Annotated in this window: 45 protein-coding genes and 6 pseudogenes (2 of these 51 only partly in view); 26 read left to right on the plus strand and 25 right to left on the minus strand. The window is 71.5% G+C overall.

Annotation, left to right across the window (positions count from 1 at the left end):
* The 4 genes in view from AC0KTA_RS01925 to AC0KTA_RS01940 are tightly spaced (at most 48 nt apart) and all read left to right on the plus strand, a layout consistent with a single transcriptional unit that may run on beyond the window.
* On the plus strand, positions 1-799 hold the 3' portion of the coding sequence (locus AC0KTA_RS01925) for an ABC transporter permease (protein WP_481053324.1). The gene continues 101 nt to the left of window position 1, outside the view; the window shows 799 of its 900 coding nt (coding positions 102-900); its start codon lies beyond the left edge, outside the window; the stop codon is at positions 797-799.
* Positions 772-1530 (plus strand): ABC transporter ATP-binding protein, encoded by a 759-nt coding sequence (locus AC0KTA_RS01930; RefSeq protein WP_481053325.1) that lies wholly within the window; start codon positions 772-774, stop codon positions 1528-1530. Before AC0KTA_RS01925 ends, AC0KTA_RS01930 begins: the two co-directional genes overlap by 28 nt.
* 48 nt (positions 1531-1578) lie before the next feature.
* Complete coding sequence (locus AC0KTA_RS01935; RefSeq protein ID WP_481053326.1) at positions 1579-2622, plus strand: ABC transporter substrate-binding protein; 1044 nt, start codon at positions 1579-1581, stop codon at positions 2620-2622.
* Between the two features lie 2 nt (positions 2623-2624).
* Positions 2625-3833 carry an LLM class flavin-dependent oxidoreductase gene (locus AC0KTA_RS01940; RefSeq protein WP_481053327.1) on the plus strand — a complete coding sequence of 403 codons (1209 nt, stop codon included), beginning with the start codon at positions 2625-2627 and terminating at the stop codon, positions 3831-3833.
* Between the two features lie 21 nt (positions 3834-3854).
* On the opposite strand, the gene AC0KTA_RS01945 is transcribed toward AC0KTA_RS01940, so the two are convergent.
* The 3 genes from AC0KTA_RS01945 to AC0KTA_RS01955 are packed head-to-tail and all read right to left on the minus strand — an operon-like array spanning position 3855 to position 7564.
* The gene (locus AC0KTA_RS01945) at positions 3855-5027 is read right to left on the minus strand and encodes an enolase C-terminal domain-like protein (protein WP_481053328.1); all 1173 of its coding nucleotides are present in this window, start codon (positions 5025-5027) and stop codon (positions 3855-3857) included.
* A gap of 45 nt (positions 5028-5072) precedes the next feature.
* Positions 5073-6419 carry a cation:dicarboxylate symporter family transporter gene (locus tag AC0KTA_RS01950; protein ID WP_481053329.1) on the minus strand — a complete coding sequence of 449 codons (1347 nt, stop codon included), beginning with the start codon at positions 6417-6419 and terminating at the stop codon, positions 5073-5075.
* A 29-nt stretch (positions 6420-6448) separates the two neighbouring features.
* Positions 6449-7564 carry a mandelate racemase/muconate lactonizing enzyme family protein gene (locus AC0KTA_RS01955; RefSeq protein ID WP_481053330.1) on the minus strand — a complete coding sequence of 372 codons (1116 nt, stop codon included), beginning with the start codon at positions 7562-7564 and terminating at the stop codon, positions 6449-6451.
* 226 nt (positions 7565-7790) lie between these two features.
* Between AC0KTA_RS01955 and AC0KTA_RS01960 the strand changes: the two genes are divergently transcribed.
* Positions 7791-8483 (plus strand): FCD domain-containing protein, encoded by a 693-nt coding sequence (locus tag AC0KTA_RS01960; protein ID WP_481053331.1) that lies wholly within the window; start codon positions 7791-7793, stop codon positions 8481-8483.
* A 139-nt stretch (positions 8484-8622) separates the two neighbouring features.
* On the plus strand, positions 8623-9690 hold the full coding sequence (locus tag AC0KTA_RS01965) for an NAD(P)-binding domain-containing protein (RefSeq protein ID WP_481056277.1): 1068 nt from the start codon (positions 8623-8625) through the stop codon (positions 9688-9690).
* Between the two features lie 25 nt (positions 9691-9715).
* Here AC0KTA_RS01965 and AC0KTA_RS01970 read toward each other — a convergent pair whose 3' ends face one another.
* The 9 genes from AC0KTA_RS01970 to AC0KTA_RS02010 form a co-directional block, all read right to left on the minus strand.
* On the minus strand, positions 9716-10168 hold the full coding sequence (locus tag AC0KTA_RS01970) for a lasso peptide biosynthesis B2 protein (RefSeq protein ID WP_481053332.1): 453 nt from the start codon (positions 10166-10168) through the stop codon (positions 9716-9718).
* Positions 10165-10428, minus strand: a complete 264-nt coding sequence (locus tag AC0KTA_RS01975) for a lasso peptide biosynthesis PqqD family chaperone (RefSeq protein ID WP_189740694.1) — start codon at positions 10426-10428, stop codon at positions 10165-10167. The genes AC0KTA_RS01970 and AC0KTA_RS01975 overlap by 4 nt, the downstream gene beginning before the upstream one ends.
* Entirely contained in the window at positions 10428-12587 is a 2160-nt protein-coding gene (locus tag AC0KTA_RS01980) for an asparagine synthase-related protein (protein ID WP_481053333.1), read from the minus strand. Before AC0KTA_RS01980 ends, AC0KTA_RS01975 begins: the two co-directional genes overlap by 1 nt.
* A gap of 123 nt (positions 12588-12710) precedes the next feature.
* Positions 12711-12854, minus strand: coding sequence for a lasso RiPP family leader peptide-containing protein (locus AC0KTA_RS01985; protein WP_481053334.1), 144 nt, complete (start codon positions 12852-12854; stop codon positions 12711-12713).
* 150 nt (positions 12855-13004) lie between these two features.
* Positions 13005-13871: a hypothetical protein gene (locus AC0KTA_RS01990; RefSeq protein ID WP_481053335.1), complete on the minus strand. Its 867-nt coding sequence runs from the start codon at positions 13869-13871 to the stop codon at positions 13005-13007.
* Entirely contained in the window at positions 13855-14760 is a 906-nt protein-coding gene (locus AC0KTA_RS01995; RefSeq protein WP_481053336.1) for a helix-turn-helix domain-containing protein, read from the minus strand. The genes AC0KTA_RS01990 and AC0KTA_RS01995 overlap by 17 nt, the downstream gene beginning before the upstream one ends.
* Positions 14761-15115: 355 nt before the next feature.
* Complete coding sequence (locus AC0KTA_RS02000; RefSeq protein WP_481053337.1) at positions 15116-16393, minus strand: S8 family peptidase; 1278 nt, start codon at positions 16391-16393, stop codon at positions 15116-15118.
* Between the two features lie 87 nt (positions 16394-16480).
* The gene (gene mltG / locus AC0KTA_RS02005; RefSeq protein ID WP_481053338.1) at positions 16481-17332 is read right to left on the minus strand and encodes an endolytic transglycosylase MltG; all 852 of its coding nucleotides are present in this window, start codon (positions 17330-17332) and stop codon (positions 16481-16483) included.
* A 65-nt stretch (positions 17333-17397) separates the two neighbouring features.
* On the minus strand, positions 17398-19239 hold the full coding sequence (locus tag AC0KTA_RS02010; protein WP_481056278.1) for an ABC transporter ATP-binding protein: 1842 nt from the start codon (positions 19237-19239) through the stop codon (positions 17398-17400).
* A 270-nt stretch (positions 19240-19509) separates the two neighbouring features.
* Here AC0KTA_RS02010 and AC0KTA_RS02015 point away from each other — a divergent pair, with 270 nt between their 5' ends.
* From AC0KTA_RS02015 to AC0KTA_RS02025, 3 genes are all read left to right on the plus strand, one after another.
* Positions 19510-19953 carry a MarR family winged helix-turn-helix transcriptional regulator gene (locus AC0KTA_RS02015; RefSeq protein ID WP_481053339.1) on the plus strand — a complete coding sequence of 148 codons (444 nt, stop codon included), beginning with the start codon at positions 19510-19512 and terminating at the stop codon, positions 19951-19953.
* Positions 19954-20028: 75 nt separating this feature from the next.
* Positions 20029-22980, plus strand: coding sequence for an FAD-binding and (Fe-S)-binding domain-containing protein (locus AC0KTA_RS02020; RefSeq protein WP_481053340.1), 2952 nt, complete (start codon positions 20029-20031; stop codon positions 22978-22980).
* A 327-nt stretch (positions 22981-23307) separates the two neighbouring features.
* Positions 23308-24765 (plus strand): Gfo/Idh/MocA family protein, encoded by a 1458-nt coding sequence (locus AC0KTA_RS02025; RefSeq protein WP_481053341.1) that lies wholly within the window; start codon positions 23308-23310, stop codon positions 24763-24765.
* 114 nt (positions 24766-24879) lie between these two features.
* Here AC0KTA_RS02025 and AC0KTA_RS02030 read toward each other — a convergent pair whose 3' ends face one another.
* Positions 24880-26304, minus strand: coding sequence for a cation:dicarboxylate symporter family transporter (locus tag AC0KTA_RS02030; RefSeq protein WP_481053342.1), 1425 nt, complete (start codon positions 26302-26304; stop codon positions 24880-24882).
* A 171-nt stretch (positions 26305-26475) separates the two neighbouring features.
* Positions 26476-27276 carry a L,D-transpeptidase family protein gene (locus AC0KTA_RS02035; protein WP_481053343.1) on the minus strand — a complete coding sequence of 267 codons (801 nt, stop codon included), beginning with the start codon at positions 27274-27276 and terminating at the stop codon, positions 26476-26478.
* A 170-nt stretch (positions 27277-27446) separates the two neighbouring features.
* Between AC0KTA_RS02035 and AC0KTA_RS02040 the strand changes: the two genes are divergently transcribed.
* The 8 genes and pseudogenes from AC0KTA_RS02040 to AC0KTA_RS02075 all read left to right on the plus strand — a co-directional run bounded on the left by AC0KTA_RS02040 (position 27447) and on the right by AC0KTA_RS02075 (position 38611).
* Positions 27447-29411, plus strand: a complete 1965-nt coding sequence (locus AC0KTA_RS02040) for an ABC transporter transmembrane domain-containing protein (protein WP_481053344.1) — start codon at positions 27447-27449, stop codon at positions 29409-29411.
* Entirely contained in the window at positions 29408-31189 is a 1782-nt protein-coding gene (locus AC0KTA_RS02045) for an ABC transporter ATP-binding protein (protein WP_481053345.1), read from the plus strand. The genes AC0KTA_RS02040 and AC0KTA_RS02045 overlap by 4 nt, the downstream gene beginning before the upstream one ends.
* Positions 31190-31276: 87 nt before the next feature.
* A complete protein-coding gene (locus AC0KTA_RS02050; protein ID WP_481053346.1) occupies positions 31277-32224 on the plus strand; it encodes a LysR family transcriptional regulator in 948 nt (315 codons plus the stop codon).
* Positions 32225-32314: 90 nt separating this feature from the next.
* Positions 32315-33370 (plus strand): tartrate dehydrogenase, encoded by a 1056-nt coding sequence (locus AC0KTA_RS02055; protein WP_481056279.1) that lies wholly within the window; start codon positions 32315-32317, stop codon positions 33368-33370.
* Between the two features lie 85 nt (positions 33371-33455).
* Positions 33456-34844 (plus strand): C4-dicarboxylate transporter DctA, encoded by a 1389-nt coding sequence (dctA, locus tag AC0KTA_RS02060; RefSeq protein WP_481053347.1) that lies wholly within the window; start codon positions 33456-33458, stop codon positions 34842-34844.
* A 199-nt stretch (positions 34845-35043) separates the two neighbouring features.
* Entirely contained in the window at positions 35044-35850 is an 807-nt protein-coding gene (locus AC0KTA_RS02065; RefSeq protein WP_481056280.1) for an endonuclease/exonuclease/phosphatase family protein, read from the plus strand.
* 110 nt (positions 35851-35960) lie between these two features.
* Positions 35961-36936, plus strand: a pseudogene (locus tag AC0KTA_RS02070) (AAA family ATPase).
* A 26-nt stretch (positions 36937-36962) separates the two neighbouring features.
* Positions 36963-38611: pseudogene (locus AC0KTA_RS02075) on the plus strand (VWA domain-containing protein).
* Between the two features lie 25 nt (positions 38612-38636).
* Here the strand turns inward: AC0KTA_RS02075 and AC0KTA_RS02080 are convergent.
* Positions 38637-39284, minus strand: coding sequence for a class I SAM-dependent methyltransferase (locus tag AC0KTA_RS02080; protein ID WP_481053348.1), 648 nt, complete (start codon positions 39282-39284; stop codon positions 38637-38639).
* A 97-nt stretch (positions 39285-39381) separates the two neighbouring features.
* Here AC0KTA_RS02080 and AC0KTA_RS02085 point away from each other — a divergent pair, with 97 nt between their 5' ends.
* Entirely contained in the window at positions 39382-40419 is a 1038-nt protein-coding gene (locus AC0KTA_RS02085) for an HD domain-containing protein (protein ID WP_481053349.1), read from the plus strand.
* A gap of 111 nt (positions 40420-40530) precedes the next feature.
* On the opposite strand, the gene AC0KTA_RS02090 is transcribed toward AC0KTA_RS02085, so the two are convergent.
* Positions 40531-41325 carry a metal-dependent hydrolase gene (locus tag AC0KTA_RS02090; protein ID WP_481053350.1) on the minus strand — a complete coding sequence of 265 codons (795 nt, stop codon included), beginning with the start codon at positions 41323-41325 and terminating at the stop codon, positions 40531-40533.
* A 61-nt stretch (positions 41326-41386) separates the two neighbouring features.
* Between AC0KTA_RS02090 and AC0KTA_RS02095 the strand changes: the two genes are divergently transcribed.
* The 3 genes from AC0KTA_RS02095 to AC0KTA_RS02105 all read left to right on the plus strand — a co-directional run bounded on the left by AC0KTA_RS02095 (position 41387) and on the right by AC0KTA_RS02105 (position 45529).
* The gene (locus tag AC0KTA_RS02095) at positions 41387-43960 is read left to right on the plus strand and encodes a DEAD/DEAH box helicase (protein WP_481053351.1); all 2574 of its coding nucleotides are present in this window, start codon (positions 41387-41389) and stop codon (positions 43958-43960) included.
* Between the two features lie 37 nt (positions 43961-43997).
* Complete coding sequence (locus AC0KTA_RS02100) at positions 43998-44900, plus strand: acyl-CoA thioesterase (protein WP_481053352.1); 903 nt, start codon at positions 43998-44000, stop codon at positions 44898-44900.
* 110 nt (positions 44901-45010) lie between these two features.
* Positions 45011-45529, plus strand: a complete 519-nt coding sequence (locus tag AC0KTA_RS02105) for a tetratricopeptide repeat protein (protein ID WP_481053353.1) — start codon at positions 45011-45013, stop codon at positions 45527-45529.
* Here AC0KTA_RS02105 and AC0KTA_RS02110 read toward each other — a convergent pair whose 3' ends face one another.
* Together AC0KTA_RS02110 and AC0KTA_RS02115 are read right to left on the minus strand one after the other, a co-directional pair.
* On the minus strand, positions 45530-46546 hold the full coding sequence (locus tag AC0KTA_RS02110; RefSeq protein ID WP_481053354.1) for a DUF6397 family protein: 1017 nt from the start codon (positions 46544-46546) through the stop codon (positions 45530-45532).
* Positions 46547-46655: 109 nt separating this feature from the next.
* Entirely contained in the window at positions 46656-47069 is a 414-nt protein-coding gene (locus AC0KTA_RS02115) for a roadblock/LC7 domain-containing protein (protein WP_481053355.1), read from the minus strand.
* Between the two features lie 93 nt (positions 47070-47162).
* Here AC0KTA_RS02115 and AC0KTA_RS02120 point away from each other — a divergent pair, with 93 nt between their 5' ends.
* Positions 47163-47591, plus strand: a complete 429-nt coding sequence (locus AC0KTA_RS02120; RefSeq protein ID WP_481053356.1) for a PPOX class F420-dependent oxidoreductase — start codon at positions 47163-47165, stop codon at positions 47589-47591.
* Between the two features lie 23 nt (positions 47592-47614).
* Here AC0KTA_RS02120 and AC0KTA_RS02125 read toward each other — a convergent pair.
* The 5 genes and pseudogenes from AC0KTA_RS02125 to AC0KTA_RS02145 form a co-directional block, all read right to left on the minus strand.
* Positions 47615-48175: pseudogene (locus tag AC0KTA_RS02125) on the minus strand (GTP-binding protein).
* Positions 48176-48281: 106 nt separating this feature from the next.
* Positions 48282-48695, minus strand: coding sequence for a DUF742 domain-containing protein (locus tag AC0KTA_RS02130; protein ID WP_481053357.1), 414 nt, complete (start codon positions 48693-48695; stop codon positions 48282-48284).
* An 18-nt stretch (positions 48696-48713) separates the two neighbouring features.
* Positions 48714-49150, minus strand: a pseudogene (locus AC0KTA_RS02135) (roadblock/LC7 domain-containing protein).
* A pseudogene (locus AC0KTA_RS02140) lies at positions 49147-51770 on the minus strand (sensor histidine kinase). Before AC0KTA_RS02140 ends, AC0KTA_RS02135 begins: the two co-directional pseudogenes overlap by 4 nt.
* Before the next feature lie 61 nt (positions 51771-51831).
* A pseudogene (locus AC0KTA_RS02145) lies at positions 51832-52409 on the minus strand (MHYT domain-containing protein).
* A gap of 190 nt (positions 52410-52599) precedes the next feature.
* On the opposite strand from AC0KTA_RS02145, the gene AC0KTA_RS02150 reads away from it, so the two are divergent.
* Positions 52600-53199: a class I SAM-dependent methyltransferase gene (locus AC0KTA_RS02150; RefSeq protein ID WP_481053358.1), complete on the plus strand. Its 600-nt coding sequence runs from the start codon at positions 52600-52602 to the stop codon at positions 53197-53199.
* A 41-nt stretch (positions 53200-53240) separates the two neighbouring features.
* Here AC0KTA_RS02150 and AC0KTA_RS02155 read toward each other — a convergent pair whose 3' ends face one another.
* On the minus strand, positions 53241-53996 hold the full coding sequence (locus tag AC0KTA_RS02155; protein WP_481056281.1) for an alpha/beta fold hydrolase: 756 nt from the start codon (positions 53994-53996) through the stop codon (positions 53241-53243).
* Positions 53997-54130: 134 nt separating this feature from the next.
* Between AC0KTA_RS02155 and AC0KTA_RS02160 the strand changes: the two genes are divergently transcribed.
* The gene (locus tag AC0KTA_RS02160) at positions 54131-54652 is read left to right on the plus strand and encodes a PadR family transcriptional regulator (protein ID WP_481053359.1); all 522 of its coding nucleotides are present in this window, start codon (positions 54131-54133) and stop codon (positions 54650-54652) included.
* A gap of 17 nt (positions 54653-54669) precedes the next feature.
* Here the strand turns inward: AC0KTA_RS02160 and AC0KTA_RS02165 are convergent, their stop codons facing one another.
* The gene (locus AC0KTA_RS02165; RefSeq protein WP_481056282.1) at positions 54670-55575 is read right to left on the minus strand and encodes an oxygenase MpaB family protein; all 906 of its coding nucleotides are present in this window, start codon (positions 55573-55575) and stop codon (positions 54670-54672) included.
* A gap of 99 nt (positions 55576-55674) precedes the next feature.
* On the opposite strand from AC0KTA_RS02165, the gene AC0KTA_RS02170 reads away from it, so the two are divergent.
* Both AC0KTA_RS02170 and AC0KTA_RS02175 read left to right on the plus strand, forming a co-directional pair.
* The gene (locus AC0KTA_RS02170) at positions 55675-55974 is read left to right on the plus strand and encodes a hypothetical protein (RefSeq protein ID WP_481053360.1); all 300 of its coding nucleotides are present in this window, start codon (positions 55675-55677) and stop codon (positions 55972-55974) included.
* A gap of 312 nt (positions 55975-56286) precedes the next feature.
* Positions 56287-56979 carry the 5' portion of a hypothetical protein gene (locus tag AC0KTA_RS02175; RefSeq protein WP_481053361.1) on the plus strand. 180 nt of this gene lie beyond the right edge of the window, so only the first 693 of its 873 coding nucleotides appear in the window; its start codon is at positions 56287-56289; its stop codon lies beyond the right edge, outside the window.

Here is a 56979-nt window from a genome sequence, read left to right on the forward strand (position 1 = left end):
ACTCGTTGCCCTTGTTCCCTCCTCCTCCCGCCGCGCCCACGTCCCCCGCTGGCTGCGTCGCACCACCGGACCGCTGTTGCTGCTCGGCCTCTGGCAACTCCTCAGCTCCACCGGGGTGTTGAGCAGCGACGTGCTCGCCTCGCCCGGGACCATCGCCCGCGTCGCGGGGGACCTGATCGAGGACGGGTCGCTGACCTCGGCCATGGGCGTGTCCCTGCAGCGCGTCGCGATCGGGCTGCTGCTCGGTGCGCTCGTGGGCACGGGGCTCGCGCTCGTCTCCGGTCTCTTCCGGATCGGCGAGGACCTGGTCGACGCCAGTGTGCAGATGCTGCGGACGGTGCCGTTCGTCGGCCTCATCCCGTTGTTCATCATCTGGTTCGGCATCGGAGAGGCGCCCAAGGTCGCCATCATCACGCTCGGCGTCTCGTTCCCCCTATACCTGAACGTGTACGCGGGTATCCGCGGCGTCGACTCGCAGCTCATCGAGGCCGGGGAGTCCCTGGGGCTCTCGCGGTGGGGGCTCGTGCGGCACGTGATCCTGCCGGGCGCGCTGCCCGGCGCCATGACCGGCCTGCGCTACTCCCTCGGCATCGCCTGGCTCGCCCTCGTCTTCGCCGAACAGATCAACGCCGACGCCGGCATCGGCTTCCTGATGGTCCAGGCGCGCGACTTCCTGCGGACCGACGTGATCGTCGTCTGCCTGATCGTCTACGCCTTCCTCGGCCTGCTCGCCGACTTCGTGGTCCGCACTCTCGAAAGGCTGTTGCTGCAATGGCGACCGACGTTCACCGGCCGGTGACCCCCGATACTCCCGATGCCCCCGTCGTCGTACGCGTAGACGGCCTCACCCGCGCCTTCGACGGCCGCCCCGTCATCGACCGGCTCCATCTCGACGTACAGGCCGGGGAGTTCGTGGCGCTGCTCGGGCGCAGCGGCTGCGGGAAGTCCACGCTCCTGCGGATCCTCGCCGGCCTCGACCGCGACATCGAGGGCACCGCGCTCGTGCCGCGCCGCAAGGCCGTCGCGTTCCAGGCGCCGCGCCTCATGCCCTGGAAAAGGGTCTGGCGCAATGTCCTCCTCGGACTGCCCGGCAGGCCCGAACGGGCCGTCGCCGAGCGCGCGTTGGAGGAAGTGGGCCTCGGCCACCGCTCGCACGCCTGGCCCAAGACGCTGTCCGGCGGCGAGGCCCAGCGCGCCTCGCTGGCCCGCGCTCTGGTGCGCGAGCCGGATCTGCTGCTCCTGGACGAGCCGTTCGGCGCGCTCGACGCGCTCACCCGCGTCAAGGCGCAGCGCCTGGTCGACGAGTTGTGGCAGCGGCGCGGCTGCGCCGTGCTGCTCGTCACCCATGACGTGGAGGAGGCGGTGCTGCTCGCCGACCGTGTTCTCGTCATGGACGACGGGGTCATCGCCCACGAGCAGCGGATCGATCTGCCGCGGCCGCGCGACATCGCCGACCCCCGGTTCGCCGCCCTGCGCGCCGGTCTCCTCGAACGCCTCGGCGTCGAGGCCCCCGCACGCGCCGCCGCCTGACCGCCACCCCGCTCCCCCCTGACGTACGCACAGAACGGACCCGCTCCCATGCGACGCCGACATCTCGCCCCACTCCTTCTCCTCCCCCTGGCCCTCACGCTCTCCGCCTGCGCGGGCTCCTCCTCCGCCGGCACCTCCACCGGCGGCCTCGGCGGCGGCCACACCGACGGCAAGGGTTCACTCACCCTCAACGTCGGTGACCAGAAAGGCGGTTCGGAGGCGGTGCTGCGCGCCGCCGGAGAGCTCGACGACCTGACGTACAAGATCAGGTGGTCGACCTTCACGTCCGGGCCGCCGCTCCTGGAGGCGGTGAACGCCAAGGCCGTCGACATCGGCGCGGTCGGCAACACGCCGCCGGTGTTCGCCGCGGGGGCGGGCTCGAAGATCTCCGTGGTGGCGGCGACGCACGGCACGGCGCACGGCGAGGCGATCGTCGTGCCGAAGGACTCGGCGTTCCGCACGACGGCCGACCTCAAGGGCAAATCCGTCGCCGTGGCGCAGGGCTCGTCCGCGCACTATCAACTGATCGCCTCCCTCAAGAAGGCGGGCCTCACCCTCAAGGACGTCGACGTCAAGTATCTGCAGCCCGCCGACGCGCTCGCGGCGTTCACCGGCGGCAAGGTGGACGCCTGGGCGGTGTGGGACCCGTACACCTCGCAGGTGCTGCGGGGCGGCAGGGGCCGTGTCCTCACCGACGGCGAGGGCGTCGTGAACGGGCTCAGCTTCCAAGTGGCCGCGCCCGGCGCGCTCAAGGACAAGAAGAAGGCCGCGGCGATCGACGACTATCTGCGGCGGCTGCGCAAAGCCCAGGACTGGGTCTTCCAGCACCCCGAGGCGTGGGCGAAGGTCTGGGCGAAGGACACCGGCCTTCCGTACGAAGTGGCGCTCGACGCCGTCAAGCGCACCAACGGCACCCGCGTGCCGGTCGCCGTCGACCGGCACGCCGTCGACTCCGAGCAGGAGATCGTCGACACCTTCGCCCGACTGAAGCTCATCCCGCGCCGCGTCGACTTCGGCGAGTTCACCGACACCCGGTTCAACGGCTCGCTGCCGCCCTCCACCACCGCGCCCCGCACCTACAAGGAGTCCTGAGCATGACCGTGCACCTTCACTGGTTCCTGCCGACGGGCGGCGACGGCCGCACCCTCGTGGACCGGCACGCCTACACCGACGGCGGCATCAAGCGCTCCCGCGTCACCCCGGTCAGCGGCGTGCGCGCCCCCGACATCGAGTATCTGGCCCAGATCGCCAAGGCCGCCGAGCAGTTGGGCTTCGAGGCGGTGCTGACCCCGACCGGCACCTGGTGCGAGGACGCGTGGCTGACGACGGTCGCGCTCGCGCAGCACACCGAGCGCCTGAAGTTCCTGGTGGCGTTCCGGCCCGGGGTGATCTCGCCGGTGCTGGCGGCGCAGATGGCGGCGACGTACCAGCGCATCACGCGCGGGCGGCTGCTCCTGAACGTCGTGACGGGCGGCGACTCCACCGAACAGCGGCGCTTCGGCGACCACTTGGACCACGACCGCCGCTACGCCCGGACCGACGAGTTCCTCTCGGTCGTACGCGGGGTGTGGCGCGGCGAGCCGTACGACTTCGACGGCGAGCACTATCAAGTGAAGGGCGGGCTGACCGCGCTGCCGCCGGACCCGCTGCCGGAGATCTTCTTCGGTGGCTCCTCGGCCGCCGCGGGCCCGGTCGCCGCCCGGCACACGGATGTGTATCTGACCTGGGGCGAGCCGCCCGAGCAGGTGAAGCAGAAGATCGACTGGATCCGCGGTCTCGCCGAGGCGGAGGGCCGCACGGTGCGCTTCGGCATCCGGCTGCACACCATCTCCCGCGACTCCGCCGCCGAGGCCTGGGCGACGGCGGCCCGGCTGCTCGACGACCTCGACGCGGACACCATCGCCGCCGCGCAGGAGGCGCTCGGCCGCAGCGAGTCGGTGGGCCAGCAGCGGATGCTCGCGCTGCACGGCGGCTCCCGCGACGACCTGGTGATCGCGCCGAACCTGTGGGCGGGCGTCGGCCTGGTCCGCGGCGGCGCCGGCACGGCCCTGGTGGGCAGCCACGCGGAGGTCGCGGACCGGATCGAGGAGTACCACGCGCTCGGCGTCGAGCACTTCGTCCTCTCGGGCTATCCGCACCTGGAGGAGGCGTACTGGTTCGGCGAGGGCGTGATCCCGGATCTGGCGGCGCGGGGGCTGCTCCCGCGCATTCCCGCCTCCCCGCTCGCCGGGGTCCCGGCCGCGAACGGGCGCCCGGCTTCGGCGCCGGGCGGGGCGCCGTTGCTGGTGGCCGGAGGGCGCTGACCCGGACAGGAGCTGTCCGGGTCAGGCGTGCAGGGCGCGGAGGACCCGGTACAGCTCCTCCTTGGCCTCGAAGCCGATGCCGGGGATGTCGGTGAGTCCGACGCGGCCGTCGCGGACGGCGGCCGCGTCGGCGAAGCCGCCGGTGGGCCGGAACTCGCCGGGGTAGGACTCGTTGCCGCCGAGGTGGAAGGCCGCGGCGATGTGCAGGGAGAACTGGTGGCCGCCATGGGGGACGCAGCGGCGTGCCGACCAGCCGTGGCGGGCGAGCAGGTCGAGGACGCGGCGGTACTCGACGAGGCCGTAGGAAAGCACGGGGTCGATCTGGACGGTGTCGCGGTCGGGGCGCATGCCCGCGTAGCGCAGCAGGTTGCGGGCGTCGGCGAGGGAGAAGATGTTCTCGCCGGTGGCCAGCGGGCCGTGGTAGCCCTCGGCGAGCGTGGCGTGCAGGGCGAAGTCCAGGGGGTCGCCCGGTTCCTCGTACCAGAGCAGGTCGTACGGGGCGAGGGCCTCGCCGTAGCGGAGCGCGGTGTCCAGGTCGAAGCGGCCGTTGGCGTCGACGGCCAGGCGGTGGCCGTCTCCGTCGAGCACCGACAGCGCCGCCTCGATCCGCCGGAGGTCCTCGGCGAGCCCGGCGCCGCCGATCTTGATCTTCGTGACGCGGTAGCCGAGGTCGAGGAAGCGGCGGATCTCGTCCTTGAGTTCGCGCGGGCCCTTGCCGGGGGCGTAGTAGCCGCCCGCGGCGTAGACGAACACGTCCGGGTCCGGCTCGCCGAGGCCGTGGCGGCGGGCCAGCCAGTGGTGCAGCGGCAGGTCGTCGAGCTTGGCGGCGAGGTCGAACAGGGCCATGTCGACCACGCCGACGGCGACCGGCCGTTCGCCGTGGCCGCCCGGCTTCTCGTCGTGCGTCATCACGTCCCACGCCCGCGCCGGGTCGATGTTCGTGCCGTCCTCGGTCAGCAGGTCCTTCGGCGGGGCGTCGAGCAGCCGGGGGACGACGCGGCGGCGCAGGATCTCGCCGACGCTGTAGCGGCCGTTGGAGCTGAAGCCGTAGCCGACGACCGGCCGCCCCTCGCGCACGACGTCGGAGACGACGGCGACGACGGAGCAGTCCATGTTCCGGAAGCTGATGTAGGCATTGCTCATGGACGAGTCGATCGGCACGGTGCCTTCGTGGATGGCGGCGATCCGCGGCACGGTCCACCTCCTTGGGATACGTCATGGGGTACGGCGCGAGGTACGTCATGGGCCGCGGCGCGGGGTAGGTCGTGGGGTACGGCGGCGCCCGACGGTCTCGGCGAGCCGGTCCTCGTCGATCCCGCCGGGTTCCCAGCGCGCGACGGCGAGGGTGGCGACGGCGTTGCCGAGCACGTTGGTCAGGGCCCGCATGAGGGAGAGGAAGCGCTCGACGGACAGGATGAGCGCGAGCCCGGCGACGGGGATGAAGTGCACCGCGGCGATCAGGTTCGCCAGGGTGACGAACGCGGATCCGGTGACACCCGCGGTGCCCTTGGACAGGAAGAGGAACACCAGGAACAGCGTGACCTGGTCACCGAGGCCGAGGTCGACGCCGTACACCTGGGCGATGAACACCGCGGACATGGGCACCACGACCGCGACGCCGTCCAGGTTGAACGAGTAGCCCGTCGGCACGACGAGCCCGACGATGTCGCGCTTGCAGCCGAACTGTTCGAGGCGCTTCATGAGGTGCGGCATGACGGCCTCCGACGAGGACGTGCCGAGCACGATGACCAGTTCGGGGCGCAGCCCCCGGATGAGACGCGGCAGGGACACGCCCACGAGGCGGGTGACCGTGCCGAGGACGAGCGTCAGGAAGACGAGGAGCGTGGCGAGGGCGAGCCCGACGTACTTCATCAGCGCGGTGAGGGCCTCCGGTCCGTACGCGCCGACGGTGTACGACACGGCGCCGAAGACGCCGATCGGCGCGAGGCGGATGACCATCCCGATGATGCGGAAGAAGACGTCGGCGAGGATGCCGCAACCGTGCAGGACCGGGTCCCGCCGGTGCTTGGGCAGTTGGAGCAGGGCGACGGCGAAGAGGATCGCGAACACCAGGACCTGGATGATGTCGCCCTTGGCGAAGGAGTGCACCACGTTGTGCGGTATGAGGCCGAGGAGGAACTCGCCGATCGACTTCTCCTTCGCGCCCTCGACGTAACTGTCGAGGTCACCGGAGGCGCCGGCGGGCGGCGCCACGCCCGTGCCGGGGCGGAAGAGGTTGATCGACGCCATCCCGAGCAGCGTGCCGATGGTGGTGACGATCTCGAAGTACACGACGGCCTTGAACGCGATCCGGCCCGCGGCCTTCATGCCGCCGACCGACACGATCCCGGTGACCACCACCAGGAACACGATCGGCGGAATGGTGAGCCGCACAAGGGAGATGAACGCGTCCGCGAGCGGTTTGAGGTCCGCCGCAGCGCCCGGCGCGAGGATCCCGAACACCGCCGCGACGACGGCCGCCGCGAGCACCTGGAAGCCGGTGTTCCCTGCCGCCCGCCGCCACCGCGGTCGCTCCGGCGGGGTGTCGGCGGTGGTCGTGCTGCCGTTCTCGGTCTGGCTGCTCATGAGCTTCGACCACCCTTCCGGGCACCGGGTCACATGTCCGGCAGGAGGGTGTCGCGGAGCGCGTCCCGGTCGACGCTCAGGCCGAGGCCGGGCGCGCCCGGGATCGTCAGGCGGCCGTCCCGGGGGCGTGGCGATCCCGGGAAGAGGAGCTCGCCGACCTGGGCCATGCCCAGGTGCCACTCGAGGATCCAGCCGTTCATCAGCCCGGCCAGCGTGTGCATGTTGACCAGCGGCCAGCCGCCGCCGTGCGCCACCGGCAGGTTGTAGATCTGCGCCAGGTGCGCGGCCTTGCGCGCCTCGGTGAAACCGCCGCAGTAGCAGGCGTTGGGCTGAAGGATGTCGACCGCCTTGTGCTCGACCAGCTCGCGCAGGCGCCACCGGTGGCCCTCCATCTGCCCGGCCGCGAGCGGGATCCGGGTGTGTGCGCGCAGGTCCGCGAGGGCCCTGGCGTCGTTCTGGTGCAGGGGTTCCTCGAACCAGGTGAGGCCGCAGTCCTCGACGGCCCGGCACAGCAGTTTCGCGTCGACCGGGCTGAGCAGGTAGTTGGCGTCGATCATGAGGTCGACGTCGTCCCCGACGGCCTCCCGGACCGCGCGGATCCGTGCGGCGTCCTCCTGCCAGCCGCCCTTGTCGACGCCGACGACCAGCTTCAACGCGCCGAAGCCCCGGTCGAGTTGGAGGAGCGCGGCCTCGGCGAGCTGATCGCGGTCGTACTGCGGGAAGCCGAACGTCACGTACGTCGGCAGCTCCGTCCTGGCCCCGCCGAGCAGCGCGGCCACCGACCGTCCGGCGTGCTTGCCCGCGATGTCCCATAACGCGATGTCGAGGAGGGACAGGGAGCTCGACACGACGCCGGTCATCGCCCTCGGGTTGAGCGCGCGCCAGATCCGCTGGTGCACGGCCTCGATGTCGCGGGGGTCGAGGTCCTGGACGACGGGCAGGAAGTGCCGTTCGAGGGCGGCGACCACCGACCTGGCCAGGAAGTGCCCGGTGAGTGCGGCACCGGTGAGGCCCTCGTCCGTCTCCACCTCGCAGAAGACGAACTCCCGCTGCTCCTCGCGGCCGTAGCCGTCGACCTTCCCGCTCAGCAGCGGCACCTCGATGGAGGTGGTGTGCACGCTCGCCCGGATGTCCTTGATCCTCATTCCGCACCCCTGGAGTCTCGGCGGCTATGGCGTGGGTCACAGTCTGAGCCATCGAATCGCAAACTGTCAACGATTTGCTTTTCGGGCCCCTTCGAGGTACCTGCGCCCGCACGTGCGACACCAAGGCGCAATCCACCAGGTCAACCACGGTTCACCGGCGGCGCGAAGCCGTGATGGTAAATTGTCGACAGTTTTCGTCTCCGCCCCGAGGAGGTCCGGACCCACCGTGCGGGAGAACTCCGATGCGATGACGGCGCTGGAGCGCCGGGTGGCCGAGCGTCAGGCGACCTCGCTGCCCCACCTGATCGTCGAGGAACTGGAACGGATGATCATCACCGGGGTGCTGCGCGGCGGCGACCGGATCAACGAGTCCGCGCTGGCGATGCGCCTGGGCGTCAGCCGCGGCCCGGTCCGCGAGGCCTGCCGCCACCTGGAGCGGAGCCGCCTGGTGGAATTCCGCGTCAACCGCGGCATGTTCGTCCGGGAGATCACCGTCGACGAGGCCGCCCAGCTCTACGACATTCGCGCCAGCCTGTTCGGCCTCGCCGGGCGCCTGGCCGCCGCGCGCGTCGACGCGGACGAGGCCGCGGCGCTCAGGACCAAGGCGCAGCGTCTGGACGAGGCCGACACCACGGACGACTACTATCCGCGGAACGTCGACCTCCACCGGCACCTGGTGGCCCTGTCCGGCAACCCGAGGCTGGTCGAGCTCTACGACGCCATCTCCAAGGAGCTGCACCTGTTCCGCCGGCACGGGCTCGAGTCGGACGCCGCCCGGCGCACCTCCAACGACCAGCACCGGCACATCATCGACCAGCTGGAGGCGGGCGACGGCGACGAGGCCGCCCGCCTGATGGAGGCGCACATCGTCGCCGGGAAGAACCGCATGCTGGCCGAGCACGGCACGGCGCGTTCCTAACGGCGCGTTCCTAATCGTGTCGCCAGGCGCGCTCCTAGTCGTGTCCCCAGGCGGCCGCGGCCCCCGATGACGCGGGAAGATCTCGGCACCCGCCCCGGTTAGTAGAAACGTGAACGACATCGGGGTACGAGACGCGGACATGACGGACGTCGACGTGGTGGTCGTGGGCGCGGGCCAAGCAGGGCTTTCCAGCGCCTACCACCTGCGGCGCCAGGGCTTCGAGCCGGAACGGGACTTCGTCGTCCTCGACCACGCGCCGCGGCCGGGCGGCGCGTGGCAGTTCCGGTGGCCCTCCCTGACGTACGGCAAGGTGCACGGCATGCACGCGCTGCCGGGCATGGAGCTGACGGGCGCGGACCCGGAGCGGCCCTCTTCGGAGGTCATCGGCGCGTACTTCGACGCGTACGAGCGGCGGTTCGATCTGCGCGTACGGCGCCCCGTAGACGTACACCGCGTCAGCGAGGGCGACGACGGGCGGCTGCTCGTCGAGACGTCCGCGGGGACCTGGTCGACGCGGGCGCTGATCAACGCGACCGGCACCTGGGACCGGCCCTTCTGGCCGCGCTATCCCGGGCAGGAGACCTTCCGCGGCCGGCAGCTCCACACCGCGATCTACCCCGGTCCCGAGGCCTTTCGCGGGCAGCGCGTGATCGTCGTGGGCGGTGGCGCCTCCGGCACCCAGCACCTGATGGAGATCGCGCCGTACGCCGCCGAGACCTGGTGGGTGACGCGGCGCCCGCCCGTCTTCGCCGAAGGCCCCTTCGACGAGGACCGCGGCCGGGCCGCCGTCGCGATGGTCGAGGAGCGGGTGCGGCAGGGGCTGCCGCCGCTGAGCGTGGTGTCGGTCACCGGGCTTCCGGTCAACGACGCGGTGCGCGAGGCGCGCGCGAACGGCGTCCTGGACCGGCTGCCGATGTTCGACCGGATCACACCGGGCGGCGTGGAGTGGGACGACGGTCGGCACGTCGAGGCGGACGTCATCCTCTGGGCGACCGGATTCCGCGCGGCGATCGAGCATCTCGCCCCGCTGCGGCTGCGGGAGCCCGGCGGCGGGATCCGCATGGACGGCACGCGAGCGGCCGCCGATCCCCGTGTTCACCTGGTCGGGTACGGCCCTTCGGCCAGCACCATCGGTGCCAACCGGGCGGGGCGGGCGGCCGTGCGGGACATCGTGCGGCTGCTCGAGGGGGCGCCGGTGGCTGTGTGAGGCGAGGTCGGCTCCCCTGGCGAGGTCAACTCCCTTTGGATACGGGGGACTTGGACGCCCGGGACTCGACCGGCGGAACCGCGAGCAGCGTGCGGTAGTGCCCCGCCGGATACGGCTCCCCCACCGGCCCGCCCTCGGCCTCCACCCAGGCGTGTGCCTGGAACGGGCTGGTCCGCACCCCCGTGCACCACGTCGGCCACCCCCCGCGGCTCCGGCACAGCAGGGCCGTCGCGATGGACCGCTGCAGACAGGCCTGACCGGCACAGCGCAGGCTGACGGACACGACGTCGCGGCGCGCCGCGAGCGTCTGCTCGGCCGTGGCGGGCCGGGCCCCGCGGCGCAGGAACTCCAGGACCGCGCGCACCCGCGCCGGGCGGCGGCCCGCGAGCAGCCGGGCCACCATGACGGCGAGCAGCGGCAGCACCCTGCGGTGCGGGGGCAGCCGGTCCCGGGCGGACAGGGCGACGGGGGCGCTCACCGCGACTCCACCACGATGCGGGCGGCACGCAGTTCGTCGACGAGGCGGGACACGTCGCGGTGCGCGGCGTCGGGGGCGGCGCGGTGGCGCGCGGTCAGCTCCTGGGCGGCCTGGTCGTGGGTGCGGCCGTCGAGGAGGTGCTTGAGGACCAGGACTCCGGTGGGGTTCAGCTGCCAGTAGCGGCCGGTGCGCTGGTGGAGCAGGACGGCGCCGTCGTCGGTCTCGGCCAGCGAGACGTCGGGATGCAGGGTCAGGGACATCAGTGCCTCGCAAGGGGTAGCGGTCGGCGTGCGGCGCGGGCCCAGGACTCGCAGCCCAGAAGCTGTTCGACGGCGATGTCGCGGGAGGAGTCGGCCTGCGGGGCGAGGAGGTAGCCGCGGACCGCGGCGGGGTCGATGAGGCCCATGTCGGCGAGGACGGAACCGGAGTCGAGGGAAGAGCCGGGGACGGAACCGGAGTCTCCGTCTCCGATGGCGTCCGTGGGGCCGACGGATCCGGCCGCCCCGACGCCCCCGACGCCCCCGACGCCTCCGGACGACCCGGCGAACACGTCCAGGATCGCCGAGAGGTTCCGCTTCCGGCCGACCCGCAGGTCCTCGCTGAAGTCGCCCTTGGTGGTGCGGTCCAGGATCACGTCGGGGACGAGGCCGCGCAGGGAACGGGCGAGCAGCGGCTTGTACTGCCACGGCGTGATGCGTTCGTGGAGGCGCACGGCGAGGACGGCCTCGACGACCCGGTCGTCCAGGAAGGGCTGGTGCAGCCGGACGCCCTCGGCGGCGAACAGGCGGGCCACCTGGCGGTACGCGGGCGAGGTGATCCGCAGCGCCGCGAGGCACTGGTGCTGTCCCCGGTCCTCGGCGAAGGGCCGGGCGTCCTCGGCGGCGGCCCGCAGGACCGTGCGGGCGGCGTCGACGGCGGCGTCGGTGGCCCAGGCGGGAGCGCGCAGGGGAGCCAGTCCCCAGCTCAGCGAGGGGAGCCTGGCGGGCGGCCGCGGGCTGGTGAGGCCGTCGGCCTGGGCGCGCCACCACTGGGCGATGCTCTCGTCGCGGGCGAGCTGGGTGAGGCAGCCCCACAGCGGCCAGCGCCCCAGCGCCCGGCCGCCGCGCAGGTGCCCGAGCAGGGTGAGGGGGTGGCGGCGGGCGAGGCGGTGCAGGTAGCCGGTCATGCGGCCGAAGAGTTCGTCGGCGCCGTGGCCCGCGAGATGGTGCCGCGATCCGTGGTCGGCCAGGACGCGTGCGGTGTGCCGCATGCGGGCCTGGGTGCGGGTGTAGAGGTAGGGCCGTTCGGTGTCGGCGAGGGCGGCCGGATCGGTGAAGACCGGAGGCAGTTCGTCCTGGGCCACCACCAGATGGCGCGCGCCGGGCAGTTCGCGTGCCGCGTGCGCGGCGAAGCGGGCGTCGTCGTTGGCCGCCTCGGCCTCGGCCCAGCGGAAGGTGAGCAGGCCGGGGGTGTGCCGCGCGGCGAGGAAGGCCAAGGAGGTCGAGTCCATGCCGCCCGACATGTCGGCACTGAGCCCGCCACGGCTGAACGGCGCCGTGGCCTCGCCGGCGCCGACGGTCTCGTACGAAGCCGGGTCCACGCCGAGCCCACCCGCCCCGTGCAGAGCCGGGTCCACGCCGAGCCCCACCACCCCGTACAGAGCTGGGTCCACGCCGGACCCGCCCGCCCCGTACGCATCCGCACGCGCGCGGGGGCTCGCACTGTCCTCGTACGCATCCGCACGCACACCGGACCCCGCACCGTCCTCCCCCGCGCCCCGCACTCCGTTCACCGCTTCGAGCAGTGCCTCCCGTACCGCCGACGCGCCTTCCTCCAGGCCGAGTTCAGGGGTGGGCGGCTGCCACCAGCGCCGTTCGCGTGCCCGGTCCGGTTCCAGGGTCAGGCAGTGGTCGTGCGGCACCGTGGACACGCCCGACCAGGTGCTGCGGTCGGCGAGCGGGGGCGGCAGCATGCCGCCGCACACGACGCGCAGGGCCAGCGTGGTCTCGTCGATCCCGGCGCCGGTCAGCGCCGCGAGCACGTCGGCGCGGTCGGCGGCGACCGGGATCCCGCCGTCGAGGCGGGTGTGGAACACCTGCCGCAGGCCGGTCACGCCGCCCTGCACCCGGGTGGCGTGCCCCGCGGCGGCCACCAGGTGGAAGCTGCCCGGCAGCTGCCGCGCCAGCGCGTCGACGTCGGCGAGCGTGCGCAGCCGTCGGCACAGCCGCTCCAGGTGGTCGGTGGTGACCGGGCAGCGCCCGATCACCACCACCCGCACCGGCCCCACCGTCACGTGCCGGATCTCGTCCGGCTCCCAGCTCCCCACCAGCCACAGGTGGCCTGACGGATGGGGGATCAGCCGGGGCGCCGCGAAGGGGTACGCGTCGCAGAGCGAGGACGTACCCGGCGTATCCGGAAGCACGACGAAACCGGCGCTCATCTCACACAGCCTCAGTTCTCATCGATCTCGATCTCAACGCATGTCATCGCATCTCGTCGAATCTCATCGAATCTCGTCGGACTCAACAGGACGTGGCCGCAAGGCTGCTGTGGTGGGGAACTTTCACCAGCCCTGCTCGCCGAGGACGTCGTTGTGCCGGGTGCCGAAGCCCAGCGTGTCCTCGGAGAACTCGCCGACGGCGATGAGGGCCGGCGGCTCGTAGCTCACGGCCGTGTCGCGCTCGTCGATACCCGTCTGCTCTTCCATGGAATTCCTCCTGGTAGGTGCCCTGACAGATGAATGAGCCCTCGGCACGAGGGCTCAGGTGGCGCGCGGCAAGAAATCGAACTGCTTGCCGGATAGCGGACTACCCCTCAACTCACCCGTCTACACCGTCACTTCCGCCACAGCAGTTCCTCAGCCCTCGGACGGCGTCCGCCGCCGCACGGCGAGGGGACGGCGGCACGACGGCGACCGGGGCGCTCCGGCGGCCCGCTTCGTCAGCACCCGGATGTGGTCCGTGAAGTCGGCGTCCGGCAGGGGGAGTTCGAGGTCGGGGTCGACGTAACTGACGGCGGACGCGACGTAGTCCATGACGGCGCCCACCACGGCGGGCCTGGTGTGCGGCCCCGCCGCCCGCTCGGAGACCTTGAGCCGGCTGAGCACGCGCAGCGTCGTCGGCACGCTGCGGTCCGTCTGCACGGGCGGGTGGTCGAGGGGGAAGCCGGGTTCGGGAGCGCCGCGCGGGGCGTCGCAGGACCCGGGCGGCCGGGCCGTGGTGGGCGTCTGCTGCTGCCACCAGGTCGCCTCGCCCTGCTCCCCGAGGGAGAGGTGGTGCAGGTAGAGGCAGTAGGTGGCGGGGGTGTCGCCGGCGCCCGCGGCGTACTGCCACCAGAAGCGGGCCGAGTCCTCCGCGCCGCTCAGCTGCAGGATGCAGCCGAGGACCCGGGCCCCGGGCGGCTTGGGCAGCGCCTTGGTGAGGAAGTCGCTCAGCGAGGTGACCGCCGCGGTGGTCACGACCGCCTCGCACAGGCTCTGCAGATCCCGCGCCGCGGCCCGGGCCACGCCGTCCTTCCGGGCGCGGCCCGCCAGGGAGACGGTGGCGCCGGGAAGGACGGCGCCGGAGGCGTATCCGGCACCGGCGGCAAGACCGGCGCCGGTGGCCGCGAGGCGTCCCACGGCGGGGCTCGCGCCGGTGCGGGGCATGCGCACGTGGTCGTAGGGGGTGTCGGCCTCGTCGAGGAGCCGGGCGCGGGCGAGCAGTTCGTCAATCGCTGCGGTCACCGGGGTGTCCCTCCTGGCTGACGGTGCGGAGGCGCCCGTCGAGGTGGCGCCGGGCGTGCCGGGCCGTGGAGCGCACGGCCGCGAGCGGGACGCCGAGGACGGCGGCGGCCCCGGCCTCGTCCATCCCGCGCAGATGCAGCAGCACCATCACGTCGAGCTGTCCGGCGGGCAGCCTGCGCACCGCGTCGAAGAGGAACATCGACTCCTCGATCTGCGCGACGGGGTCGGCGGCCGTACGCAGGGCGACGGTGTCGAAGGCGGCCTCCACCAGGGCGGGGCTGCCGCCGGGGTGGGGCGTGCGTTCCATCACGGTCTGGCGCAGGATCTGCCAGGCGAACCGCTCGGGATTGTCGCTGGCCAGCGCCTCGTCCCAGAGGAAGAGCAGCAGGATGAAGACGTCGTTCACGGCGCGGCGGGCCTCGGGGCGGCGGCGCAGGAAGGTGAGCGCGTAGCCGGTGTAGGCGTCGCGGTACAGGTCCTGGAACGCGGCGAAGTGCAGTGGAAGGCGGTCGTCGGCGGACAGGCCGTCCCCCTGCAGGCAGTTGTTTATCCAGATGGTGCGCTTGTTGGCCTCGCGGGCGGCGAGCGCCCACAGTGCGCGCATGTCCGCCATCGACGGGGCGGGCCAGTGCAGTGCGGTGAGCAGGCTGCGCGTGAACTCCCAGCGCGGATAGCGTCCCGCGGCGCGCAGCAGCTCGGATATCTTCGACCGGGACCAGCCCGTCTCGCGTTCGAGCTGACCGATGGTCAGGCCGCTGGCCTGGTAGGACCCGCGCAGCGGCTCCAGCCAGGCGCGGTGGGCCGGCCCGGTCCCGGCCGTGATCGGCCCGAGTTTGCGGCCCCGCTTGCTGCGCGGGATGCCCTCGGGCGATTTGGGCTGGGCGTTCACCCGGCGGCCTCCTCACCCCGGGCAGTCGCCAAGGGGCCCTGCTCGTCTAACTTGTCCAGCCTGTCTCGCCTGTTCATCAGGCTCCTCATGTACGTCAGAAATGTGCTTGTGGAGATGACCGAGAGCCCAGCATGGGACCTCCGGGCAGCCTCGGCGACTGAAACTGGCGATCGGGGAACAATCAGTGACGCAAGCTGACTCAAATCGAGGCGGGGCAGGACCAGTTACTGAACGAACGTCAGTACCGGAGCCGACAGAAACGCAGGACCGGGGCCGTCGGACACTCGCCCGACGGCCCCGACGGCCCCGGCGGGCAGGCCGGAACGGGACCGTCAGGCGCGCGCGAAGCGGCCGGTCAGGGCAGGTAGAGGGTGTAGAGCAGCTTGTCCGGCACGACCGGCGGCGGGTTGCCCTGGAGCACGCCCGTGGTGGCGTTGTCGACCAGGCCCTTCTTCACCTGTGCCGGGGTGTCCGCGGGCCGATGGCCGAGGTGGAGCGCGGCGGCGCCGGCGGCGTGCGCGGTCGCCATCGACGTACCGCTGAGCGTGGCCGTGGCGGTGTCGCTGTCCTTCCAGGCCGAGGGGATCTGGGCGCCGGGCGCGAACAGCGACACGCACTTGCCGTGGTTGGAGGAGGGCGTCACCCTGTCGGAGCGGTCGCTTCCGCCGACGCTGATGGTCTCGGGCACCCGGGAGGGCGAGGTGGAGCAGGCGCCGCCGGACTGGCCGGAGCTGCCCGCCGAGACGGTGTACGTGACGCCCGAGGCGATGGAGTTGCGCACGGCCCGGTCCAGGACGTCGCTGGCCGCGCCGCCCAGGCTCATGTTCGCGACGGCGGGCTTCGCGGCCTTGGCCGTCACCCAGTCGACGCCCGCGACGACGCCCGAAGTCGTCCCCGATCCCTGGCAGTTGAGGACGCGCACCGCCACCAGCTCGGCCTGTTTGGCCACCCCGTACGTCGTGCCCGCGGCGACGCCGCCGACGTGGGTGCCGTGGCCGTGGCAGTCGTTGCCGTTCTGTCCGTCGCCGACGGTGTCGGTGCCGACCGTGGCCCGGCCGCCGAACTCCTGGTGCGTGGTGCGCAGTCCGGTGTCGATGACGTACACGCTGACGTCCGGCGCGGTGGTCCGGTACGTGTACGTCGTGGACAGCGGGAGGCGCCGCTGGTCGATGCGGTCGAGCCCCCAGGGGGCGTTGGGCTGGGTCTCGTCGGCCGCGGCGGGATGCGCCTGTGTCGCGCCGACGCGCACGCGGGTGTCCTGGCGGACGTACGCGACGCGGGGGTCGGCGGCCGTGCGGGCGGCCTCGGCCCGGCTCATCCGTGCGGAGAAGCCGTGCAGCGCCGCCCGGTACACATGGCCGAGCCGCGCCCCTTCGGCCCGCCCGAGCAGGTCGCGCGCCACGGCGGACACGTCGGCCGTCGCGGCGCCCGCGAGCTCCTTGAGGACGACGATCCAGCCGTCCGGCACCGCGGCCTCACCGGGAGCGGCCGGCCGTAACTCCCCCTCGGGGGCGGCCTGCCCGGCCTGGGCGGATGCGGGAACGGCGCCGAGCTGGAGACCCGCGGCGAGCAGCGCGGCGGACAGCGCCACCGCTGCCGGCCGACGGCGTGGGGACATTCTCTTCTGTCTCATCTGCGGTGCACCTGAACCTTTCGCTGGTCCGGCGGAAAAACGCACGCCAGAGTCTCGCGCGGGTCAGGGCGGCACAAGGCCCACCGCTCAGCGGGCGGCGGCTTGCTGCCCGTTCCGGTTGAACTCGGCCACGTTCCGCTGCTGCTCCTCGTAGTCCGCGGTGAACCGCGTGTCCCCCGGCTTCACCGTCACGAAGTACAGCCAGTCCCCCGGCGTCGGGCTGGTCGCGGCGCGCATGGCGGCCTCGCCGGGGTTGGCGATCGGGGTCGGCGGCAGGCCCATGCGGGCGTAGGTGTTGTACGGGCTGCTGATCTTCGTGTCGCGGCTGGTGGTCTTCAGCGTGGAGCGGTTCAGGGCGTAGTTGATGGTGGAGTCCATCTGCAGCGGCATGCCCCGGTCCAGGCGGTTGTAGATGACGCGGGCGACCTTGCCCATGTCCTCCTTGGTGTCCGCCTCGGCCTCGACCATGCTCGCGATGGTGATGGTCTGGTAGATGTTCACGGCGTTGCGGTCGGCCCCCGCGGTGACATGGCCGCCGCTGAACTTCTTGTTCGCGGTGTTGACCATGTACGACAGGACGGAGGCGGGCGTCGACTGGGAGCCGATGGGATACGTCGCGGGGAAGAGGTAGCCCTCGGGGTTGCCGCCCGCGTCGCCCGGGAGCTTGAGGTCGGTCTTGGAGACGGCCTTCTTGGTCGTCCCGGCCGGCACGTCCAGGGCCTTGTCGACCGCCTCGTACACCTGGCCGGAGCGCCAGCCCTCGGGGACGGTCAGCGTCTTGGGCCGGGCTTCGTCAGAGCTCGTGAGGGGCGGCAGCATCGGCACCGCCACGGCGGCGCCCGCCGCGACGGCGCCGATGGCGGTCAAGGCGATCCAGCCCCGGCGCGTCAGCCGGATCGTGCCCCGTTTCGTGCCCCGTGGCGGGGTCGTGTTGTACATGCGGGAACGCTAACCCGACATTCCTCATATTTGCTGCATATCGCTGCTCCGCTCGCCCCACTGCCTCATGTCACCGGCTCCAGTCGGGCGTCCCGGCGCACCAGCGCCGCGTACCGGCCGCCCTGGTCGAGGAGTTCGCCGTGGGTGCCGCGCTCGGCCGTCCGGCCGGAGTCGAGGACCACGATCTGGTCGGCGTCGCGGACCGTCGACAGGCGGTGGGCGATGGTGAGTGTCGTCCGGTTGGCCGACAGGGCGTCGATGGCCTGCTGCACGGCGTGCTCCGTGCGGGTGTCGAGGGCGCTGGTCGCCTCGTCGAGGATGAGGACGGGCGGGTCGCGCAGGATCGTGCGGGCGATGGCCAGGCGCTGCTTCTCGCCGCCGGAGAAGCGGTGGCCGCGCTCGCCGACCACGGTGTCGTACCCGTCGGGCAGGGACGCGATGTGGTCGTGGATCTGAGCGGCGCGCGCCGCCGCGTGCAGCTCGTCGTCCGTGGCGTCCGGCTTGGCGAAGCGCAGGTTCTCCGCGACCGAGGCGTGGAAGAGATACGTCTCCTGGGAGACGACGCCGACCCCGCGGGCGAGGGTGTCGAAGTCCAGGTCGCGCACGTCGACGCCGTCGAGCGTGACGCGGCCGCCGGTGACGTCGTACAGCCGCGGCACCAGGTAGCTCAGCGTCGACTTGCCCGAGCCCGTCGGCCCGACGACCGCGAGGCTGCCGCCGGCGGGCACCGTGAGGTCGATGCCGTCGAGAACGGGGGCGCCGGGGGCGCCCTGCTCGCCGTACTCGTCGCGGTCGTTCTGGTCGTCGTAGCGGAACGAGACGTTCTCGAACCGGACTTCGCCCTTGATGGTCTCCAGGCGGACCGGGTCCCGGCGTTCGGTGATGTCGATGGGCAGGTCCAGATACTCGAAGATGCGCTGGAACAGCGCCAGGGAGGTCTGGATCTGCACCCCGGTCGAGAGCAGGCTCACCGTCGGGCGGAACAGTCCCTGCTGGAGCGAGACGAAGGCGACGAGCGTGCCGATCGAGACGGTGGGGCCGCCCATCTGGAAGGCGAGACCGGCGCTCCAGTAGATGACCGCGGGCATCGCGGCCATCACGATCGTGATGACGGCCATGCGCCAGCGCCCGGCCATGTTGGAGCGGACCTCGAGGTCGACGAGTTCTTTGGACTCCTCTTCGAAGGAGCGGGTCAGCGAGTCGGCGCGGCCCATGGTGCGGCCGAGCAGGATGCCGCTGACGGACAGCGACTCGGTGACCGTGGCGGCCATCGCGGCCATCTGTTTCTGCCGTTCGGTGGCGATCTTCTTGCGTTCGCGGCCGACCCGGCGGCTGATCCAGGCGAAGACCGGGAGCAGCAGGAGCGAGACAGCGGTCAGGCGCCAGTCGAGGGCGAGCATCGCGACGACCGTCGCGATGACGCTCGTCAGGTTCGACACCAGGGATGTGGCCGTGGACGTGACCGTCGCCTGCATGCCGCCGATGTCGTTGGCGATCCGCGACTGGACCTCGCCGGTGCGGGTGCGGGTGAAGAAGGCGAGCGACATGCGCTGGAGGCGGCCGTACACCGCGGTGCGCAGGTCGTGCATGACCTGCTGGCCGACGGTCGTGGAGATCAGGGTCTGCAGGACGCCGAAGACGCTGGTGACGACCGCGCTGAGGATCATGCCGAGCGCGAGCAGGCTCAGCAGGCCCGTGCGGCCCTCGGGGATCGCGGTGTCGAGGATCTCCTTCAGGAGGAAGGGGGTGGCCACCGAGACCAGGGACGCGGCGCAGACCAGCAGGCCCACGAGCGCGAGACGGGCGCGGTAGGGACGGAAGAGGCGGAGGATCCGGCGCAGTTCGCGGGGCTGCTCCGGGGCACGTTCGCGTGGCTGCTCCGGGGCAGGTTCACGGGGCTGCTCCAGGGCGGGTTCGCGGGACTGCTCCGGGGCAGCGGATGCGGCTGACGCAACGGATTCGTCGGGCTCGGGAGTCCGGTCGGACCCGGGGTTCCACTTGGGTTCGTCGTGACGCAATGGGCTCCTACGGGAGTGCGACGGGGGCCGGGCACGGGCAGGCGGCCGCGCGGCCGCACCTGCGTCGGCCCGCGCCGCCGGCGCACCGGCGATGACCATGAGAGCGTAGCTCATTGTTACCTATACTCACAATGGACCTGGTCCTGATAATGTTCGGTCATGAGCAACCCGGACACCGACGGACTTCTGGCCGAGCAGCTGCTGCGGCTGACCCGTCGGCTGCACCGCATTCAGAAGCGCCATCTCGAGCCCATCGGCATCACGCCGGCCCAGTCCCGCCTGCTGCGCACCCTCGCGCACTATGAGACGCCGCCACGGATGGCCGACCTCGCGGAGCGTCTCGAGGTCGTGCCGCGCGCCGTGACCAGCGTGGTCGACGGCCTGGAGGCGGCCGAGCTGGTGCGCCGCGTCCCGGACCCCACCAACCGCCGGGTCATCCGCATAGAGCTCACCGACGGCGGGCTCAAGGCGCTCGGGCGGCTGCGCGGCGCGCGCCGGGCCGCCGCGGAGGACATCCTGGCTCCGTTGGACGCCGAGCAGCGCGAGCAGCTCGGCGGCCTGCTGGACGCCCTGTTCGACGTGCCGGAGCGCCACCGCTGCTGACCCCGCCGGGGCCGCAGCCGAGCCGCGAGGAACCGCAGCCGATCCACCGATCTGCCGAGGAGCCGAGGAGAGGCCATGCCCCTGCTGGAGCCGGACCCCGACGCACTGCGCCCCGCCCGCGACGGCCGCGCGCCGTCCTCCGACCGGGTCCCCGACCGGCAGGCCGCCGGCACCCCCGAGCCGCTGCGCGGTGAGCTCACCGCGATCCTCGGCCCCGACAAGGTCCTCACGAAGGTGTCCGACCTGGTGCGGTACGCGTCGGACGCGAGCCCGTACCGCTTCGTGCCGCAGGTCGTGGTCGTCGCCGAGGACATCGACGACGTCTCGGCCGTCCTCTCCTACGCGCACGGCCGGGGCCGCGAGGTGGTCTTCCGCGCGGCCGGCACCTCCCTCAACGGCCAGGCGCAGGGCGAGGACATCCTCGTCGACGTACGCAAGCATTGGGCGGGCGTCGAGGTCGTCGACGGCCCCGAAGGCGCTTTGCGGGCGCGGATCGGGCCGGGCACGACGGTGGTGCGCGCCAATGCCACGCTGGCCCGCCACGGGCGCGTGCTCGGCCCGGACCCGGCGAGCGCGATCGCCTGCACCATCGGCGGCGTCGTGGCGAACAACGCCTCCGGCATGACGGCGGGCACCACCCGCAACTCCTACCGCACGGTGGCGTCCCTGACGTTCGTGCTGCCGTCCGGCACCGTCGTCGACACGGCGCACCCCGACGCGGACGACGAGCTCGCGCACGCCGAACCCGCCCTGTGCGCGGGCCTGCTGGAGATCAAGCGCGAGATCGAGGCGGACCCGGAGCTCACGGCCCGGATCCGCGCGAAGTACGAGATCAAGAACACCAACGGCTACCGCCTGGACGCGTTCCTCGACGGCGCGACACCCGTGGAGATCCTGCGCGGCCTGATGGTCGGCTCCGAGGGCACTTTCGGCTTCATCTCCGAAGTCGTCTTCGACACGCTGCCGCTCGACCGGCACGTGTCGACCGCTCTGCTGTTCTTCCCGTCGCTTCCTGCCGCCGCTGCCGCCGTGCCGCGGTTCAACGAGGCGGGCGCCCTGGCGGTGGAACTGATGGACGGCAACACGCTGCGCGCGTCGGTGAGCGTGCAGGGAGTGCCGGCCGACTGGGCGCGGCTGCCGAAGGACACCGCAGCGCTCCTGGTGGAGTTCCGCGCGCCGGACGAGGCACGGCAGGAGGCCTACGAGGCGGCGGCCGCGCGGGTCCTCGACGGCGTCTCCCTGGTGGCGCCCGTGGCCTCCGTGACCAACGAGTTCACCCGTGACCCGAAGGCGATCGCGGGCTACTGGAAGGCCCGCAAGGCGTTCGTGACGGCCGTCGGCGGCTCGCGCCCCGCGGGCACGACGCTCATCACCGAGGACTTCGCCGTGCCCCCGTCGCGACTCGCGGACGCCTGCGAGGCGCTGTTGGAGCTCCAGACGCGGCACGGCTTCGACGCGGCCGTCGCCGGGCACGCGGCACACGGGAATCTGCACTTCCTGCTCGCCTTCGACGCGGGCAGACCCGCCGACGTGGAGCGGTACGCCGCGTTCATGGACGAGTTCTGCCGGCTGACCGTCGAGCGGTTCGACGGCTCGCTGAAGGCCGAGCACGCGACGGGCCGCAACATCGCGCCGTTCCTGGAGCTCGAATGGGGCCCGAAGGCGACGGAGCTGATGTGGCGCACGAAGCGCCTCATCGACCCGGACGGCGTGCTCGCGCCGCGCATCGTCCTCGACCGCGATCCGCAGGCCCATCTGCGGGGCCTGAAGACCATCCCGAAGGTGGAGCCGATCGCCGACCCGTGCATCGAGTGCGGCTTCTGCGAACCGACGTGCCCCAGCGAGGACCTGACGACCACACCGCGCCAGCGCATCGTGCTGCGCCGCGAGATGATGCGGCAGCAGCCGGGCTCCCCGGTCGAGGACGGCCTCGTCGAGGCGTACGGCTACGACGCCGTGGACACCTGCGCCGGCGACTCCACGTGCAAGCTGGCGTGCCCGGTCGGCATCGACACGGGCGCCCTGATGAAGGACTTCCGGCACGCCCGGCACTCGCCGCGCGAGGAGAAGGCGGCCGCGCTGGCCGCCCGGAACTTCAAGGCGGTCGAGGCCTCCGCCCGGCTCGCGGTGGCCGCCGCCGACAAGCTCGGCGCCCGCCTGGGCCGCGGCCGGGGCGACCGCCTCCTGACCGCCGCCACCCGGGCCGCCCGCAAGGCCGTCCGCCCCGACCTGGTCCCCGAATGGCTGCCGGAGGTCCCCGGCGCCGCCCCCGCCCGCCTCCCGCACACCGCGCGCGTGGGCGCGTCCGCCGTCTACTACCCGGCGTGCGTGAACCGCATCTTCGGCGGCCCCGGCGAGGTCCCCCTCGCGCAGGCCGTCGTCGCGGTCTCGGCCCGCGCGGGCAAGCCGGTGTGGATCCCGGACGACGTCGCGGGGACGTGCTGCGCGACGATCTGGCACTCCAAGGGGTACGAGGCGGGGAACCGCGTGATGGCCAACCGCATCGTGGAGGCCGCCTGGGGCTGGACGGCGGGCGGGGCGCTGCCGCTCGTCGTGGACGCCTCGTCCTGCACCCTCGGCATCGCACACGAGGTCGTGCCCTACCTCACGGCCGACAACCGCCTGCTGCACCAGGAACTGACGGTGGTCGACTCCCTCGTGTGGGCCGCCGACGACATCCTCCCCCACCTCACCGTCCATCGCACCATCGGCTCCGCCGTCCTCCACCCCACCTGCTCCATGCGCCACTTGGGCGACGAGCCGCAGCTGCGCGCGGTCGCCGAGGCCTGCGCCGACGAGGTGGTGGTCCCGGACGACGCGGGCTGCTGCGCGTTCGCGGGCGACCGGGGCATGCTCCACAAGGAACTCACCGAGTCGGCCACCCACAAGGAGGCGGCCGAGGTGACGTCCCGCCACTTCGACGCCCACCTCTCGGCGAACCGCCTGTGCGAGGTGGGCATGGACCACGCGACGGGCCGCGTCTACCACTCCGTACTCCTGGAGCTGGAGCGGGCGACGCGGCCGTAACGGATGGGTGTTTCAGCCCGTCGAGGGGGTCCCTCCCTGCTCCTTAAGACCTTGGGGGAGTTTGAGGACGAGGCCGAAGGCCGATCAACGGCGGCCCGTCCGACCCTCGCCGGGACACCCACCCCCTGGGGTCCAGGGGGGCACCCCCTGGTTTCGGGAAGGGGCGGGACTGGGGAATGCCCCGCAGGGCCCCCACCCGCAGAGCCCAACCCGGCCCAGCCCAGCGAAAAGTCCAACCCCCCGGCCACTTCGGCCTCTTGCGCCCCGCTCGACCCGCCATCAGGGTGTCTTCCGCCCACAGGTAGCCACCGCGATGACGGAGGTCCGATGCACGACGAGAACGCGACACCGGCACCCGAAGAGTCCACCGACGAGTCCGCCGGCGGTCACTCCCGGCGTACGGTCCTCCGCACGGCGGGCATAGCCGGAGCGGGCCTCGGCCTCGGCGCCCTCGCCACCGGCACGGCCCACGCGGACGCCCCCGCCGGAGCCCCGGCGGCCCCCGCCGGCACCGCGGAGGCCCCGGCCCGCAAGGGCAAGACCATGATCGGCGTACCGTTCGAGGCCCGCTCCACGGTCCGCGTCGGCATCATCGGCCTCGGCAACCGCGGCGGCAGCATGATCGACCTGTTCCTGGCCCTGCCCGGCGTACGCGTCGTCGCGCTGTGCGACCCGGTCAAGGACAAGACGGCGGCGGCCGCGAAGAAGGTGGTGGCCGCGGGCCAGCCCGCCCCCGCGACGTACACCCATGGCGACCACGACTACGAGAAGCTCTGCGAGCGCGGTGACGTCGACTTCGTGTACGTGGCGACGCCCTGGGACCTGCACTTCGACATGGCCAAGTCGGCGATGCTGAACGGCAAGCACGTCGGCGTGGAGTGTCCGGTCGCGATGCGCCTCGACGAACTGTGGGCGCTGGTCGACCTGTCCGAGCGCACCCGCAGACACTGCCTGCAGTTGGAGAACTGCTGTTACGGCAAGAACGAGATGCGGGTCCTGCGGATGGCGCACGCGGGCAAGTTCGGCGATCTGCTGCACGGCGCGGGCGCGTACAACCACGACCTGCGCGGCCTCATGTTCGACCCGAAGTACTACGAGGGCCCGTGGCGGCGCCTGTGGCACACACGGCTGCGTGGCGACCTGTATCCCAACCACGGCTTCGGCCCCGTCGCCAACTACATGGACGTCAACCGCGGCGACCGCGTCACGCACATCTCCAGCTTCGGCACGCCCTCGCTCGGCCTCGCCGAATACCGCAAGGCGCACATGCCGCCCGGCGACCCGAGCTGGAAGGAGACGTACATCGAGAGCGACCGGACGATCAGCCTCGTACAGACCGCCAAGGGGCGGGTCATCCGGCTCGAGCACGATGTGTCGACGCCGCACCCCTACAGCCGCATCAACAGCCTGGGCGGCACGAAGGGCGTCTTCGAGGACTACCCGGAGCGCATCTACATCGAGCCCGACCACACGGACGACGAGTGGGGCGACTTCGGCAAGTACGCCGCCGAGTTCGACCACTGGCTGTGGAAGGAGCACGCCAACCCGCCCGGCGGGCACGGCGGCATGGACTACATCATGGTGTTCCGGCTGATGCAGTGCATGCGGCTCGGTCTCGTGCCGGACTTCGACGTGTACGACGCGGCGACGTGGACGGCACCGGTGCCGCTGAGCCACGCCTCGATCAAGGCGAAGGGCGCGCCGCAGGCGATCCCGGACTTCACCCGGGGCCTGTGGAAGAAGGCGCGTCCCGGGATGGACTCGGAGAAGCCGAAGGAGTCCTGAACGCGTAGGGGTTCCCCAAGGCAGAGGGGTCGTCAACGCGTAGATGCCCTGAACGCGTTGGAGACCCGTAGGGCAGGGAGGGCCCGGCCGTCGGCGGCCGGGCCCTCCTCTCGCTCAACTCGTCTGCTCCTGCGGCTGCCTGGCCGACTCGCTGTCACCCACCGGCTCGGTGCCACCTACCGGCTCTGCGCCACCCACCGGCTCCGCGCCCTCGCGCCGCGGCGGCTCACCCTGCTCCGGCACGAACGCGATCTCGCCGGCAAGCACCTTCTTCGCCCGGGCCGTGTCGAGCGCGCCCTCCCACCGTGAGACCACGAAGACGGCCACGCAGTTGCCGAGCAGGTTCGTCGCGACGCGCATCGCGTCCATGATCCGGTCCACGCCGAGCAGCAGCGCCACCGCTCCGGCCGGGATGACCCCCAGCGCGGACGCGGTCGCGGACAGCGCGAGGAAGGCCGAACCCGGCACGCCCGCCATGCCCTTGCTGGTCAGCATCAGCACCAGGACGACCGTGACCTGCTGGCCCAGGCTCAGGTCCACCCCGACGGCCTGCGCGATGAACAACGTACCGATGGAGAGGTAGATCGACGCGCCGTCGAGGTTGAAGGAGTAGCCCGTCGGCAGGACCAGGCCGACGGCGTCGTCGCGGCAGCCCGCCTGGCGCAGCTTCTGCATCATGCGGGGCATGACGGTCTCGCTGGAGGCCGTGCCGAGCGCCAGCAGCATCTCCTCGCGCGTGTAGCGGATGAACCTCCACAGGCTCAGGCCGGTGAGGGCCTTGAGGGCGATGCCGAGGAGGACGAGGAAGATCAGGGCCACCGCGTAGCAGACGCCGATGAGTTTGCCGTACGTCGACAGGGCGCCGAGGCCGTACTCCCCCACGAGGTGCGCCGTCGCGCCGAACACGGCGAGCGGCGCCAGCTTCATGATGAAGCCGACGATCGCGAAGACGATCTCCTGCCCCTGCTCGATGGCGGGCAGGATCGCGGGCACCTTGGTGTGGCCGAGGTGCAGCAGGGCCGCGCCCACCAGGCAGGACAGGACGAGGACTTGGAGCAGCGAGTTCTCGGCGAAGCCACCGACCGCGCTGTCGGGCAGGGAGTGCAGGATGAACTCGCTGGTGGACGGCAGCTCGCCGCCGCCGGTCTTGGCGTCGACGGCGGACGCGTCGAGCTGGTCCGGGTCGACGTCCATGCCCGCGCCCGGGCTCGCGAGGTTTCCGGCGAGCAGGCCGACGACTAGCGCGACCGTGGTCGCGATCTCGAACCAGAGGAGGGCTTTCAGGCCGATCCGGCCGAAGGCCTTGAGGTCTCCGGCCTTGGTGATGCCGGCGACGACCACGCAGAAGACGAGCGGCGCGATCATCGCCTTGATGAGCCGTACGAAGCCGTCGCCGAGCGGCTGGACGGCTGTGCCCGCGTGCGGCCACAGCCTTCCGACGAGGACTCCGATCACCAACGCGCAGGCGACCTGCGCGAAGAGTGAGGTACGCAGCGTGCGTGCGACGCGTCGCGGCAGGGACGGTACGGACTGCGGCACGGGCACTCCTGAGGAGGGGCGGACTGATGACGGCTGACAACTTCTGTGATGCGGAAGTTGAATTCCGTAGTCCGCCACTATGAGCGCGTGATCGTCTTCGTAGAAGACCTACGAGCCGGATCCGCCGAGATCTTGGGCGTTGCTCCAAGACCACAGCGGGACATATCGCCTTCAGCCCTTGAGGGCCGCCTTGTCCCCCATCACGACGACCGGGTGCTGCTCCGGGTCGAGCGTGCGCAGCAGGTACCGCATGCCGGACTTCGACAGGCTCACGCAGCCGGACGTGCCGCTGCCGTGGTCCATGTGCAGCCAGATGCTGCCGCCCTTGGTCTGCCCCAGGGGACGCGTCGGGTCGTTGGGCGGGGTTCCCTTGACGCGGTTGTAGTCGATGGCGATGACGTGGTCGAAGTCGTGCCAGTGCGTCTTGGGCCAGTAGTGCGGGGCCTGGAAGGCGGCGGACTTCGTGTACGGGAGTCGGGCGCCGGGGTCGGCGAGGACACCGCCCGCGTCGCTGAGCGTGAACACGCCGACCGGGCTACGCTTGTCGTTCTCGCGGTGGTCGGGGGTCCAGCCCTTCTTGCCGTTGTGGGCGGGCCAGCTGCGGATCTTCTTCCAGGTGGGTGCCGAATGGGCCGTCCCCGAACCGGACTTGCCGCCGCCGGGCTTCCCGCCGGACTTGCCGCCGCCGGACCTCGTGTAGAGGACCACCGTCGCGTCCGCAGAGTCCTTGCCCTCGCCGTAGACCGCCACGACCTGGCGGGAGTTCTCCGGGATCCGTGACTGGAGGGGGTCGCCCACGTCCGGGATGCGCCGGAGGTCGTCGGCGGCGCGGGCGTCCGTACGGCCCGCCTTCCGGGCGCCGCCCTTGTCCCCCGCGTCCCCGTCGTCGTCGCCCGAACCGCCGCAGGACGTCAGGAGGACAGAGCAGACCGCGGCCGCGGCCGCGACTCGCACCACACCGGCTATTCGCATGCGCTCCATCGTCGCACCGGGAACTTCCGGACCCGGCCGAGGACCCCGCGCAGCCCCGTGGAATGGCCGACTCTTTGCCCGGCCACGGAAAATCGTTTGCTTCGGGCCACGGAACGAGGCGAACCTTTCACGGTTTGTTACCTCTTGTTACCTCCGCGCGCTGGGACATCATGCAGATTCGCGATCTTCCGTACGCCGACCCGGGCCGGCCCGACACCCGCTCGGGTCCCCGCTTCCTGCTCTGGCTCGGCCGGAACCAGCTCGGCGGCCAGCTCAAGGCGCTCGGCTGGGGACTGGTGCACTTCCTCGGCATCGCGGCGCTGCCGTACACCGTGGGGCTCGCCGTGCAGGCCGTCGTCGACGGCTCGGGCACGCGGCTCGCGGTCGCGGGCGGAGTGATCCTGCTGGCCGGGATCGCCGTCGCGGTCGGCGACACCATGCTGCACCGCACCGCGGTCACCAATTGGATCACGGCGTCCGCCCGCACCCAGCAGCTGCTCGCCCGCAAGACCGCGGTGCTCGGCGCGGCGCTCACCCGGCGGGTCGCCGCGGGCGAGGTCGTGGCTGTGTCCACCGGGGACGTCGAGAAGATCGGCTGGTTCGTGGAGGCGCTGTCGCGGTTCGCGGCGGCCGCGCTGACCGTGGTCGCGATCTGCGTGGGCCTGCTCGTGTACGAGCCCTCGCTCGGCGTCGTCGTCGCCGTCGGCATTCCGCTGCTGGCGGTCGCCGTCCTGCCGCTGCTGCCACGTGCCACCCGGCGCGCCGACGTCCAGCGGGAGAAGGCCGGGCGCGCCACCGAGCTGGCCTCGGACACCGTCGCGGGACTGCGCGTCCTGCGCGGCATCGGCGGCGAGGAGCTGTTCCTGGACCGCTACCGGCGCGCCTCGCAGGAGGTGCGGGCGGCGGCGGTACGCAGCGCGCGCATGTGGGCGGTGATCTCGGCCATTCAAGTCCTGCTGCCGGGGCTGCTCCTGGTCGTGCTCGTCTGGCACGGCGTGCACCTCGCCCGGGACGGCCGCATCACGGTGGGCGAACTGGTCACCGTGTACAGCGCGGTGATGCTGCTCAACTACCCGCTGCGGCACTTCGAGGAGATCGCGATGGCGTACTCCTTCTCGCGGCCTTCGGCGAAGCGGGCGGCGCGGGTGCTCGCGCTGGAGCGGACTGAGGGCGCCGTTGGCGCACAGGGTGCGCCGGGTGCGCCGGGTGCGCCGGGTGCACAAGACACGCAGGACGCCGGTGCGGGTACGGCTGCCCGGGCCGACGACGAATCCGCCGTCCCCTCCGGCGACCTCCTCGACCCGGCCACCGGCCTGCTCGCCCCGGCCGGACGCCTCACCGCCGTCGTGTGCGGCGACCCGGACGCGGCCGGCCGGCTCGCGGAACGGCTCGGCGGGCACCCGGCGTTCGAGGAAGCGGCGGAGCTGCCGTCGGTGCGGCTCGGCGGCGTACCGCTGGACGAGGTTCCTCTCGACACCGCCCGCACCGCCGTCCTCGTCCAGGACAAGGACCCGGTCCTGCTGTCCGGAACGCTGCGGGCGCTCCTCGACGTACCGTCGTCCGGAGCCGTGAGCCCGCACCAGGCGCTGACCGCGGCGCAGTGCGCCGACGTGCTCGACGCCCTCCTGCAGGGCTCGGTCGCGGACGACCCGATGGACGCCCGCCTCACCGAGCGCGGCCGCTCCCTGTCCGGCGGCCAGCGCCAGCGCCTCGCGCTCGCCAGGTCGCTGGTCACCGACCCGGAGGCCCTGGTGCTCGACGAGCCGACGTCCGCCGTCGACTCGCACACCGAGGCACGCATCGCGGACGGCCTGCGCGCGCTGCGCACCGGCCGCACGACCGTGGTCCTCACCTCGTCGCCGCTGCTCCTGGACCGCGCCGACCGCGTCGTGTTCCTGTACGACGGCGAGGTCGCCGCGGTCGGCGAGCACCGCGAACTGATCGTCAGCGAGCCGCGTTACCGGGCCGTGGTGACGCGTGAGACGGACGAAGAGGGCGCTGAGGGCGCTGAGGAAGCCACGCGAGCCACGGAGACCGCCGTGGACGTCACCGGACCGCGCGAGCCCGACGGCGGCCCGCGCAAGGTGAACGTACCGGACATCGAAACCAGCATCGACATCGAGGAGTCCGCATGATCGGCCTGGCGCCGCCGGAGTACGACCCGGCCGCCCCGACCACCGCGGAGACGCTGCCCGTCGGGGCACCCGCCACCGTACGGGCCTACGTACGCGAGCTGTTCCGGCGCCATCGGCGCGCCTTCCTGCTGCTCATCGGCGTGAACACGCTCGCCGTGACCGCCTCCATGGTGGGTCCGTACCTTCTCGGCGGCATCGTCGAGAACGTCTCCGACGAGACCCGTGAGCTCCATCTGGGGCGCACCGTCGGCCTGTTCGCGCTCGCGCTGCTGGTGCAGGCGTTCTTCGTGCACCAGGTGCGGCTGCGCGGGGCGATCCTCGGCGAGCGCATGCTGGCCGACCTGCGCGAGGACTTCCTGGTGCGCTCGGTGGGCCTGCCGCCGGGCGTCCTGGAGCGCGCGGGCACGGGTGACCTGCTGTCCCGTATCACCACGGACATCGACCGGCTCGCCAACGCGATGCGGGAGGCCGTGCCGCAGCTCGCCATCGGCGTGGTGTGGGCCGGGCTGCTGGTCGGCGGGCTCGCCGTGACCGCGCCGCCGCTCGCCCCGGCGCTGCTGCTCGCCGTGCCCGTGCTGGTCATCGGCTGCCGCTGGTACTTCAAACGGGCGCCGTCCGCGTACCGTTCGGAGGCCGCCGGGTACGCGGCCGTCGCCGCCGCCCTCGCCGAGACCGTCGACGCGGGCCGGACCGTGGAGGCGCACCGGCTCGGGGCGCGCCGCGTCGAGCAGTCCGAGCGGCGCATCAAGGAGTGGACCGCCTGGGAGCGCTACACGCTCTATCTGCGCTCGGTCCTCTTCCCCGTCATCAACGCCACCCACGTCATCGTGCTCTGCTCGGTCCTCATGATCGGCGGCGTCTTCGTGCTGCAGGGGTGGATCGGGGTGGGTCAGCTCACGACGGGCGCGCTCATCGCGCAGATGCTCGTCGACCCGCTGAACATCATTCTGCGCTGGTACGACGAGATGCAGGTCGCGCACGTGTCGCTGGCCCGGCTGGTCGGAGTGCGCGACATCGAGCCCGACGCGGGCGACGACTCCGTACGGCCGGACGGGCGTGCCGTCCTCGCGGACGACGTGCACTTCGGCTACCGCGCGGGCGTCGACGTGCTGCGCGAGGTGTCCCTCGCCGTCGAGCCCGGCTCGCGGGTCGCGCTCGTCGGGCCGTCCGGCGCGGGCAAGTCCACGCTGGGCAGGCTGCTCGCCGGGATCTACGGGCCGCGTACCGGCCGGGTGACTCTGGGCGGCGCCGAGCTGGCGCGGATGCCCGCGGAGGACGTCCGCGCCCATGTGGCGCTCGTGAACCAGGAGCATCACGTCTTCGTGGGTTCGCTGCGGGACAACCTGCTGCTCGCGCGGACCGGGGCGAGCGACGCCGAGCTGTGGGCGGCGCTGGGCGCGGTCGACGCGGGCGGCTGGGGGCGGAGCCTCGACGACGGGCTCGACACGGAGGTCGGCTCGGGCGGCTTCGGCCTCACCCCCGCGCAGGCGCAGCAGATCGCGCTGGCCCGGCTCGTCCTGGCCGACCCGCACACCCTCGTCCTGGACGAGGCGACCTCGCTCCTGGACCCGCGGGCGGCCCGCCACCTGGAGCGCTCCCTGGCCCGTGTCCTCGACGGCCGCACGGTCGTCGCCATCGCCCACCGCCTGCACACCGCCCACGACGCGGACGTCATCGCCGTGGTCGAGAACGGCCGCATCAGCGAACTCGGCAGCCACGACGAGCTGGTGGGGGCGGATGGGGCGTACGCGGCGTTGTGGAGGTCGTGGCACGGGTGAGGCGGATCGTGGTGCACCGGGGGTGCTGAACGCCGTACCCCCGGCGCGCAGGCAAGGCACCAGCAGGGCGCAGGCAGGATGGCGGTCATGGACATCCGGCAGCTGGAGTACTTCCTCGCGATCGTCGATCACGGCGGGTTCAACCGGGCGGCGCACGCCCTGTACGTCTCGCAGCCCGCGCTGTCGCAGGCCGTGCGGGCGCTGGAACGGGACTTGGGCGGCAGCCTGTTCCACCGGATCGGCCGCCGGGCGGTGCTCACCGAGGCCGGCGCGGCGCTGATCGAACCGGCTCGCGCCGCCGTGCGCAGCCTGGAGACGGCCCGGTCCCGCGTCGCGGCCGTGCACGAGCTGCGCGAGGGCCGCCTTGACATCGCCGCCATGCCCTCCCAGGCGGTCGAGCCGCTGACCACGATGGTCCGCGCGTTCAGCGGCCCGTACCCCGGCGTTTCGGTGAGTGTCCGGGCCGCCTTCACCTCCCGCGACGTCGTCGACATGGTGCGCACCGGTGCCGCCGAGCTGGGCCTCCTCGCCACGTCGGGGCCGCTTCCCGACAAGGAGGTGGTGTCCCATGCCGCCGGGGAGCAGCGCTTCGTCCTGGTCACCCCGCCCGACGGCCAGTTTCCGGCCGGCCGGCCGATCGCCTGTGCCGAGCTGGCCGGGCAGCGGCTGATCGTCGGGCAGCGGGGCACGGGAATGCGGGCGTACGTCGACGGCCTGCGCGAGCGCGGCATCGACATCACCGTCGCGGCGGAGACCGAGCACCGGGTGTCGATCCTCCCGCTGGTCCTCGCCGGGGTCGGGCTCGCCGTGGTCACCGAGTCCTGGCGCACCATGGCCGAGCGGGCCGGGGCGCTGGTCGTGGACATCGAGCCGAGGACGACCCTGCGGATCGCCTTGGTCAGCCGCCGCACAGGGCTGTCCCCTGCCGCCGACACCTTCGTGACCTGCGCGCTGGAAGCCGTCGAGGACGGGGGCGCGGCCGGTCGCGCCGCCCGTGCCCGCGAGCACGGAGCAAACCCGCAGGTGGGCCGCTGATAAGTCGGCCCTATATGCCAGATCGGCAGAGCGACTTGGACGGTCCGCCGGCCTGATTGCTGCAATCGGCGCATGACCCGCCCTCACCGCATGACCCGCCATCACATCGCGCTCGTCCCCGGCGACGGCGTCGGCGCCGAAGTCCTGCCGCCCGCCCGGCACGTGCTGGACACCGTCGGCGCCCGCCACGGCATCGGCTTCTCGTACACCACCTACGACTGGTCCTGCGAGCGCTACCTGCGCGAGGGCGCGATGATGCCCGACGACGGCCTCGAACAGCTCCGGGACAAGGACGCGATCCTGCTCGGCGCCGTGGGCTACCCGGGCGTGCCCGACCATGTCTCCCTGTGGGGGCTGCTGATCCCGATCCGGCGCGGCTTCCGCCAGTACGTCAATCTGCGGCCGATCCGCGTCTTCGAGGGAGTCGACAGCCCGCTGCGCGCTGCCGCCTCCGGTGACGTGGACTTCGTCGTCGTACGCGAGAACGTGGAGGGCGAGTACAGCGAGATCGGCGGCCGCCTGAACCGGGGGACTCCCGAGGAGATGGCCGTCCAGGAAGCGGTCTTCACCCGTGCCGGGGTGACCCGGGTCGTCGATTTCGCCTTCGAGCTGGCCTCGCGGCGCGGCGGGACGCTCACCTCTGCCACCAAGTCCAACGGCATCGTGCACACCATGCCGTTCTGGGACGAACTCGTCGCCGAGCGTGCTGCCGCCCACCCGCAGGTCTCGTGGGACCAGGAGCACATCGACGCGCTGGCGGCGAAGTTCGTCCTCGACCCGGCCCGCTTCGACGTGGTCGTCGCCTCGAACCTGTTCGGTGACATCCTCAGCGACCTCGCCGCCGCCGTCGCGGGGTCCATCGGCATCGCCCCGGCCGCCAACCTCAACCCCGAGCGCGACTTCCCCTCGATGTTCGAGCCGGTCCACGGCTCCGCACCCGACATCGCGGGGCGGGGCATCGCCAATCCGCTCGGCGCCATCTGGTCGGCCGCCATGATGCTCGACCACCTCGGGCACGCCGAGGCGGCCAAGGACGTCACCGACGCGATCGCCGGGGTGCTGGCCAAGACCGACGTCCGCACGCCCGACCTCGGTGGCGACGCGACGACCGCCGAGTTCACCGACAAGCTCCTCGAACTGCTCTGACCCGCTCCGACGTCCCGGCTGCGTCCACGTTCCTCGACGTAGAGACGTCCACGTTCCTCGACGAGGAGAGACGAGGAGAACTGCCATGGCAGCACCCGCATCCGTCCCTGTGCGCCCGCCGTCCAAGCCCTGGTACAGGCAGCTCTATTTCTGGGTCCTGACCGCGATCGTCTGCGGCATCCTGACCGGCTGGCTCTGGCCGGGCGTCGGCGTCGGCCTTGAGCCGGTGGGCACCACTTTCGTGTCCGCCATCAAGATGCTCATCACGCCGATCGTCTTCCTGACCATCGTGGGCGGGATCGGCGGTGTCGACAGCCTGCGCCGCGTCGGCAGGGTCGGTCTCAAGTCCCTGGTCTGCTTCCAGGCCGGCACCCTGGTGGCCCTGGCTCTCGGCCTGATCGCCGTGAACGTCTTCCAGCCCGGCGCCGGAGTCCACGCCCACCCCGGCGAACTGCGCCTCTCCGGCGACGCCGCACAGTACGTCAAGGACGGCGAGGGCCAGAGCTGGTGGCACTTCCTGACCGACATGGTGCCCTCCAGCGCTGTGGGCGCCTTCACCGAGGGAAACATCCTCCAGGTCATCTTCTTCTCGGTGCTGTTCGGCATCGCGCTCAAGGCCGTGGGACCGACCGGAGTCCCGATCGTCGACGGGATCAACCGGCTGAGCACCGTCGTGTTCAAGATCCTGCACTACATCATGCTGGCCGCGCCCGTCGGCGCCTTCGGGGCGATGGCCTTCACCATCGGCAAGTACGGCATCTCCACCCTGACCAGCCTCGGCCGACTCATCGGCCTGTTCTACGGGACCTCGCTCTTCTTCGTCGTCGTGATCCTCGGCGGCGCCCTGGCCCTCCTGCGGATCAGCATCTTCCGGCTGCTCAACCATCTGCGCGAGGAGTTCCTCATCGTCCTCGGCACGTCCTCCTCCGAGAGCGTGCTGCCCCGGCTGATGACCAGACTCACGGGCCTCGGCGTACGCCGCGACATCGTCGGCCTGACGGTGCCGACCGGCTACTCCTTCAACCTCGACGGCAGCTCCATCTACCTGTCCCTTGCGGCCGTCTACATCGCCCAGGCCACGGACACCCCGCTATCCCTCGGACAGCAGCTCGGCCTGCTTGCCGTCATGATCCTCACGTCCAAGGGCTCGGGCGGCGTCACCGGCGCCGGCTTCATCGCCCTGGCCGCCACACTCTCCAGCGTCGGCACCGTGCCCGCGGCCGGCATCATGCTGATCTTCGGCATCGACAAGTTCATGTCCGAGTGCCGCGCCCTGACCAACCTCGCCGGCAACAGCGTCGCCACCCTCATTGTGGCCCGCTGGGAAGGCGTCCTCGACACCGCACGCGTCAACCGGGTCCTGCGCACCGGGACACCCGAACCGACTGCGGAGCCGGAACCGGAACCGGAACCGGAGGCAACGCCGCCCCCGGCGCAGGACACCGGATCCGCACCGGCACTGACCAAGACATGACTGGGCGGTTTCGTTCGCCCGTGGGTCAAGCTTGGCCGCCCGCCCCGCGCAGGGCGCCTCAGCCGGTTTTCGCGGAGCGGCCGTGTCATCGCCCGCGCCGTCCCATAACCTCGTGCATGGATACGTCAGATGTGCTGTGTGTGTCCACGTCGAGGAGGCGATAGTGCTCGGAAAAGGCACGCGGTTGCACGCGGGCGCCATGGCCGTGGCCTGCATGGTGCTCGTCGGCCCCAGTGCACCGGGCGACACCCTCTTCGGCAGGTCATCGCCTGTCGAGGCCGCCAAGGATGTCGTACCGAACCGGGTCATGACGTGGAACATCTGCAACCCCTGCGACGAAAGCAACGTCGGTCGGGCAGCGGAGATCGCCACGTATGCGCCGCAGGTCATCGGCCTGCAAGAAGCGTGCGTGCGTGACGTCGAGAGGATCCGGGACTATCTGGAGAGCCTTCACGGGCTGGTTTACCACGTCGAGTACGGCTCGGTCCTCCGGAATCGGAGCCGCTGCGGGGGATGGCCGTGGAGTCCGGGGGCCTTCGGCCAGGCGGTCCTCTCCGCGGCACGGATGACAGACCGCGTGAACGTGGAATACCCCGACGGCGGATCCGAAGACCGTGGGTACATGGCAGTCACCACCGTTGTGGGCGGCCAGCGCGTCCGGGTCTTCAACACGCACCTCGCCCAACGACGTCAAGAAGCGGTCCGGGCAGACCAGACCGGCGTACTCGCCGCGGACGTCGCCCGGCACGACCGCGCGATCGTTCTCGGCGACTTCAACGCCGTGCCGGACGCCCCCGAACTCACCGACGTATGGGCACTGGCCGCGGATGCAGACCCCCAGTGCCATCCCTCACCCACCGGGACCGGCACCTGCGAGCCGACCACCGACTGGCACAGCAAGTTCGACTACATCTTCCTGCGAGACATCGTCCCGCTTGAGCACCGTGTGCATCCCACCTCGTACTCGGACCACCACCTGCAGCACTCCGACCTGGACCTCACTTAATCCGACCTGGACCTCACTCAAAACGAGACAGACCCAGGCACCTGGTCTTGCTCGGGCAAAAGGGGCCCGTCTCGTCAGCCCACAAGGCCGTCACAGGTGGGGAGTTGAAAATGAACGCACAGGACACGGCCAAGCGGCTGCGGGCCATCTGCGACGAGCTGTCGGACCGCTTCTATGAGCGGGCCGACGTGGTGCGGACGCTGGTGACGACGCTGCTGGCCGGACAGCACTCGTTGGTGCTCGGCCCGCCCGGAACCGCGAAGTCCGAGATGGCCCGGGAGCTCACGGCCCGGATCGAGGGGGCGTCAGCGGCGGCGAGCCGATCCGCTGCCCCCTGATCGGGGCCATCACGGCGAGCAACGAAATGCCCAGCGAAGAGGATTCGGCCGCGATCTACGACCGGCTGCTCGTGCGGATCGAGGTCGGCTACCTGGAAGACCCCTCGAACTTCGCCGCGCTGGTCCGCTCCGCCGTCAGCCGCCCTGCGGCGCCGACACGGACCACGATCGAACTGGCCGCGCTGCAGCACGCCGTGACCGAAGCCGTCCCGGCCGTGGAGGTCCCCGACGTGATCGTCGACGCGGTGCGTACGCTGCGGGCCTCCCTGCGCCGCAAGGAACTCGTCGCCCCCGACCGTCGCTGGCGGCAGGCGGTGGGCCTGCTCCAGGCGTCCGCGTACCTCGACGGCCGCCCGGCCGTCGGCGAGTCCGACGTGTCGGTGCTGACTCACGTGCTGTGGGACTCCCCCGCCGAGCGCCCGGCCGTCGAGCGCGAGGTGCTGCACCTGGTCAACCCCGACGCCAAGGAGGCGCTCGACCTGGCCGACACCATCGAGGAGCTGGAGGCCCAACTCGACGCCATGGCCGGGCAGTCCCGCGAGGCGCTGAGCGAGTGGGTCATCAAGAAGGCCCACAACCAGCTCGCCATGGCCGGGAAGCGGCTGGAGAAGCTGCGCGAGGAGGCGGCGGGCGCCGGCCGCTCCACCGCCGCCATCGACCGGGTCACCGGCCGCCAGCGCGCCGTCCGCGCCCGCGTTCTCACCGAGCCCTCGGCATGGACGCGAGCATGGCGCAGGCCCAGCTCTGAACACCGGGGATCAGGGCCACAGGACCATGGGCAGGACACCAGGCGACCTCAACGAGTTGGCGAGCCGGGCCGGGAAGCGGCTGGCCCAGTCCGCCGCCGCTCCCGAGCGGCACACCGCGGCCGTGGTCGCGGACCGGTTCGACCGGATCGCATGGCGCGACACGTACGAGCAGTCGGCCGGACTGCGCGAGCTGGCCGAGGAGTTGAACGAGCGCTACGCCCACACCACCCACACCACGTACACCACCGACCTCCTGACCGATGCTTTCCTGGCCGCCTACAAGGTCGGCCCGCGGTTGCGCGAGCGCGCGGAGATGGACCCGTCCCGGCTGGTAAACCACCAGGTCATCAGCTCGCTGATGGAATCACCGGAGTACGCCGAGCTGCGCCGGGAGACGGCCGGCGACCCCTATGCCGCCGCCATGGCCGTACTCGCCCAGGCCACCGCGCTGCGCCGGATGCTGGAGCGCTCCCGGGATGCCCAGGAACAGGCCGAGCGGGCGAGGAAGGCCCACCAGGACGTCGCAGGCGCGGCGACCGCCATGGGCGAGGCGCTCCGGCGGGCCACCGACGAGGCGGGCTGGTCCGATGAGGCCGGCATCTCGCCGACCCCGGCCGCCGACGCCGTACAGCAGGCGATCGAGGCCGCCGAGCACGCCGAGGACGCCGCGCGGCAGGCCGCCCAGGACGCCGCGCAGGCCCTCGCGGCGCCTGCCCCCGGTATCCGTGCCACCGCCCGGAACGCGGCGGCGAAGGCCGCCGAGGGCGCCCGGGAGGAGGCCGCGCTGATGCGGGCATGGGGCATGGGCCCCGGCGAGCTGGAGCGGATGCCGTTCGACCAGCGCGCCCGGCTCGCCGAGCGGCTCCGCACGAGCCGTCTCGCGCTGTGGGCCGAGCTGATCGGTCGCTTCCGGCAGATGGCCGGCGGCGAGCGCGCCCGCAAGGTGGAGAACGCCGCCGGGGAGCTGGTCGGCGTCACGCTCGGCAACGACCTCTCTCGCATGATCCCCTCCGAGCTGGCCAACCTCGGCCTGCCCGAGCTGCGTGCGGTGTTCGCCGCGCGCTACGCCGCCGGGGAGCTGATGCTTTTCGACAGCCAGGGAGAACAGACCACCGGCCGGGGCGCCATCATCGCGTGCGTGGACACCTCGCACTCCATGTACGCGGAGGGGCCGGGCGGAGTCAGCCGGGGGGGGCGTGGGCCAAGGCGTGCGCTCTGGCGCTGCTGGACCAGGCCCGGCACGCCCGGCGGGACTTCGTCGGCGTCCTGTTCTCCGCCGCCGACAAGATCCAGGTCTTCCGCTTCCCGGCCGGCCCGCCCGCCGACATCGCCCGGATCCTCGACTTCGCGGAGACCTTCCTCGGCGGCCGTACCAGCTTCCAGACGCCGCTGACAGCCGCCCGTGAGCTGCTGGAGGAGGAGTTCAACGACGCCGCCCGCACGCGCGGCGACATCGCGATGCTCACCGACGACGAATGCGGCGTCACCGAGGAATGGATGCGCGGCTGGAACGACGCCAAGCGCCTGCTGGGCTTCTGGGTCTTCGGCCTGGCCGTCGGCTCCCCTCCCGCCGCCGAGGCCGAATCGGTCCTGGAGATCCTGTGCGACAACCTCCGCTCCATCGAGGACCTCACCGACGTCCACGCCGCCGCCGACCTGTTCCGCGTGATCTAGCCCGCCCCGGCCAGACAGCCGCTGCCTAGGCTTTGCGGGCGAGCAGTTGAATCTCCTTGAACTGCCGCCGGTCGGTGGGCTGAGGCTCGCGAACCATCCGGGCCACCTCGGCCAACCCGGACTCGCGCAGCATCCTGGCGAGGTGATCGGGCCACCACCGGTAGGCCGGCGCGACTGCGTGGTCGAAGACCTGCGTCGGGTGAGACGCATCTTCGCTTGCCGAAAAGCCGATCAGGAGGTGGCCGCCAGGTGCCAGCACGCGGTGGAACTCCGCCAGGATGTCGGGCAGTTCCTGCGGCGGCGTGTGGATGACGGACCAACGGGAGAGTACGCCGCCCAGCGAGCCGTCGGCGATGTTCAACGCGGCCATCGAGCCCACTTCGAACCGCAGATCCGGATAGGCCTGCCGAGCCAACTCGATCATCGCAGGAGCGGCATCAACACCAAACGCCGCCAGCCCCAGCTCGTCCAGATAAGCCGTGATGTGGCCAGGCCCGCACCCCAGGTCCGCGACCTGACCGTCCCCACTCGCACTGACGACCTCGGCGAAGACGCCCAATATCCCGCGGTCCACGGGACTGTCACGCAGCGAGTCGCGGAACAGCTCCGCATAGGTGGAGGCAGCGGCGTCGTAACCGTCGCGGGTGACAGTGAGGGCATCGTGTTCGACCATGCTCGCGACAGTAGTTCCTGGCCCCGAGGCGAGCCAAGACGATCTCCCCTCCCGCCGTTCGCCTGGGCTGTCTTAGGGTGACGTGGTGGATAGCCAAATGGATCAGATCTCCCTCCAGGGCTTCGGGGATGCCGCCGCCGGGCCCGTCCCGACCAATGTTCTGGGCCTGTCCCCGGTGTTCACCGACCCGCTGTGGCGGACAACCGTCCACCTGAACCCCGTGGAAGTCGACCTGCTGCGTACCGAACCGCTACGGCGCCTGCACTTCGTCGCACACGGCGGGGCCTCGATGATCAGCACCCTGCAGTCGTACTCCAGGCTTGAACACACCCTCGGTGTACTGGCGCTGGGCGCGCACTTCCGCCCGGACGACGAACTCCTACGGGTCGCGGCGCTGTTGCACGACATCGGCCACCTGCCACTGAGCCACACCTTCGAAGGCATCGCAGGCCTCAACCATCACGCCATCGGCTTGCAGTTGCTGCGGACCGACCCGATCCATGCTGCGCTGCAGAAGCACGGAATCAGCACCGACGCCGTCATCACCCGACTCGGCGGGCCGCCGCCCTCGCCACTCACTGGCCGCTCCGGCCTGCTGAACCTCGACCACCTCGATTCCTACGTGCGTAGCGGTCGTGCCTCCGGACGTCTCGATGCTGATCCAGCGGTCATGCTGGACCGGCTCGACCTCCAGGACTCCGCGGTATCGGGCGACCGCGAGACTGCCGCGTCACTTGTCGACCTGATCTGCGCGGAAGCACGGCTGCACACCTCGTGGGACAACGTGGGCCCGGTCTCGGTGGTCCGGCGCCTGGCCTGCCGACTGCTCGAATCCACGGGCCTCGCCCCGGCCCGGCTCGCCCGGATGACCGACCCGCAGCTGTGGTCCGCGTTCGACTCCTGCGACGACACGCGAGCGGAGAGCGCCATGATCCGGTACGAGCTGCACCGGCTGAAGGTCGCGGCCGGAGAGGCTCCCGGGGACCTTTCCGGTTGGGACTTCTCACTGCGCAAGATCTACAGCTCCGCGCCGCTGGTGGCGGGGCAGCGGATCGAGGTGTCCGCGCCGGAGCTGGCAGCCGAGCTGGACGCTCTGAGATCGCTGTCCACCGAGTTCCACGTCTGGTGGACCTGAGTGCCGGCCGTCTGAGCACGGCACCAGCCCACCCCCGGACAGCACCTGAGTCACCGCCACCCGGCCACCGCGATCGACCGCACCAGCGCCACAGGCGGGCGCACCACCGCCTCAGATGAAGTTGAGCGCCGCCGCGCCCCCCACTCCCCCGAGCAGCATGAACACCGGCATCAGCACCTTCAGCTCGACCCAGCTCCCGGCCCGGAACCGCATCATGCGTGGCGGCCCGATCGGGTACCAGCGCTTGCGGCCGATCGGGATGGGCCACAGGATCGGGCAGCCGGAGACGGTCAGCGCGTCCCCGATGTCGTGCACCAGCGCACCGAGCACCACCGGCAGCCCGAGCCACAGGTACTCCTGGCCCGGCGCCGTGAACAGCCAGTCCGACCCATTGCCCGGTTTGTCCAGCACGCCCGCCATGATCCACGCGCTGGTCGCCGCGAGGAGCCACACCAGCACATCGCTGCTCGACCCGCGCGCGGCCCGCCACAGCAGACCTTCGATGGCGAGCACCATGTGCACGAACAGCAGCGCGAGCACCGCCCAGCGCCCCCCGGCCACCGCGAGCACCGAGGAGCCCACGCCGATCATGACCGCCCAGACCCAGGTGTGCGTGAGCGTGCGGTGGCCGCCGGAGCGACGCGGGTCGCCGGGCTTGCGGGTCGACCGGTAGACGGCGTACGAGAGCTTGTCGACTATCTCGCACAGGCCGCGCGAGAGCGGCCCGAAGGCGCGCGAGATGGTCGCCGACCTGTGGTCGAGGTCGGGCGCGAGCGCGGCCCCGGCGCAGATCAGGGCTCCCACGAGCAGGACCGGCCCGGGCATCGAGTGCCCCGCGGCCGCCGCGGCGGCGCCGACGCCCAGCCAGGCCGCCGCCCCCGACAGTGAGTGTGCCGGTCCCATCATTGCTGTTGCCCGCCCCATTTCCGTTGACCCGACGCCCCGTTGGCAAAACAGCGTAGCGTTCGTGATCTTCGTGTGGTCGTCCGGTTCCCTGATCCGGCGGGAAGGGAGGCAAGATGGGGGTGTGACCCTTATCGATCAGTTGCCGCCGGATGCCGACCCCGATGCCCTCTTCGAAGCCTTCTCGTCGTGGGCCGAGGACCAGGGGATCACTCTCTATCCGGCCCAGGAGGAGGCGCTGATCGAGGTGGTTTCCGGGGCAAATGTGATCTTGTCGACACCCACCGGCTCCGGCAAGAGCCTGGTCGCGGCCGCCGCGCACTTCACGGCGCTCGCCCAGGACAAGGTCACCTTCTACACCGCTCCGATCAAGGCGCTGGTGTCGGAGAAGTTCTTCGACCTGTGCAAGCTCTTCGGCACCGAGAACGTCGGCATGCTGACCGGCGACGCCTCCGTGAACGCCGACGCCCCGGTGATCTGCTGCACCGCCGAGGTCCTCGCCTCCATCGCGCTGCGCGACGGCAAGCACGCCGACATCGGCCAGGTCGTGATGGACGAGTTCCACTTCTATGCGGAGCCGGACCGCGGCTGGGCCTGGCAGATCCCGCTGCTCGAACTGCCTCAGGCGCAGTTCGTCCTCATGTCCGCCACGCTCGGCGACGTCTCGATGTTCGAGAAGGACCTCACCCGCCGCACCGGCCGCCCCACCTCGGTGGTCCGCTCCGCGACCCGCCCCGTCCCGCTCTCGTACGAGTACCGCCTCACGCCCATCACCGAGACACTGACCGAGCTCCTGGAGACCAAGCAGGCGCCGGTCTACATCGTGCACTTCACGCAGGCCCAGGCCGTGGAGCGGGCGCAGTCGCTGATGAGCATCAACATGTGCACGCGCGCCGAGAAGGACCAGATCGCCGAGCTCATCGGCAACTTCCGCTTCACCACGAAGTTCGGCCGCAACCTCTCGCGCTATGTCCGGCACGGCATCGGCGTGCACCACGCCGGCATGCTGCCCAAGTACCGCCGCCTCGTCGAGAAGCTCGCCCAGGCCGGTCTCCTCAAGGTCATCTGCGGCACGGACACCCTCGGCGTCGGCGTGAACGTGCCCATCCGCACGGTCCTTTTCACGGCGCTCACCAAGTACGACGGCAATCGCGTGCGCACCCTGCGCGCGCGGGAGTTCCACCAGATCGCCGGCCGCGCCGGGCGCGCCGGCTTCGACACGGCTGGCTTCGTCGTGGCGCAGGCGCCCGAGCACGTCATCGAGAACGAGAAGGCGCTCGCGAAGGCGGGCGACGACGCGAAGAAGCGCCGCAAGGTGGTCCGCAAGAAGGCTCCCGAGGGATTTGTGGGCTGGACCGAGGGCACTTTCGAGAAGCTGATCGCCTCGGAACCCGAGCCGCTCACGTCGCGGTTCCGCGTCACCCACACCATGCTGCTTTCGGTGATCGCGCGGCCCGGCAACGCCTTCGAGGCGATGCGCCACCTCCTGGAGGACAACCACGAGCCGCGCAAGCAGCAGCTCCGCCACATCCGCCGCGCCATCGCCATCTACCGCTCCCTGCTCGCCGGGGGCGTCGTCGAGAAGCTCGACGAGCCGGACGCCACCGGACGCGTCGTGCGCCTCACCGTGGACCTCCAGCAGGACTTCGCCCTCAACCAGCCGCTGTCGACGTTCGCCCTCGCCGCGTTCGAACTCCTCGAGCCCGAGTCGCCCTCGTACGCCCTCGACATGGTCTCCGTCGTGGAGTCCACCCTCGACGACCCGCGCCAGATCCTCGCCGCCCAGCAGAACAAGGCGCGCGGCGAGGCCGTGGCGCTGATGAAGGCCGACGGCATCGAGTACGAGGAGCGGATGGAGCGCCTTCAGGACATCACGTACCCGAAGCCGCTGGAGGAGCTCCTCTTCCACGCCTACGACACCTACCGCACCAGCCACCCGTGGGTCGGCGACCACCCGCTGTCCCCGAAGTCCGTGATCCGCGACATGTACGAACGGGCGCTCTCCTTCACCGAGTTCACCTCGTTCTACGAGCTCGCCCGCACCGAGGGCATCGTCCTGCGCTACCTCGCGAGCGCGTACAAGGCGCTGGAGCACACCATCCCGGACGACCTCAAGTCCGAGGACCTAGAGGATCTGATCGCCTGGCTCGGCGAGATGGTCCGCCAGGTCGACTCCAGCCTCCTGGACGAGTGGGAGCAGCTCGCCAACCCCGAGGTCATGACGGCCGAGGAGGCCCAGGAGAAGGCCGACCAGGTGAAGCCGGTGACGGCCAACGCCCGTGCCTTCCGTGTCCTGGTCCGCAACGCGCTCTTCCGCCGTGTCGAGCTCGCCGCCCTCGACCACGTCGAGGAGCTGGGCGAGCTGGACGCCGAGTCGGGCTGGGCCGCGGACGCCTGGGGCGCGGCCATGGACAAGTACTGGGACGAATACGACGATCTCGGCACCGGTCCCGACGCGCGCGGCCCCAAGCTGTTGCGCATCGAGGAGGACCCGGAGCACGGTCTTTGGCGCGTCCGCCAGACGTTCGCCGACCCGAACGGCGACCATGACTGGGGCATCAGCGCGGAGGTCGACCTCGCGGCTTCCGACGAGGAGGGCCGCGCCGTCGTCCGCGTCACGGACGTCGGGCAGCTCTGAGCGCCCCCAGCCCCTGGACAGGAGTCGAAAGACCGTCATGAACAACCCCGCCGACCGCCTGGTCGATCTGCTGGACCTGGAGCAGATCGAGGTCAACATCTTCCGCGGCCGCAGCCCGCAGGAGTCCCTCCAGCGTGTCTTCGGCGGGCAAGTTGCCGGGCAGGCGCTGGTCGCGGCCGGCCGCACCACCGAGGGCGACCGGCCGGTGCACTCGCTGCACGCGTACTTCCTGCGTCCCGGCCGACCGGGCGTGCCCATCGTGTACCAGGTGGAGCGGGTGCGGGACGGCCGCTCCTTCACCACGCGCCGCGTCACGGCGATCCAGCAGGGTCGCACCATCTTCAATCTCACCGCTTCCTTCCATCAGCCCGAAGAGGGCGCTTTCGAGCACCAGCTGCCGCCCCGTATCGAGGCCCCCGCCCCGGAGTCGCTGCCGACGGTCACCGAGGAGATCAAGGAGCACCTGGGCGCGCTCCCGGAGCAGTTGGAGCGGATGGCGCGGCGGCAGCCCTTCGACATCCGCTACGTGGACCGGCTGCGCTGGACCGCCGAGGAGATCAAGGACGCCGAGCCGCGCAGCGCGGTGTGGATGCGCGCCGTCGGCCCGCTGGGCGACGATCCGCTGGTGCACACCTGCGCGCTCACGTACGCCAGCGACATGACCCTCCTCGACGCCGTCCGCATTCCCGTGGAGCCGCTGTGGGGCCCGCGTGGCTTCGACATGGCCTCGCTCGACCACGCCATGTGGTTCCACCGGCCCTTCCGCGCCGACGAGTGGTTCCTGTACGACCAGGAGTCGCCGATCGCGACGGGCGGCCGGGGGCTGGCGCGGGGCCGCATCTACGACATCGAGGGACGGCTCCTCGTCTCGGTCGTCCAGGAGGGGCTCTTCCGCCCGCACACGCCCCGGCACATGGGCACGCCGACGCCGGAAGCCTGAGCCGCGGGAGGCGTCTCGATGTGGGCGGGGCGGGCGGAAGGTTCGGTCGATGGGACAGTCGATGGGACATGAGAGCCTCCGGGTGTAAGGACGACCGACGGGAGCACGACATGAGCGACAGCGGCACCGGAGCGGGCGACGACCGGGACAAGGTGTTGGCCGAGGCCGTACGACTCCGCGAGAGCGGCAGCCGAGAGGAGGCGCGCGCACTCCTGGTCCCCCTCAGCGAGCGCTTCCCCGACGATCCCGAAGTGGCGTACCAGACCGCCTGGGTGCACGACACGCTCGGCCTCGAAGCCGAGGCCCTGCCGTACTACCTGCGCGCGATCCAGCGGCCGGGCCTGTCGGACGACGACCGGCGCGGAGCGCTCGTCGGCCTCGGCAGTACCTACCGCGTCCTCGGTCGCTACGAGGAAGCCGTCACCGCCCTGCGCGAGGCGTCCGAGGAGTATCCGGACGACGGAGCCCTCAAGACCTTCCTCGCCATGGCGCTGTACAACACGGGCCAGGCCCACGACGCGATGGGAATCCTGCTGCGGCTCCTCACCGCGACAAGCCGGGACCCGGACATCGCCGCCTACCGCCCCGCCATCGAGTACTACGCCAAGAACCTCGACGAGACCGTCTAGCTAATTCCGCCTGCGGCGCAGCCACTTGAACAGTCCACGTGGCTCATCGTGCCGCTCGGCCACCTCGGGGGCGACGCGCGCGGCGGGCCACGGCGGCGGATCCGGCGCCGGGTGCGGGCGGGGTGTGGCGACGATCGGTGGACGGCCCGGCCGGGGTGCGGGGCGCAGCCGCCGGGCCTCCTCCAGGGTGAGGAGCAGATTCGCCCTCAGCCAGCTCATCTCGTCCGGGTCGTCCGCGGTCGTGATGCGTTCGACGATGCGCGTCGTGGGCGACTCGGGCGGGGCCTGCGTCAGCGGCTCGGGCTTGAGACGGTTCAGATAGGCGCGTTCGTAGGGGTCCCTGACCACCTCCGCGAGCTGCACCGGGTCGAGCAGCGACGCGCCTGCGGCCGCACGCTCCCACGGGTCCTCCGACTGGCGCAGCAGGAACCCGGCGTGCCGGCCCCGCCAGTTGCGCGGCCGCAGGTCCACGCCTTCTTCCAGCCGGGCACGGAGCACCTGCGGTGCGCGGCCGGTGAGCAGGGCAGCATTCGCCTCGGATGCGACGAACTGCCTTAGTTCTTCGGCGAGATAGAGCCAGACGACCGCCCTGTACCGATTGATGTAGAACTTCACGGGCGTCAGGACGCCTGCGCGAGCCAGGCGCGTGAACCTGGCAGGCGTGATGTCCATGAGGGCCGCGCCCTCGGCTGTTCCCACCGCCTTGATGTGGTCTCGCAAGGACTCCGGGAATCCCGGCGCCTCCCGCACGCGGTCGATCTCCTCGCGCCTGACGCGCCTCCGGCCGCCCGCCGGGTCCGCCACGGTGCGGATCCGGCCCAGCATCACGGCCAGGTCGAACTCGCCGCGCTTCAGTCCCAGTTCACGTGCGGCGCGACTGCGCGCGACCGTGGATGGCGGGCCGGCCGACGAGGTCGGCGGATGGCTGGAAGGGGTGGTCGACCCGAGGTGAGAGCCCCGGCGTGCGGATCCAGATGCAGATGCAGGCTGCGCGATGGTCTGTGTGTCGCCAGTCATGGCGGTTCTCCCCCGTGCTTGGTCATTGCTCGTGGAAAAACCGTAGCCCGGACGCACCAGATCCCGCTCGGCCTGTGGATAACTCTCGCCGCGGAGGCGTTTCAGCAGGTCAGAGGTCTACGACCGGCGTCCGTGCCGGATGGCGCGCACCCACGCCCAGGTGTTCGCCGACGCGGTTCACCAGCAGCGTCATCTCGTACGCGACCTGGCCGATGTCGGCCTGCGCGGAGCTGAGGACGCACAGACAACTGCCGTCGCCCGCCGCCGTCACGAACAGGACGGCGTCATCGAACTCGATCATGGTCTGCCGGACGGCGCCCGCGTGGAAATGGCGGCCGGACCCCTTCGCCAGGCTGTGCAGCCCGGACGACACCGCCGCCAGATGCTCGGCGTCCTCACGCTCGAGTTCCGAGCTCGCCCCTGTCACAAGGCCGTCGTTGGACAGCACCAGTGCGTGCCGTACGTGCTCCACACGCTTCGTCAGGTCGTCGAGCAACCAGCCGAGCCCCGTGTTTTGAGCCATGGCCCCTTCTCCCCCTGCGTCGCTCCCCCTGGCTGGAGGATCTGACCTGCCAGCCTTCCCCACCTCCGGCGTCCCGGCAAGCATGATGGGGACATGGCACAGAACATGACCGATGAACAATGGCGGGAGTTCGTCTCGCACGGCACCCGCACCGGCAAGCTGTCGACCGTCCGGGCGGACGGCAGCCCGCACGTGGCGCCGATCTGGTTTGTCCTGGACGGGGACGACCTGGTGTTCAACACCGGAAAGAACACCGTCAAGGGACGCAATCTGGCGCGCGACGGACGCGTGGCACTGTGCGTGGACGACGACCGGCCGCCGTTCGCCTTCGTCGTCCTGCAGGGTCGCGCCGAACTGATCGAGGACCTCGAGCAGGTGCGGCACTGGGCGGCCCGCATCGGTGGCCGGTACATGGGCGAGGACCGGGCCGAGGAGTTCGGCGAGCGCAACGGCGTGCCCGGCGAGTTGCTGGTCCGGGTCAGGATCGCCAAGGTGCTGGCACAGGGCGAGGTCGCCGACTGAGGCTCCGCGCGCCGCCTGACACCTCATCCCACCGAGTCGAGCAGCCGGGCGGTATGCCTCCGCCCGGCGTACTCGACGAGGCGAATCAGCACCTCCTTCCCCGAGTCCCGGTCCCGTGCGTCACACAGCACCACGGGAGTCCCACGGTCGAGGTCCAGGGCCCGTGACACCTCCTGCGCGCCGTACGTCCGCACGTCGGCGAAGCAGTTGACGGCCACGACCAACGGAATGCGGCGGTGCTCGAAGTAGTCCACGGCGGGGAAGCAGTCCTCGAGCCGACGGGTGTCCGCGAGGACGACGGCACCGAGGGCTCCCTGTGACAACTCGTCCCACAGGAACCAGAAGCGGTCCTGGCCCGGCGTCCCGAAGAGCTACAGCGAAAGACCCGATCTGATGGTGATGCGGCCGAAGTCCATCGCGACCGTCGTCGTGACCTTCCGGTCCACTCCCTCGATGTCGTCGACCGACTGGCCGACCTCGCTGAGGAGTTCTTCGGTACGCAGGGGACGGATCTCGCTGACCGCGCCGACCAGGGTGGTCTTGCCGACGCCGAAGCCTCCCGCGACCAGAATCTTCAGCGCCATGGCGGTGTCGTCACCAGCCGCGCCGGTTGCCGCTGTCTCATCGATAACTCGGGTCTCGCCGACCACCGCGGTCTCGCCGGTCGCGGCGGCGCTGCCGCCCATGGCATCAGAGCGCTTGGAGCCCATCGATCACCTCTCGCAGGATGTTCTCGTCGGGTAGATGGGCGGGCGGCACGGGCCGGTGCACGGTGACGCGGCCGCCCTGCACGAGGTCGCCGAGCAGCACTCTGACCACGCCTACGGGCAGGTTGGCACCGGCGGCGAGTTCCGCGACTGACTGGGGCTCGATGCGGCAGAGCGCCATGAGTGCCCGGTGCTCCGGGCCGAGCGCGGCGTCCTCGCCCGGCCCGGCGGCAGTGTTCTCGAGGGTGACGAGGGCGATCATGTCGAATCGCACACCGCTGGGGCCCGGTCGCGTCCGTCCGCCCGTCATCGCGTAGGGGCGGACCAGCGGGCCGGCCTCGGTGTCGTACCAGTGGCTTCCGTGCCGTTGTGCGGCACCTCTCCTGTCGTCGGTCATGGCTGGCGTCCGTCTCGGTCATCCGGAGCCCGGCGGCTGCCCGGGGAAGCGCGCCGGGGTGTGCAGGTGTTCACCGACGCGTTTGACCATGCGTGCCATCTCGTACGCGACGAGGCCGATGTCGGCCGTGACCGTGCTGAGCACGGCGAGGCAGGAGCCGTCGCCCGCGGCGGCCACGAACAGGAAGGCGTCATCCATTTCGACCATCGTCTGGCGTACGCCGCCCACTCCGAAGTGCCGGCCCGCGCCCTTCGCGAGGCTGTGGAATCCGGAGGCGACGGCGGCGAGATGTTCGGCGCCCTCGCGGGTTGAGCGCCGTGGAGGCGCCCACCCGCGAGTCCGTCGTTGGACAGCACCACCGCGCGCCGTACGGCTGCGACGCGCAGCACCAGATCGTCCAGCAGCCAGTCGAGTTCGCCGGGCCGCCCGGCGGTGCGACTCGATTCCCGGATCATGAGGGCTCTCCTTCGCTGCGGTCACTGCTCCTGGGCGACCCGTCCGGGTCGGGCATGGCTCCGATGACGCCGGGCAGCCAGCCCCCGCCGCGCGCCCAGCCGTCCCGGTAGGCGGCGATGCGGTCTCGGACGTGTTCGGCGCTGCGCTCGTCGTCGTGCCGGGCGTCTGCCGCCGGAGGTTCGAGCGGAGGCAGTCCGTGGCGCAATTGAGGGGCGAGGCTCGCCTGACGTACGCGGCGCGGGAGTTCGGCCGCCGGGTCCGTGGGGCTGCCGTCTGGTGTTCCGGGCGGCACGCTGTTCGTGTGCTTGCGCAGGCGGAGGGTGGCGACACCGGGAGGTGACGGTGTGGGCGCGGTGCCGTCGGTTGACGGGCCGAGCGCGGGGTGCTCGGGCACGTGGGCCAGGGAGGTGCTGTGGGCCGCCGCGCCGCCCACGCGCGCGTACGCGGCAGGCGTCGGCTCGGCCGCGTCCCGATGCTCGTGGTGGTCCGTATGCGCGTCTCGCTGCTCCTGGCGTTCTGTGTGGCGCAGGGCGGGTGGCGCGGCGGTACCGCTGTGCAGCAGTGCGGTCGGCAGCAGGACGACAGCAGTGGTGCCGCCGTACGGCGAGGTTCGCAGGTGCACCCTGATGCCGTGCCGTGCGGCGAGTCTGCTCACTACGAAGAGACCCAGTTGGTCACTGTCGAACAGGTCCAGTGCTTCGGACTGCGTGACACAGCGGCTGGCTTCGTCGAGGGCGTCGGTGCCCATACCCAGTCCGCGATCCTCGATCTCCAGGGCGTACCCGTTGCCCACGGGTTCACTGCTGACGCGCACCTTGGTGTGGGGCGGTGAGAACCGGGCCGCGTTCTCGACGAGTTCGGCGAGCAAGTGGGTGAGGTCGGCGACCGCCGCTCCCACGATCTCGGCGGCAGCCAGTTGGCGTACCTCCACGCGCGCGTAGTCCTCGACTTCGGAGACGGCGGCGCGGACGACGTTCGTCAGCGGGACCGGCAGCCGCCAGGCGCGGCCGGTGCGGCTCCGGAGAGGATGATGAGGCTCTCCGCGTGGCGCCGCATGCGGGTGGTCAGGTGGTCGAGTCGGAACAGGTCGCTCAGTTCGTTCGGGTCGTCCGCCCTGCGTTCCATGGTGTCGAGCAGGCCGAGCTGCCGGTGGACGAGGACCTGGCTGCGGCGCGCGAGGTTGACGAAGACTCCGGAGATGCCGCTCGCGAGTTCGGCGCGCTCGACGGCGGCACGCAGTGCGGCGCGGTGCACCGTGCCCAGCCCTTCGGCGACCTGGCCGGTCTCGTCCTCGGCGGCCGGGCCTGCGGTGCTTCCGTGCGGATGTCGATCTCCTCGCCCGCCCGCAGCTTCCGCATGGCGTGCGGGAGTTGGCGGCGGGCGATCTCCAGGGCGCGGTTGCGCAGCCCGACGAGTTCCACGACCAGGCCGCGGCCGATGCGTACGGAGATGACCAGTGAGGCAACCACGGCGGCGAGTCCGAGGAACACCGCCGCCCCGGCGGCCGTGAACACTCCACGGGTCAACGGGTCGGCCCGGTCGGCCGCGGCGCGCGCCGCGCGCCCGGCGATGCCGCGCTGGGTGTCCCGCACGGTTGCGTGGGCGTCGTCCCAGGTGTCGGCCGGGGCCGCTTCCAGAGCCTGCTTCCCTGGCTCGGCGACCCGCACCTTGTCCTCGACGGCCGCCACGTCGGCGTACGCGGTACCTGTCACGAGGCGCTGCCGCGCGGCCCGTTCGGGGCCGCGCAGGTCCGTCACGGCCGCCTCGACGAGGGTCTGCCGGGTGTCCGCGGCTCCGGTGAACCCGCACAGCCGTTCGCCGTCGAGGGTGCCTGCGAGCCGCGCGCTCGCCAGCAGCATGTCCTCGCGTGCCAGCATCTCGCCCGCCCGCGAGAATTCGAGCAGTACGCCCGCGTGGGAGCCCGATTCGCCGTCCTGAACACCGGAGAGGGCACCGCCGACGCTGAAGGCGGCGGTGATGGACTTGGTGTATTGGCCGTACGCGTCGTCCCATCCGCTGCGGCGGTCGAGGACGGAAGTACGCACCCTACGTAGCCGTACGGCGCCCGTGACGAACTCTTCCAGCCGGTCTGCCACGGGCGCGGGGAGGCCTGCTCCGTCGGCCACGGTGTTGCCCTTGCCGAGGCGCAGTTCGGCCACCGCTCGGTCGGTGCGGGTGGCCTGCTTCGTGAGGGCGGCTTCGCGGTCGGCGGCGGGTTTGGTCGCGTACCGCACGGCGTCGACGCGTTCGGCCTGGAGTGCGGAGACGGCGGCGTCCACGGGGGGCGCGTACCGCGGAGTCCACTTGCTGCGCCTGGCGCAGTCCCGCGACGTCCTGGGCGGTGCTGACGGTCGCGAACCCCCACAGGGCGAGAAGCGAGACGACCGGCACCATGAGCAGGCAGACGACCTTGGCCCGCACGGTGCGCGGCCGCAGTCGCCGGCATGCCGCACGCGGGGGCGTGCCCGGTGGCCCGTCCTCGCAGTCTTCTGCCGTGGCGAGCTGTTCCTGGGCGGGCGGGCCCGCATGGGCGCGGCGACCGCGGGCGGGCGGTGCGCTCGTGGGCGAGGTGCTTGTGGGCGATGTGCCGGTTTCGGGGGTTCTCCGGGGTATGTGCATGGCCTCCTCGCTCGGAAGGGTTCACGACGTGTGTCGTCCGGCCGTCGGCGGTCCGCGTCCGCTACGGGGCGGTGTGTTCGACGGGGCGCTGGGCCGAAACGGAGGCCGCGAGTTCACCGGCGCTCGGGGACAGCGCGATGAACGCCGAGGTCAGGAACAGGTAGGAACCGAGGCCCACGGCAAGGGGGAAGATGAACTGCATCGTCGAGGCCCCCGGCAGTTCGGCGCTCGAGGACGTGACGCGCACGCTCACGGCGAACATGCCGGTGTAGTGCATGCTGCTCACCGCCCCGCCCATGACGAGTGCGGCTCCGGGCCACCGCCGTGGGCGACTTGATGTTCAGGGCGGCCCACAGCGCGGCGGTCGCCGCCACTACGGCGATCAAGACGGACAGCGCGACCAGCATCGGGTCGTAGCGCACGTCACCTGCAGCCGCAGCGCGGCCATGCGAAATGCATCGTCCAGATGCCCGCGCCGATCGCGGAGGCGGCCGTGATGAGCCAGTTGCGGCGCGAGCGGCCCGTGGCGCCCAGCGCGCGGACAGTGCACTGCATTCCGAGGGCCGCGCCGACGCACGCCATTGCGTACGACAGCACGGGGGTCAGCCAGCCGAATGCGGTGTGGTCCAGGTGTCCCATGGCCCAGGGACGCTAGTCCCGGTGGGGGCGCACAACGGGGGCGCATTTCGAAAGCTGCCGCGGATGTTTCAATGCCGCCGTGATGCGACACCCGATGTCGTTGAACGATCGACCGAATGTGCGCATGAGGGTGCGTCTAGCGGGTGCGCTTACAGGGCCGTCGCGCGGCGCATGCGGGACCATGACCCGCATGACCGATGACCACACACACGTCCAAGAGTTCTTCACGGCGCGCGCCGCCGACTGGGACAGCCGTTTCCCGGACGACGGCCCGGCCTACCGCGCGGCGGTGGCCGAGCTCGGCCTGCGACCGGGCGGCCGCGTCCTGGACGCGGGGTGCGGAACCGGCCGCGCCCTGCCGGCGCTCAGGGACGCCGTGGGGCCCACCGGGGTGGTTCTCGGGGCGGACCTCACCCCTGCGATGCTCGAGGCCGCCGCGCGGGCGGGAAGGGCGACCCATGGGCAGTTGCTCCTCGCCGACGTGGCGCGGCTGCCGGTGCGCACGCACTCTCTGGACGCCGTGTTCGCGGCAGGCCTGATCGCGCATCTTCCCGATCCGGCCGTGAATCTCCGGGAGTTGGCGCGGGTGGTGCGCCCCGGCGGGCTGCTCGCGCTGTTCCACCCGATCGGCCGGGCCGCGCTGGCGGCCCGGCAGGGGCGTCGGATCACTCCCTACGACCTGCGCGCGGAGGCCAACCTCCGGCCACTGCTGTCCGGTTCGGGCTGGCGGATGACGTCGTACGTCGACGAGGACGCCCGATTCCTCGCGCTCGCCGTGCACGAGGGCTGAGACCGACCGGCGGCGCACGCCTCACCGGTGCCGGGTCAGGGTCACACCTGTCCGGCGACCACCGCGGCGAAGGCCGCCGGGTTGTCCAGCATGACGTTGTGTCCGGCGCCCGGCACCACGACGACCCGCACCCCGGACGCCACCAGCTCGTCATGGCCCAGGAGTTCACCACTCATGGCTCCCTGGAGATACACGCGCTCTACGGAGAGCCCCATCAGCAGCGCGCGCATGGTGGGGCTCGTGCCCCGGACGAGCCCGGTCGCACTGCGGTGCAGGGCACGTGGGTCGGCCAACCGCATGGTCGCGGCCCACAGGGGTCCCACCCGCTCCAGTACGCGCGCGTGCCCCTCGTTCACGAAGTGCTCTTCTTCGTAGGCAGCGATTCCGCTGCTGCCCGCTGTCCTCGGAGGGTGCGGGTCGAGGTTGGCCTCCGTGAGGACCAGGCGTGACACCAGGTCGGGCCGACGGTGGGCGAGAACGATGGCGACGGAGCCGCCCATGCTGTGCGCGACGATGTCCGCCTCACGGACGGCGGCCTCGTCCAGCGCGGCCGCCAAGGCGTCCGCGTGGTCCTCCAGGGTGTAGCCGAAGCCGGCGGGGCGGTCGCTCAGGCCGTGGCCCGGCAGATCCACGAACAGCGATCTGCGTCCGGCGAGTTCAGGCCGGGCGGCGATGTGGGCGTGATAGGCCGCCGATGCCGCGCCGAGCCCGTGGACGTACACACGCGCGGGACCGGCGCCCTCGGCCTCCGTCCAGCGAACCCGGCTCCCCCGCACGTCGAACGGCGCATCCCCCATGGACATGCGTGTCCCACCTCCGTCGCTCTCATCTCTCCACTTGCCTTGGCTCTCCGGGAGACTACATCAATGAATACCTCGGGCGCGCGGTATAGCGGGGCCGATGTACACCGCAGGTGCGGCAGAATGCGGGCATGCTGGAGCTCGCCATCCTTGGATTCCTCTACGACCACTCGCTGCACGGCTACGAGTTGCGCAAGCGCATCACGGCCCTCACCGGGCATGTGCGCCCGGTCCCGGAGAGCACCCTCTATCCGGCCATCAAACGGCTCGAGAAGGCCGGTCTGCTGGCCCGTGAGACCCAGCCCGGCGCCGTCGCCGCGCCCCGCCACGTCCTGAGCCTCACCGACGCCGGCAGAAACGAACTGCGCCGCCGCCTCGCGGAGCCCGCGCGGGCGGACATCACCGACGAGAACCGCTGGTTCACGCTGCTGGCCTTTCTGCGCCACCTGGGCGACGCGGACGCCCAGGCGACGGTATTGCGGCGCCGCCTCGACTTCCTTCAGGAGCCGTCCAGCTTCTTCTACGAGGGCGACCGCCCGCTGCGCGCCGAAGAGCTGGACGATCCCTTCCGCCAGGGCATCCTCACCATCGCGCGGGCCACGAGCCGCGCGGAACTCGCCTGGCTGCGCAAGACCCTCGCGTCACTCGGCTGACTCTGCCGGCGCTGCGGTCAGTCCGCCTGCGGCGCCGCCGACGGGTCCACGTGGCGCACCGGGCAGCCGCGCACCCCCGGCACGGGGCGGGTGCCGAGTTCGTCGACCCGGTAGCCGTCCGGGTAGCCCTTGATCTCTCGGTTCTGCCGGGCGTAGTGCGGGGCGGTGCGAGGTGGCAGGAGGCGCACCGCACGACCGCGCAGCCGCACCGCGCTCCGGACCAGCGTCCTGGTGAGGGCATGCGGCTCTTCGTAGCCGAAGGCCTTCACCAGCGAGTCGTCGAGAAGGGCGACGGTGGCCGCGCGCAGGACGGGGGCCAAGGGGCGGGGATACCAGGAGGCCATCAGGTCGATGGTCGCGTCGGAGACCCTGCGTGCTTCTGCGTCCCATCCGAAGTGGGCCTCTTCGTAGGCATCGAGACATTCGGCGAACTCTTCGTAGGAGCCCGGGATGTCCTTGATGCCCAAGTGCTGTCCGAGCGTGCGGTAGTAGACGGCGGAAGCGACGGCCTCGTGCCGCGAGAACCTGCGCCATCCGTAGGTGTCGATCCACCTCTTGGGTGTGACCACGAACGTGCACAGCACGTACCGCATGTCGTCGTTGCTGATGTCGTAGCTGCGGTGCATCTGGTTGATGCGCCGAATCGCCGTGCGCCCCGTGTCGCTGTCGAAGCCGTGCTCGACGACCGCGTCCAGGAGCAAGGCCGTGTCGTCGTACCGCTTCTGCGTGCGGTCCGTGAGCTCCGCGGTCCGGGCGAGGAGGCGGCCGATGCTCGGGACTGCGTACGTGCGGTACAGGGCGAGTTCGAGGGCGCGGGTGAAGTCCCAGGGGAACTCGTACGCCGCGGAGAGGCGATAGATCGTCAGGAAGTCCTTCTCTGGGTCCAGACGCCGGATCTGCTGAAGCCGCTCGTAACGCTTCACCACACGGTCCCCCTTTTGTCGCCGCACCTCCAACTCTACGTTGGGGACCTGCAGATGAGCCGTACGGCGGCGGGATCCAGTCGGGGGAAGGCGGTCCAGATGTTCGACCGAATCCGCAGGCGGTGGCGCGGGGGCGAACCGGAGATACGTGCGGAAAAGGCGGCGCAGGCGGAAAGGCCGCGCCCCCACAACCTCTTCGAGGCAGCCGCTGTCTACGTGGCGGCGTGCGCCGAGGACGATCAGGACCGGGTCGACGAGGCGGTGGGCTGGGTGTCTCCGGAGGCGCTGTCCTTCGGCGTGAGCGAACTCGCCTGCCGTGCCGTCATCGCGCTCGCCCGGGAGCACGACGAGTCGCCGCGCGACGTGGCGCGTACGCTCCTCGGCCTGCCTGCCGCGTGACGTCGGTGTGGGACGCGGCGGCGTCCCGGCGCTTGGGCACGGCGAGGGCGGAGCCCGCGTCGAGGAGCTGTCGCCCGCACTGCGGGCAGACGTCGTGGCGCACGCGCGCGTAGTCGGCCGCCTTCTTGAAGGACGCGCGGCACGGCAGACAGACGAAGTGCGAACTGGCGCTGGACATGGCAGGCAGCGTAGGCGGTGGTTCCGGTGGCGTACGAGCGGATTTTCCTGGTCATCCACCCCTCGACGACGTCATGGAGCAGTGGTTAGGGTGCGCCGACGGAGGAAGAAGTGGCCAGTGATGGGGAGGCCGGCATGGCCGGGACGGACGACGCTGTCGCCACCGACGACGACGCGCTGTACGTGCTGACGGCGGTCCTGCTGACGCCCGCGAAGTTCCCCAGCGTGCTCGGCGACGACTATCCGGAGGCGTGCGCGGCCCTGGGCCTGCCCCCGCTGGCCGCCGGCTACGGTCTGGTGCTCGGCCAGGACAGCGCCGGTGCGCGCTGGACCGTCGTCACCGATGACGTGTCGCTCGTCGCCGTGGCGATCGCCTCGTGGGACTGCGGCATGGAGTACGACCTGTCGCCCGGTGAACGCACCGTGGTCGCCGCCCTGCCCGGCTGGCCGCTCGCGGTGGCGGTGGCCGCCCCCGGAGTGCCCGCGCCGCACGACCCCGAACCGGACCCCGAGCAGCCGGACCTGGTCCCCCTCGCCCCGCCCCAGGCGGACACATGGGGGCCGGCCCAGCGCCGTCTGGGCGCCGACGAAATAGCCCTCCAGTGGGCGGCATGGCGCGAGCAGATCGACGACGCGGACTTCGCCACGGACGGCGGAGGCGAGGATGCCGGGTCCCTCGACGGCGGCCAACAGGGGCCTGCCGACGGCGAAGACCGCACCGATGGGTCGATGCCCGAGCCGCTGACGGGCGTACGACGTGTCCTCGCGGAGGTACGTGCGTACGTGGACACGCCGCCGCCGCTCGGACGGGTGCGGTCGTCGTTCGCC

The sequence above is a fragment of the Streptomyces sp. Y309 genome (assembly GCF_056712025.1).

What these genes read in the sequence shown, in the direction of transcription:
- AC0KTA_RS02035 (WP_481053343.1), bottom strand. Translation starts at nt 27,276, where the DNA reads ATGCGAATAGCCGGTGTGGTGCGAGTCGCGGCCGCGGCCGCGGTCTGC.
- AC0KTA_RS01950 (WP_481053329.1), bottom strand. Translation starts at nt 6,419, where the DNA reads ATGAGCAGCCAGACCGAGAACGGCAGCACGACCACCGCCGACACCCCG.
- AC0KTA_RS02130 (WP_481053357.1), bottom strand. Translation starts at nt 48,695, where the DNA reads ATGACCGACGACAGGAGAGGTGCCGCACAACGGCACGGAAGCCACTGG.
- AC0KTA_RS02155 (WP_481056281.1), bottom strand. Translation starts at nt 53,996, where the DNA reads ATGGGGGATGCGCCGTTCGACGTGCGGGGGAGCCGGGTTCGCTGGACG.
- AC0KTA_RS02025 (WP_481053341.1), top strand. Translation starts at nt 23,308, where the DNA reads ATGCACGACGAGAACGCGACACCGGCACCCGAAGAGTCCACCGACGAG.
- AC0KTA_RS02065 (WP_481056280.1), top strand. Translation starts at nt 35,044, where the DNA reads ATGGCCGTGGCCTGCATGGTGCTCGTCGGCCCCAGTGCACCGGGCGAC.
- AC0KTA_RS02110 (WP_481053354.1), bottom strand. Translation starts at nt 46,546, where the DNA reads ATGACTGGCGACACACAGACCATCGCGCAGCCTGCATCTGCATCTGGA.
- AC0KTA_RS02050 (WP_481053346.1), top strand. Translation starts at nt 31,277, where the DNA reads ATGGACATCCGGCAGCTGGAGTACTTCCTCGCGATCGTCGATCACGGC.
- AC0KTA_RS01930 (WP_481053325.1), top strand. Translation starts at nt 772, where the DNA reads ATGGCGACCGACGTTCACCGGCCGGTGACCCCCGATACTCCCGATGCC.
- AC0KTA_RS02105 (WP_481053353.1), top strand. Translation starts at nt 45,011, where the DNA reads ATGAGCGACAGCGGCACCGGAGCGGGCGACGACCGGGACAAGGTGTTG.
- AC0KTA_RS02085 (WP_481053349.1), top strand. Translation starts at nt 39,382, where the DNA reads ATGGATCAGATCTCCCTCCAGGGCTTCGGGGATGCCGCCGCCGGGCCC.
- AC0KTA_RS02055 (WP_481056279.1), top strand. Translation starts at nt 32,315, where the DNA reads ATGACCCGCCATCACATCGCGCTCGTCCCCGGCGACGGCGTCGGCGCC.
- AC0KTA_RS01940 (WP_481053327.1), top strand. Translation starts at nt 2,625, where the DNA reads ATGACCGTGCACCTTCACTGGTTCCTGCCGACGGGCGGCGACGGCCGC.
- AC0KTA_RS01935 (WP_481053326.1), top strand. Translation starts at nt 1,579, where the DNA reads ATGCGACGCCGACATCTCGCCCCACTCCTTCTCCTCCCCCTGGCCCTC.
- AC0KTA_RS02045 (WP_481053345.1), top strand. Translation starts at nt 29,408, where the DNA reads ATGATCGGCCTGGCGCCGCCGGAGTACGACCCGGCCGCCCCGACCACC.
- AC0KTA_RS02040 (WP_481053344.1), top strand. Translation starts at nt 27,447, where the DNA reads ATGCAGATTCGCGATCTTCCGTACGCCGACCCGGGCCGGCCCGACACC.
- mltG (WP_481053338.1), bottom strand. Translation starts at nt 17,332, where the DNA reads ATGTACAACACGACCCCGCCACGGGGCACGAAACGGGGCACGATCCGG.
- AC0KTA_RS02020 (WP_481053340.1), top strand. Translation starts at nt 20,029, where the DNA reads ATGCCCCTGCTGGAGCCGGACCCCGACGCACTGCGCCCCGCCCGCGAC.
- AC0KTA_RS02080 (WP_481053348.1), bottom strand. Translation starts at nt 39,284, where the DNA reads ATGGTCGAACACGATGCCCTCACTGTCACCCGCGACGGTTACGACGCC.
- AC0KTA_RS01965 (WP_481056277.1), top strand. Translation starts at nt 8,623, where the DNA reads ATGACGGACGTCGACGTGGTGGTCGTGGGCGCGGGCCAAGCAGGGCTT.
- AC0KTA_RS02090 (WP_481053350.1), bottom strand. Translation starts at nt 41,325, where the DNA reads ATGATGGGACCGGCACACTCACTGTCGGGGGCGGCGGCCTGGCTGGGC.
- AC0KTA_RS02120 (WP_481053356.1), top strand. Translation starts at nt 47,163, where the DNA reads ATGGCACAGAACATGACCGATGAACAATGGCGGGAGTTCGTCTCGCAC.
- dctA (WP_481053347.1), top strand. Translation starts at nt 33,456, where the DNA reads ATGGCAGCACCCGCATCCGTCCCTGTGCGCCCGCCGTCCAAGCCCTGG.
- AC0KTA_RS02160 (WP_481053359.1), top strand. Translation starts at nt 54,131, where the DNA reads ATGCTGGAGCTCGCCATCCTTGGATTCCTCTACGACCACTCGCTGCAC.
- AC0KTA_RS02015 (WP_481053339.1), top strand. Translation starts at nt 19,510, where the DNA reads ATGAGCAACCCGGACACCGACGGACTTCTGGCCGAGCAGCTGCTGCGG.
- AC0KTA_RS02115 (WP_481053355.1), bottom strand. Translation starts at nt 47,069, where the DNA reads ATGGCTCAAAACACGGGGCTCGGCTGGTTGCTCGACGACCTGACGAAG.
- AC0KTA_RS02000 (WP_481053337.1), bottom strand. Translation starts at nt 16,393, where the DNA reads ATGAGACAGAAGAGAATGTCCCCACGCCGTCGGCCGGCAGCGGTGGCG.
- AC0KTA_RS02100 (WP_481053352.1), top strand. Translation starts at nt 43,998, where the DNA reads ATGAACAACCCCGCCGACCGCCTGGTCGATCTGCTGGACCTGGAGCAG.
- AC0KTA_RS02150 (WP_481053358.1), top strand. Translation starts at nt 52,600, where the DNA reads ATGACCGATGACCACACACACGTCCAAGAGTTCTTCACGGCGCGCGCC.
- AC0KTA_RS01955 (WP_481053330.1), bottom strand. Translation starts at nt 7,564, where the DNA reads ATGAGGATCAAGGACATCCGGGCGAGCGTGCACACCACCTCCATCGAG.
- AC0KTA_RS01975 (WP_189740694.1), bottom strand. Translation starts at nt 10,428, where the DNA reads ATGTCCCTGACCCTGCATCCCGACGTCTCGCTGGCCGAGACCGACGAC.
- AC0KTA_RS02170 (WP_481053360.1), top strand. Translation starts at nt 55,675, where the DNA reads ATGTTCGACCGAATCCGCAGGCGGTGGCGCGGGGGCGAACCGGAGATA.
- AC0KTA_RS01985 (WP_481053334.1), bottom strand. Translation starts at nt 12,854, where the DNA reads ATGGAAGAGCAGACGGGTATCGACGAGCGCGACACGGCCGTGAGCTAC.
- AC0KTA_RS01980 (WP_481053333.1), bottom strand. Translation starts at nt 12,587, where the DNA reads ATGAGCGCCGGTTTCGTCGTGCTTCCGGATACGCCGGGTACGTCCTCG.